Source organism: Streptomyces sp. NPDC096013, from assembly GCF_044763565.1.
Taxonomy (GTDB): Bacteria; Actinomycetota; Actinomycetes; order Streptomycetales; family Streptomycetaceae; genus Streptomyces.
On the sequence record NZ_JBIWGK010000013.1, the window covers coordinates 57,672 to 113,200 of the forward strand.

The window sequence follows — 55,529 nt, forward strand, 5'->3', positions numbered from 1 at the left end:
AGGAGGTGATCAGCAAGCTGTGTGACCAGGGCGGCCCTGCGACCGGTCGGTATGCCGGTCCTCGGGAACTTCCGGGTCAGGTTCGGCTGCTTGGAGGGGTGGGGGCATGGATGGACTCAGACATGCAAGGTAGGCCGGTAGATGAGTTCTTGGGTGTGGCCGTCGAGCGTCCGGCTCTCGATCAACTCGAGATCGAAGTCGGCCGCACCCTGGAAGATAGGGTCTACGCCGGTCTGGCCGTTGGTCACGGGGAAGAGTGTCACCTGGACGCGGTCGACCAGACCCGCGGCCAGCAGCGCCCGGTTCAGCGACAGGCTGCCGTGCGAGCGCAACGGCACCTCGGATTCCTCCTTGAGCCGGGCGATGACCTCGACAAGGTCACCGCTCACGACGGTCGCGTCCGGCCAGTTGAGGGGTTCTTTGAGAGTGGTCGACACCACCGTTGCCGGCAGGTTTCTCATCCGGGTGACCCATGGGTCACTCAGCTCGGACTCCTCGATGCCCGAGGCCAGCATCTGTGTGTGCGCACGATACGTGTTCGCCCCGAAGACCATCCGCTGCTCCTGGTCGTACAAGGCGAGGCGTCGGCCGAGGAACTCGGGACCTTGCTTGCCCCAATAGCCGCCCCAGTTGCCGATGTGGGCGCCGTAGCCGTCGAGGGTGGAAAAGACGTCGAAGGTGTAGGTCGCGGTCACGATGCTCTCCTCGAGGGTGGCTGATCAGGTTGAAGAGACAGACCGGTAACGACGACGGAACTCATCGCCGCCGGACTCCTGGAGCCCGGCCGCCCCCCCCCGGATGCGGCCCCAGGGCTTGACCGCGGCCAGGACGATGGCGTGGTCAGAGTGGTCGGCGACATAGCGGAGGACGAAGAGCGTGGCAGGCCGATCCACAGGTGTTGACTATTCCTCGTCGACCTGCGGGCGCTGGCGGATGTCCGCGAGCGATACAGTCGACCTGCGAGGCGAGCACGGCGTCCGGTCCTTGCTGAACGGTCGTGAACGGGGCTGAATGAGACGGAAACTTAGACGGGCTGCCTGAATCTCGGAAGCACTCGCTCGGCCCTTCGTGGCAGGTTGGGCCTCATGAACAAGACGATCGACCCCAGGAATCCGGCCGGCATCCGGGTGGGGGACATCTACGAGGACTGCTCGTTTCACCCGGTGCTCTGCACGGAGGTCGATGACGACGGCTGGGTAGTTGTCAGCGGCATTTCGCTCATCGACGGTACTCACCCCCGCTCGTGCGACGCGCAGTATTGCGGACCGATCCGCATCCCGGTGGAAGAGGTAATGGCCATCAAGAAGGACCTGGCTGGCTACATCAGTAGGCGGAAGGCTGAACTGCGAGCAGAGGACCGTGAGCAGGACTGACAGGTCCGCTGCCCTGATCGGTGGCAATGCCGAGTCGTCCAACCTGCCCTCTCAGCTTGGGAAGCTGGGGGGGCGGGACCCCTGGAACGTCAACGGCCATCTTCTGTTACACCCCAGGCTCCGCGACGACCTGAAAAGTGCCTCACCGGACGGAAGGCCCCGCCCATTCGCCACGGGGTAGCGGACAGACGGGGCCGGTAGGGGGACCTACCAGTGGATGCTCTGGCCTTCTGGGGTCACGCGGACGGTGGCCTCTTTCACCGGGGGTGTGCCGGCGGTGTGCCAGTGGCCGAGTTGCTCCTCGACGGCGTCCCAGAGCGCCTCCGGGCCGGCCTGGCGGACGATCCAGCGGCCGTCCTCTTCGTAGAGCGCGGCGAACGATCCCGTCTCGGTGTCGACCAGGACGTCCTCGTCGTGTCCGGCATGCTGCAGTTTCAGACGCTGCGCGGTCGGCACGGCGAACTGTGCGATGAACCGGGTCGTCCAGTCGTCCAGGACGTCCGGCCCGAGGATGGCCTCGCGTTTTTCGCCCGCGCTCAGGTCCGGGAGCATGCCGAGCGGGGGCGCCAGGTGGGGGCGGGCGAGCATGAAGCTGACGTGACCGGCGAGTACCGGTCCGGAGGCTGTGCCGTCGTCGTGGACGGTGAGGCGGACCAGCTCGGAGGCGTTCAGCCAGCCGCTGATGGTCGTCAGGATCTGCCCGCCGGGGCGGGTCTGCTGGAGCCAGGCGGTGGGTACGGTGCGGACGGCGCACGTGGCGATGATCCGGTCGTAGGGTGCGCCCTCGTCGTCGCCGAGTAGACCATCTCCGGTCAGCAGGTTGGGGAACGTGCCGAGCCGGCTGAGGGCTTCCCGGGCCCGCAGGGCCACCTCCTGGTCGTACTCGATCGAGGTGACGTTGCCGCCGCCCTGGCGGGCGCAGAGCACCGCTGTTGAGTAGCCGGTTCCCGTGCCGATCTCCAGCACCTTCATCTTCTGCTCAACGTTGAGGTCCTCGAGCATCCGCAGGACGAGCGAGGGGAGTGTGCTGGAACTCGTCGGCTCGCGCATGATCTCGCCGCGGATGTCCGCCGGTGTGATCGTGCCCGCGATCTGTGTCACGAGGGATTCGTCGGCGTAGCAGGCTTCGAGCCAGCCGTCTGCGTCCTGCTGGACCGGGGCCCAGGCGGAAGGTGCCGAGCCGGGTACCAGGCGGAAGAATCCACTGCGCAGGAACTCGTGTCTTGGCGTGGCCGCGGCAGCGTTCTTCCATGGCTCTGTGCGGAGGGAGCCGCTCGCGGTCATGGTGTCGATGAGCTGCCGGAGGAGCTTTTCGTGGTCGCTCACGGCTTCCTTTCCAGTAGGTCAGCCAGTGCTCCGCACATCGGCAGGCCGGTCTCGGTCTCCAGCCAGTACCACTGGCCGGACGGGTTGCATTCCAGGAACCACCATTGCCCGCCTGCGTCCAGGGCGAAGTCGAAAGCACCGAAGTGGAGCCCGAAGTGGTTCAGGTACTCGTGGAGCGACAGTTCGATCTGCGCAGGCGTGGGCACGGGGGTGTAGCGCAGGCGACTGTAGTCGGTCCGCCAGTCCAGGAGGTCGGAGTCGATCCGGACGCTGAACGTATGCGGGCCGATGACGGTCACGCGGATGTCGGCAGTTTTCTCCACCCGCTGCTGGAACAGGTGGGCGGTGCCGGCGACACGGCTGTCGATGTCGTCGGCCGTCACCTCTGCGATCTCGACGACGGAGGAGACGTCGTCGACCCGGTACACGGGGTTCCACAGGGGCTTGTAGATCACTGAGCCGTGCCGCTTGATGAAGCCCCGAGCGGCGTCGGGGTTCGACGTGATGATGGTGGGGGGTACCTGGAAGCCGGCTTCCACGGCGGCAGCCAGGCCGGAGGGCTTGAATTCGGCGTCGCCGATGAAATGCGGGTGGTTCACGTACCGGCACTTGAGGGAGGCGAGTACGCCTCCCAGGCCGTAGCGTGCCTGGGTGGTGGCGAACCGTGCGTCCTGCTCGTCGAGGTGAGGGAAGGCGAAGCCGGTCGGCCGCCGGTAGTACAAGGAGCGGACATGGGCAAGGTCGGCGGAACGCGAGGCGGTATCGAGGCGCCCCCGGATGCCCTCTTGGGTGATCTCTGCCTCCACCGACAGTGATGCGGGGAAGTCCCCCGAGTCGAACCGCACGACCGGGATGTCCCGGTCGTGCAGCTCGCGAATCACTACGTCGGCGGTGGGGTCGTGCAGGCTGGTGACGACCAGCACCGGACGTGAATCGGTCACTGGTCGCCGTCGCTCCCCGTGTCGGTGTCCGAGCTGGTGCCGTCGCCGTCGGGGCTGGTCCCCGTGGAAGGCTTGGTGCCGGTACTGGTGCCGTGGCCGGGCATCTCCATCACCTGGCCGGAGCTGTCGAAGAACACGGCGGTCTGGGTGGCCGGGTCCAGCTCGGCCCGGGCGTACTCCGGGGCCATGGTCGGGTACGGCGCCATGCGGCTGAGACCCCACGGCTTCGGAGTGAGGGTGCCCTGGGGAACCGCCTCACTGGTGGGCAGGCGGTCGGTGTGTACGAACATGCGGACTCCTCTGTGTGTCGCAGTTCATGGGCGACGGCCCGCAGGTACAGCGGCCGTCCGGTGATGGTTGTTGTCCTGGTCCCCGCAGGCACCACCCCGTGGGGACCAGGACGGGTCTGGACCCACCAAGGATCAGACCCTCCCGGCGTGTCAGGCCGGGAGCCGGGGCCCTCGTTCCCCACCCGCCCGGGGGGAACGAGGGTGTTGTGGCCCTGCCGCCGAGGGGGGATCACTCGGTGGCAGGGGGATCAGCGGATGCCGCGGTGCCGTTCTGTGTCGGTGACGCGGCTGCGGTGCCAGTCGAGTTCGGCGCGGGCGGCGCGGGCGTAGTGGTCCACGACGTCCTGGCCGAGCTGGCTGTGCGCGATGGTGCTGTGCTCGAAGTGCTGGACGGCTTCGGCCAGATCGGCGTAGACGGGCATGGTGCTGGTGTCCTGGTAGGCGTCGCCCTCGCAGGCCGGCCGGGGTGTCAGTTTCTCCTCGATGCCGTGGGCCATCGCGGCGATGTAGGCGGCGAGTGCGAGGTAGGCGTTGGCGTCGGAGCCGGCGAGGCGGACCTCCAGGCGGGCACTGGGGCCGTGGCCGGTGACGCGGACGGCGCAGCCGCGGTGGTCGGTGCCCCAGGTGTAGCGGGTGGGGGCGAAGCTGTGGGGGCGCAGGCGTTTGTAGGAGTTGGCGGTGGGCCAGTACAGCGGCGCCAGGTGCGGCAGGAGGGAGAGCAGGCCTGCGATGGCGTGGGTCATCAGCGGCGGCGGGCCCTGGGCACGGGAGTGGTGGAATCCCGGATCGCCGTGCTCGTTCCACAGCGACAGGTGCAGGTGGAGTCCGCTGCCGATGCCGGTCTGCGGGGCCGCCATGAACGCCGGTACCAGGCCGTCGCGCCCGGCGATATCGCGGGCGATCAGCTGGAAAACGGAGTAGCCGTCGCTGACGGCGACAGGATCGCCGTAGACGAATGAGACTTCGGCCTGGCCGGGCGCGCCCTCCAGCTTGACCGATTCGTAGTCGATGCCGGCTTCGGTCATCGCATCGTCCAGGCGGCGGAAGAAGTCGCTGACGGCGGGCGGCTGCTCCAGTCCGTAGTCGAGGTTCTCACTCCACGCCGGCACCAGACCGGAAGCCTCCTTCGAGAAGAGGACGAATTCGCTCTCCACTCCTGCCTGCACTCCGTATCCCAACTCGCTCATCCGGCTGAGCTGAGTGCGGAGCATGTGGCGCGGATCGACCCGGACCGGTGTGCCGTCGTCACCGACAGCGGTGCCGAGTACGAGGGCGGTGCCGCGCCGGGTGGGGAGCACCCGGGCGGTCTCCCAGTCCGGTGTGACGAGGAAGTCGCCGAATCCCCGCTTCCAGCTGGTGAGGTCGAACCCGTCCAGGGGAGTCATGTCAGAATCCGTGGCCAGGAGGTAGGAGCACATCTCCGCCCCGCCGGTCATCCGCTCCAGGAACACCGGCGCGCTGAAGATCTTGCCTTTCAGACGCCCCTGCATGTCGGGAACGCCGAGGACGATCTCGGTGATACGCCGCGCTTCCACGAAGTCCCGGAGGGACTGCTCGCTGAGTACTCCGGTGGGCCAGGGCAGTGCCGGGCGGGCGGATGTGCTGGCGGTCATCAGAAGCCTCCCTCGCCGAACGCGGCGGCCTCGTCCGGCAGTGCGGTGCCGGCGGCGGCGAGCTGGTAGTCCCGTTTGCCGCGGGTCATCCACGTGAGCGCGGCGAGCAGCAGCGCGATCGCGAGTGTCACGCCGGCGTAGTTGAACGTCTCACCGGTGATCGGTGCCGTCTGGGGCAGGCAGAACACCACGGTGATGACGACGACGTAGACGACCGCGACGACACCGACTGGGCGCCTCCACCGGCCCAGGGTCCACGGGCCGCTCTGGTAGGCGCGGCCCTTGCGCAGGGCCAGGTAGACGGGGATGCCGTAGGTGGGGATCATGCCGACGGCGTTGATCGCGGTGATCGCACCATAGGCGGCAGGCGACCACAGGGCGGGCAGTGCGAGGGCGAAGGGGACGACGACGGCGAACCACACGGCCCGGGTGGGGGTTTTGGTGCGGGCGTTGACGCGCCGCCAGCTCTTCCAGCCGGGCAGGGCGCGGCTGCGGGAGAACGCGTAGATCATGCGGCTGGCCGCGGCGACCTCGGCGTTGCCGCAGAACAGCATCGCGATGATGACGATCAGCAGCAGTGCCTTGGCGCCGGATGGGCCCAGGACGTCGAGGAAGATTTGCACGGGCGGGACCCCGGTCGCGGTGTTCTGGGTGGCGGTGTAGTCCTGCATGGCGAACAGCAGGCCCGCGATGAGCACGAAGCCCGCCACCCAGGACACCCAGACGGAGCGGACCATGCCCTTCGGCGCGGAGTTCTGGGCGTCGGTGGTCTCCTCGGCCACGTGGGAGGAGGCGTCGTAGCCGCAGAAGGTGTAGCCGGCGAGCAGGCCGCCGATGAGGGCGACGTAGAGGGGGCTGAAGCCGGTGTCGTTGTGGAAGTGAGTGAACACGAAACTCACCGACTGGTGTGGGGTCGGGGCGAGGGTGAGGGTGCCGACGATGACGGCGACGCCGCCGAGCTGCCACCACACGGAGACCGAGTTGAGGACGGTGACCAGGCGCACGCCCGCGGAGTTGAGCAGTCCGTGCAGGAGCAGGATGGCGGCGAAGATCAGCATCGTGCTTGCCGGGGTGGGGGTGATGGCCCACTGGAGCTGGGCGAAGGCGCCGATGAACGCGGCGGCTCCGTAGTCGATGCCCGCGATCGCGCCCAGCAGGCCCAGCAGGTTCAGCCAGCCGGTGTACCAGCCCCAGCGTTGGCCGCCCAGTTTTTCGGCCATGAAATAGGGCCCGCCGGAGGTCGGGTAGGCGGAGACCACGTCGGCCAGCGACATGGCGACCAGCAGTGTCAGGCCACCGATCGCGACCCAGGTGCCGAGCATGACGACCGGTCCGCCGTGTCCGAGGCCGAAGCCGAACAGGCTCATCCCGCCGGCCAGGATGCAGATGACGGAGAAGCTGATCGCGTAGTTCCCGAACGTGCCCATCTTGCGGGATAACTCGGGCTTGATTCCCAGGGCTTGGAGGACGTCATCGTCATCCGGCGGCGTCATTGTGCCGGCACTTCTGTGAGACACCAGGGTCCAATCAGGGAGAGGGGAGAGGGGAGAGGGGGAAGAGCGAAGGGGCAGGCGCTGGGTGCGGCGGCGGTGCACGGCTGCTCACCAGGGCGTCCCCCGCCTCAGGACGGTGGTGCGGATGCGGAGGAACTCATCGGTCCAGTCCCTGGTGCGGCCCAGGCTCTCCAGGACGTCCTTCCACGGCTGCGGTGTGGCGTAGGGGCCCAGCGCCCTGAACACCCAGGCGGCGCGCTCGGTCTCTCCGCAGCCCACCAGGGCATGCGCCAGGTGGTTCAGGTCCCAGGGCGACACCCAGGCGTACTCGGTCGGCGGGAGGTGGGCGAACCATCCGTCGTAGGCCTGGATGGCGAAGTGCCGCGCCTGTTCTGTCTGCCAGAACTGGAGGGCGGAGTTACGGCCGTCGCTGTGCCGCTCGCGGTAGAGGTCCATCTGCGCATACAGCGGCAGCACGAGCAGTTCGGGGTTGAGCCGGCCGCCCGCGACCAGCCAGTGCGTGTACTGGCAGGAGACAGCAGCCCCGTGACGGCGCAGGAAGTACTCGCGCATGCGGTGGTGACCGTCCCGGCTGCCCGGATGACGCCGGTCGGCCTCCTCCAGAAAAGGCCACGGCCCCTCCAGGTGCATCACGGGATCGTCCAGCGTGCCCCACGGCTCTGGGCGATGGCGCCAGCGGGGATCGAAGCGCCACGCGTCGTAGGGAAGCTGACTCAGCAGAAGCCGCCCGCACCACGGCTCCGGAGAGCGCGGCCACACCTCGTCCACCCTCCTCCACTCCTGCTGCGCCATCGCCGCAGCACGCCCCACGACATCCGCCTTCGCACCCTTGCGGCAGAGACCGATCGCCCCGCGGGTCAGCGACCATGCCCACACCGTGGCAGCGTGTGCGCTGTACGGCTCCTCGTCCCGCCACATCTTCAGGACACCGCGTTCCGTCACGCTGTCCGTCAGGCGCTGGCAACGGGTCGCGTACAACGACCAGTTGTCTCCCGTGCGGATCAGCAGGTCACGGGCACTGGCGTACCGGCCCATCTGCAGGTCCTCGAGCACGGCACGAAGGTCGGAGTCAGCACCGACAGGGCTGATGATGAGGTTCATGCTGTTGGGGGGCGTGGCAGGGGCACCTCGGTAAGCGCTGGGGGCGGCGCTGGTCAACGACGAACGGGACATGGCGGCCTTCAGGTTGGGGGAAGGAGTGCGTCAGTCGTGCCGGCTCAGAGGCAGGAAGGGGCAGGAGGCAATTAGCTGTCGTCGCTCACGCTCCGAGCGTCTGCAAGAGGCGGCGGGGCAAAGGGCATACGGGGCGGGCATCAGTCGGCCCCGGGGGTTGCCGAGTCTGCCCTAGACGCTCATGGCCGCGATCAGGCGACGGGCCGCGGAGACGGTGATGTCACCGATATCGAGGCTGTGCGGACGGGATCGTGCGCAGGTGCTGCAGGCGGGATCTGCCAAGACGTTGACGACGTTTCCCGTTGCGGCACTCAGGACGGCTCCAGTACGGGCGGCCAGGTAGTCCACGGAGCGCCAGTCGTCGTCCAGATCGAGATCGGCCCCCTTGGCCTCGTGCAGAGTGCTGCGCAGCGCTGCGGCGTCCTGCACAGACAGGCGGCCGACTGTGACCACCGTGCGGGTGGCGCGCACGTTCTTGGCCTCAATGCCCCGGCTGGCGAATGCGGCGCGCAGATGGTGCGCGGCATCGTGCGGGGCTGGCAGATGGTCCATGATCCACTGTGTGAGGAGGAGAGCGTCGCCGCAGGTGGAGAGTTCGACGCGGAGCGCGGGCTCGGGCCCTATTGTCTCGGTGACGATGCCGACTTCAACGCCGATGCTGTGCAGGGCGTGTTTGAGTACGCTCGCTGCCGATCGGTCGGGAACGGCCATGCTGTCGGGGAAAGCGGTGGAGTCGTCGTCGTTGGCCAGCAGGACTAGCGTGAGGGCCGGGCTGCGCGGCGTACGGCCCACGTCGCACAGCGAGCGGATCTCGGCCGCGCGCAGTGCTTCGCCGAGGATGCGCGCGGTGTCTTTGCGCAGGCCGAATTCAGCATTGTCCACGGGAGGTTCGGAAGGATCCGCCTTGGGGATATCCAGGGCGAGCACGCCTGCGATGCCGCGGTCCGTGGCCCGGAAATCCGGGGGCGTTGTATTTGGCAGGGTGCTCACGCCGATCGCTCCGATCCAGCCATGCAGTCTTCGAGGGCCGCCCGCAGCGCGTGCGCGTCGGTGATCCAGTCGGTGTCCCCGGGGCAGACTCGCCATTGCGGGCCCCCTCCCGACGTGCAGCGAGTCGACGGGATCGCGAGGGTCCCGCCCCGACCGATCGCGTGAGTCCCGTCCAGTGCCCACTCAGCAGCGGTGCCGAGTGAGACGAAAAAATAGACAACCTCGTTCGGCGGGTATTCGAGTAGCGCGCCGCAGCGGGCTCCCAGGATGGCCATCGCAGCGATACCGAGCCGGGACGGAACGCGAATCGCGTCCCAGGCTCGGCCCGCATCGTGCAGAGTGCACCCCGCTGCGGTGGGTAACGCTTGGGTCGACATCGTGGCTCCTCAGGCGCACCAGCGATCAGGTGTGCATCAGAGTGGCCCTATAAGACTCTGAAATCGAGGGCTTTAGTAGGTCCTCTTGGAGCTGAATTTAGGACTTTAATTGCCTCTGTAGCGGATAGCTAGCCAGGCGGAGGACTTTGAGTGACACTGTCCGCAATGCTCGACATGGAGGTAAGTCAGTGCCACGGTCCGCAGGCAACACCCAGCTCAAGGCCGCCATGATCGCGGCTGGATTCAGGTCGCAGCAGGCGTTCGCCGACGCCCTGGGGGTCGGCGTCCGACAGGTACGACGCTGGGTGTCAGCAGATCCGCCTTGGCCGCACCGCGACCAAGCACAGGCTCTTACACGGGAGTTGGGGCAAGATCTCGAGTCTCTCGGTTTCACTCCACCGAACGCAGTCCAGGCCGACCGAGGACGTCGCTCAGTTCTTCCAGCCGCGGGCGCCGTCGTTGGTCTGGCCGCTGTCCCGACTCAGGTGGTCACCCTGCAGCCTGCGACGGTCGCCGCTGACTTCCAAGCCGTCACCCGGTCTCATCGGCGCCTGTACTGGTCAGTCGCCCCCGCCACGCTCCATCCTGCCGTGCAGGCGCACGGATCCCTTGGCTGCGCACTGCTCACGGAGACAGCTGGTCAGACACGGAGGACCGTTGCCTGCGCTCTGGCCGAGAGCTACCTACTCGCGGCACGCCTGGAGTTCTTCGACATGCGTGCCGCCGACCGTGCTGCAAGCACACTGCTGCTCGCACTCCAGGCAGCGGGCGAGGCCGACGACCCGCTGCTGGGCAGCGCGATTCTTGCGCACACCGCGTTCATTCCCGCATGGGCGGGTGACCGGGAGTCGGCGGTCGAGCGGATGGTGGCCGCCCGCACCTACGCTCGCCGTGGCCCAGCCTCGGCGGAACTGCTCGCCTGGCTTGATGCTGTGGAAGCCGAGTGCGAAACCCGCTGCGACAACCCCCGGACGGCGCTGCACTTGATCGGACATGCCGAAGACATCGTCGCGCACGGCGGGGAGCACCCGTCGCCGGAGTGGCTCGACTGGTTCTCCCCTGTCCGGCTGGCGGCTTTCAAGGGCAACGTCCAGTTGAGAGCTGTCCACTTGCCGCAGGCGCGGACTACGCTCCTCGGGGTCCTCGACGCTCTCGACCCGTCGGAGGAGAAGCAGGCAACCGTGATCCTCGGAGATCTCGCCTCTGTGGCAGCAGCGGCCGGGGACCCAGAGGCCGCCTGCGGGTACGCCGTGCGCGCGCTCGACCAGTTGGAGCGCAACTGGTACGCGATGGGGATGGACCGTATCCGCGAGGTGCGACGCGCGCTGGTGCCGCACCAACATGAGCGCTGTGTGCGTGACCTAGATGACCGTCTGTACGGCTGGTCGACGACGGTCAGCGCCTTGTCCCGTTGAACTGCGCGATGTGACCGGACAGTTCGAGGAGGCTCTCTACACGAAAGGTAGGCAGTTCCTTCGCTTCCTGACTGGCCCACTGGATCGTGGCCCACGGACCGCGGCGCACGAGCGCGGTCGGCATACCGACCGCCACAGCTGGCCGAAGGTCGTTGTCGACCCGATCCCCGACGTACAGGATTTCCTCGACGTCGAACGGCGCTACCTCGGCTATGCGATCGAAGAACGCGATGTCTGGTTTGCTCGCTCCCCAGTCGTCTGACGTGCCGATCAGATCGACGTCGTCCGTGAACAGCTGGCGCAGGATGCCGCCGGCGCGAATGGTCTGGTTACCGGCTATGCCTAGCCACAAGCCATCGGCGCGGAGCTGGGCCAACGCCGGTCGCACATCCGGATACAGGTCGCTCTCGCCGAAGTGCTCCGGCTGACCAGCAGCGGCCCGCTTCTCGCGCTCGGTGTAGAGGTCGAAGCCGGGCTGGAACTCTTGGAATGTTTCGCGGTAGTCGCGCCCTTGGGCGATGACGGCGCCGAACATCGCGTGGAAGGTGTGCCTGGGGACCTGGAGCCAGTCGGCCCACGTGCCGTACTCCCGGGTCTCGTCCACCAGGCACTCACCAACGTCGAACATCACTGCACGGATCATGGGCGGCAGCGTAGCCGGACGACGAAACTGTCTCATCCCGAGGGCTCCGCTCACTGCCCAAGGCACGGCCCCCGTCCGTGCACGGTCGCATGACATCTTGTTACCCAGCGACGGATGGGGAGTTGAGGAGAACCATGGCAAAACTGGTTCTGTGGGACATCGACCATACTTTGATCGACACACGCGGTGTAGGCCGCGAGTTGTCAGCAGCAGCGTTCCAGAGGGCCATGGGCCAGCCCATGCGCGAGCAAGCGAAGATCGACGGCATAACAGAATCTGTGATCTTCCGCCAGACCGCGAAACTTCACGGGTTGACCACGGATCGTGCGGACTTCGAGCGCTTCGCTGACGCCCTGACGGAGGAGCACCTGAGGCAAGCCGCCGAACTACGTGAACGTGGGCATGCTCTGCACGGTGCAGCCGCTGCTCTCGACGCACTCGCTGCTCTCGGTATCCAGCAGACGGTGGTCTCCGGAAACATCCGCCCAGTCTCCGAGATCAAGCTCCAGGTGTTCGGGCTCGACCAGCACATCCTCTGGGATCTCGGTGCTTACGGGGAAGAGAGCGACGTCCGCGCCAGCCTGGTGCATTCGTCCCTTCAGCGAGCGAACACGTCTGCAGTAGATGCAGTACTGATCGGCGACACGCCTGCCGACGTGGAGGGTGCCCACGCGAACGGGGTACGAGTCATCGCGGTGGCATCTGGGCATAGCAGCGAAGCCGCCCTCCGTAACGCTGGCGCGGAAGTGGTGCTGTCGGACCTTCAAGACACGGAGTTCCTGGTCAAGCTCGTACGCGGCTCGATATCGCGGCCCGGGCCCTCGGCCAGGGATATGCCTTGCTGATTGCGATGAACCACCGGGGTGAATCCCTAGCGCTCGCGCTGAGCAAGCTCGTTGACGTCGGTGTCATCAGGGTCGGTGATCCAAAGGCCGCCCTCTGCGACAAGTCGCTCAGAGCTCGTGAGCCTTCGGATGCCGAGCCCGCGCGACAGGTTTCTCGCTGTAGGACGTCCGTGTCTGCCGCCTCACTGCCACCAGGGACCGCAGCGTCGTCGTTGATCATCAGGGCCCAGCCATCCGGCATGCCCCACCTGTCGCGACTTCGCCGAGGCATGGTGGCGATGCGACATGGCCGCCGACAAAAGCGGCCTCAGGACCGGGGAGTTCGCTTTCCACGAGTACCTGATCGATGCCCACCCGAGCACACGCCCGACCAGCGTGGAAGGCTGCCGGGGATGCCAAGAGGCCCTCACCATGGCGCAGTTCTTCCTGCCGGGCACGGTCATATACCGAGCGGATGGCAGCTACGTCGGCCCGGCCCGACTCCACTTCGTTGCCGGCTTCACTGCGTACGTGTACCACCTCGCAGCCGGCGGGGGACGCCGGACCACATGTGCTCGCCGGACCGCGGACACCGCTACGAAATCACCGTTGAGCTGAAGACCCCGGTCACGCTCACCAGCGAGGAACAAAGTGCCGCGCTGCGCATCGTCGTCGCCGAACTGGAGCGGGATCTGCGGTACCGGGAGCTCGAACGTCTCGGAGCCCACGACAGCGCCGCCATGGCGGTGACCGACCGATTCGGCCTGGCCCGATGGGTGCACGCCACCATCGCACGTTGCCTGGCCGACGGCATGGACCAACACCTTCGCGTACGGGTCAAGGCCCACGCCGAAGGCCCCGGCACTGCCGTCTTCCTCCCGACCTGAGCAGAGACCAACTCCCCGGGACCGGGGAGGCCCTGATCCTCGATCAGCAGGCCTCGTCCAGCACCTGGACCAGCCCGCTCGCCGGGGCAACGGAACGGGTCTGCTGATCGTGCTCCAAGCGGGCGGTCTCCAGCAGGCGCTGCCACGAAGTCACGGTCGGCCGACGGCGCAGAAGTGCCCTTCGATCACGTTCCGTCATCCCGCCCCAGATGCCGTGCTCGATGCGCTCGTCCAGGGCGTAGGCCAGGCATTCGGTGCGTACGGGGCAGCCGGTACACACGGCCTTCGCCCGGGTTTGGGCGGCTCCCACGACGAACAGTTCGTCCGGGTCGGCACTCTTGCACAGCCCGCGTTCGCCCCAGTCGGAATCCGCTATCACCTCGGCACCGTCCCCTCCTCGATTCGGCCAGCAGCAACGCCCGGCTACATGCGGCAGGCACGTGACAGTACGTGAGCCTGGTGCTGCGCGTTCAGCAGTGCAAGAGAGCCCAACTCCTTCGAGTGGCGCTGACTTGTCACAGACTGAGCCGGGACTGTAATGGCGATTGAAGCGGGGATGCCGTCGGTGAACCCCTCGCTCGCTGTCCGGACCTTGCAAGGCGCGGCGACTCAGGGCATTTTGGGGGCGTGCTCAATGACGGCCACGAAGCATCGACTGGCCTCATTGAGCCCGCGCCTGGCCCGGAAGATGTTGTACGGTGGGCCAACCGACGCGGGGTGGAGCAGCTCGGTAGCTCGCTGGGCTCATAACCCAGAGGTCGCAGGTTCAAATCCTGTCCCCGCTACTGGAGTTCGGCCTCCGCCGCATTGAGCGGCGGAGGCCGACGTCGTTCTCGGGCGCGTTGGTTCGCCGAAATCCCCCTAGTGCTCCAGCCGTAGATGTGGATCTTCATCGTCGAAGGGCGGTGTGGCGTCGGCAGTGGTTGCGTCGGGCGCGGGCCACTGTGATGTTGCTGCCCGGGATGGGATGTGACCTCTAGGGTGTCGGGGCTATGAAGCTGGTGGAGTTGGAGATGGCGCAGTGGGACTGGGCTGGTATGGACTGCGGATGTGGCCGGTCCGCCGAGCACGTGGCGGAGCTCCTGCTGGAGGTCGCTCGTGGCCAGTCGCGGGGGGTAGCGGGCGCTCTTGACGGTCACGCCTGGAGCTCGCCTACGCTCTTCGGGCCGGCTCCTGCGGTGGCCTCGGTAGCTCTGGCAGCTCTTGCGGACAACGTTCCGCTGCAGGCTCGAACTCAGTTCCTCGACCTTGTGCAACTCATGGTCGCTGGTGGAGGTACGGACTTCGGTTCTGCCGCCCAGGGGCTGGACTTGCCGGAGCTGTGTCGCGAGATCACGGCCCGGGGGCAGTGGCTGCTGTATGGCGAGGTGCTCTCCGGCAGGTCCGTCATGGACGCGGGCACCGCATTCGAAATCCTGACGGTCGTGGAAGAGAACCGCGGACGGCTCCAGGCTCTGCGAGAGCAGGCTGGCGAGTTGTTGCCGTCGCATTGCCGGACACGGCTGTGCGACGACGATCTTGTTGGCTGACCGTGAGGGCTGCCCGGCGGAGCAGACCAGACGCCAGTACTCCCGCCGTAGCTGTGATCTTGCTGGAGGGCCCGATGCGGAGACGGCTGCCGCCACCGATGATCATCGTGAGGTGTGTGGACTGAGGATGGAGCGGTGGGCGCGGGTCACTACGCAGTGCCCGACCGCCGGCGGGCGATGTTCGAGGGTCTGATGGACCGGATCTCCGGTCGGTTCACCCGGGTCGAACCACGGGCGCGGGCACGGCTCGCCTGGCCGAGTTGATGAGGGCGTGGGCGTCGGAGCCGTAGACGGCGGACTCACGCAGGGTGCGCCAGACCTTCGAGTAGAGGGCGATGTTGTCGGCGTCGTCCAACCACAACTCGGCATGCCAGTCCTCGGCGACGACCAAGCTGTCGTCCAGGACCCAGAAGCCGTTGGCGGGCACGATCTTCACCGAGGCGGTGAAGGACGATGCCCAGCTCGACGGTGTCCATTCCATTCCGACCACGCCCGTGAGTCGGTCGAGCTGGGCGGCCAGTACGGAGGGAGGGCAGATCAGCGACCGCAACGCGGCCTCCCACATCAGCACGTGCAGCTTGCGTCCAGGGCGGTACAGCCACTCTTGGCGCTGCACCCGGGAACGTACGGCGGCCTCGATGTCGTTGGCGCCGCCCCGTAGTTCCGAGTAGCGCTGGATGACGTGGCGGGCGTACTCGGGGGTCTGCAACAGCCCCGCGATGACCGACTCTTCCCAGACCCACATTTCAGTGGTGCGCTCGATCTCGGCGCTCAGACCCTCGTGCAGCGGCTTGAAGCCGTTGGCAAGGGTCCGGCGCCACGACCTGATGTGGGACTCGAACCCCGCCAGGCGGGCGGCGAGTTCGGGGTACTGGTCCGGCTGGCCGGTCGCTTCGGCCCACGCCCGGAGATCCTCGGGGCTGGCCGTCTGCCTGCCGTTCTCCAGCTTGCTGACCTTCGAGCCCGGCCAGCCGAGCCGCTGTGCGAGTTGCTGACCGGTGAGCCGGCCACCTGGGGACGAGAAACGGAGTTCACGCAGCCGCGCCCCGAGCGCCTCCCGTGCCTGCTGGTAGTCAGTGCTCACCGGTCACGCGTTACTCGGTCGGGGCCACCTGCGCGGCGAACTGGTCGTACGGCACGGCGCCGTGCATGGCCGCGTCACGGACGATGGAGTACCGCACGACTTGGGCGGGCTCCGTGATCAGTTCGATGTCGAGCAGGTTGTCGGCGTCGTCGAAGTGGAGCAGGGTGACCAGGAGCGAGTCGAAGAGCCAGAAGTCTTCGGCGGGCAGCTGGGCCGCGTCCTGACGCCACAGGTAACGGATGTCCTCGCCGACTGCCGCGTTGTGCCGGGCGTAGTCGAGCAGGAACAACTGCCCGGTGGCGGGCGGGTTGTCGGCGATGCGCACTCGGCCGACCTTCTTGCCGGCCCTGGTCTGGCGGCGGATGTTCACGAACCAGGGCTCGTCAGGGTCGAAGGGCGACGAGCCGGTGGCCAGGAACGCCTGGTAGTCGGGGTCCTGACGGTCGGAGGCATAGCCGCGCCGTGTCTCCAGGCGCCAGGCGGTGTGTTCGAACGTCTCGAAGAGGCGCCGGAAGGTGTCTCGGTCGATCAGTTCGGGCACCCGCTCCATCTCCTTCGGCCCCCAGTTCACGAGCAGTTCGCGCGGTACGACGACCGCTGCCTCGTCCGGCCCGAAGTGCTTCAGCTGCGCGAGGTCGTGCGGGTCGGTGACCGGAGTGCCCTGGACGACGATCTCGCCGGTGCCCTCGTCCGTGTGCAGGGCGGGCAGCCGTCGACCTTGCTGTCTGTGCCGGTGAAGCGTAGCTGGCGAGCCATGGACGCTCTCCCTTCCAGAGGCGGCATCCTGACGCACGCACGCGGCCGTGGCTGTGACGTCGTTCATCGGCCCCGGCATGTTGGCTTCGAGCGGCCCCAGTTGGTGAAGGTTGTGTAGCTTGCCGACGTCCTGAAGTGGCCTCGGGACTTGGTTTGCGTCAGGACCAGCCGCAGCGCGGTCAGCTCCGCGTGGTTGAGAACGGCAGGGCGTCGGCCCATTCCCAGAAGGCGCCGGCCTCGTGAACTTCCCGTTGCAGCAGGGCGGACAACGGGCTCATGTCGGTGCCGGGAGGGACGTCGATGGCGACGAAGTGCTCTCCGTGCCATTCGCTGAGCAGCCCGGATTCCTTGATCGAGTTCTTGATGAGGCTGATGCTGCGGCCAAGTCGTGCAGCGTCGGTGCTCGGCCGGAGCAGTGTGCGCAGGACGCGGTGTCCGCTCGCCTGGGCAACTTCGACCACGCGGGCTTCTGGTGAGAGACGGACCCGGTCTCCAAGAGCGAGGCCGTAGGTCATGAACGGGATGCAGGCCACCTTGTATGTGCCGTGCTCTTCGGGCTGGAGCCACAGCTGTTCGATCTGTCCGTCGAGGTCGAAGGGGGTCAGATCGGCCTGGGCGATGTAGTTGCTCTCGGCTCGACCGACCGGGTCCTCGTGCACGATGTACTGCAACTCCGCCACCTCTGCCTGCTCGTCCCGGCGAAGATCGTCCCATGGCGTCGGCTGGCGAAGCTGATCGGGTGCGCTACTACTGCCTGCCCTTCTGTTCCGCCCTGGTTTTGGAGCGAGTCAGGCGGTAGGACTCGGTGCCGGTCTCGATCAGGGGGCGTTGAAGGTGAGCTGGTCCACGATCGCCGCGCAGAGCCGTGGATCGGTGAAGGCCCTGCTCCAGCCGGTGAACGCCTCGTCGAAGGCGATCGCGATACTGCTCTTCTCCTCACGTTCCGTGAGAACCTGGGTGCTGCCGCGGGAGCGGGTCGGGGAACAGAAAGAGGGACGGTTTCAGGGCTGTCCCCTTGCGGTCCAGCCCTTCGCGGACTGGCACCTGGACGCTACCGCCGCCCTGCACTCCAGAGGTCACCCGCTGCCACGTCATGACCACGACCGCCGAAGTACCGCGCGGACCCTGCCCGTTTCCGCCATGACGATCCGACGGCTCTGCTACGACTTTGTCCGGGAACGGTGGGAGGAGCAGGCCATGTCGGAGTATCAGCACTACCAGTTCGCGGTCGACGAGCCGTTGACCGACAGGCAGCTTGCGGAGATCCGGGCGCTGACGACCAGGGCACGCCTGACCCGGCACAGCTTCGTGAACACCTACGGCTGGGGTGATTTCAAGGGGAATGCGCGGATGCTGGTGGAGACGCACTACGACGCACACCTCTACTTCGCGAACTGGGGCACCCGGCGGCTGATCCTGCGGTGGCCCGCCGCCACGCTGCCCCCGGACACCGCGCAGATGTACTGCGCCGGTGACTCGGCGGACAGTTGGGAAAGCGGCGGGTACGTCCTGATCGCCCTGGAGTCCGACAACGAGGATGACCCGGAGGACTTCAACGACCTCTTCGGCGACGAGGGGGACCAGGACCGGGACGAGCAGTGGCTGCCTTCTATCACTCGCGCCCGCCGACAGGTGGCCGAGGGGGACCTGCGGCTGCTGTATCTCGTGTGGCTGCTGTGCGCGCAGGGCGGTGAGCTCGACGGGGACGACCTGGAGCCGCCCGTACCGCCGGGCCTGGACGACCTCCCCGAGCCGCTGGCCGACCTGGCCACGTTCCTGCGCATCGACGAGGACCTCATCGCAGTGGCGGCCCAGCGTTCGTCCCGGCCCGCTCCGCGCCCACCGCTCGCCGCCCACCGGGCCTGGATCACCTCCCTCGACACGGGCCACAAGGATGCTGTCCTGGCCACGCTCCTGCACAGCGGCGACCTCCGGCCTCTGCATGAGATGCGCCGGCGCTTCCAGGACACCCAGACGCCCACCGGTCCCGCTCCCGTACGCCGGACGGTCGCGGAGATCCGCGCCGCGGTCCCCGCTCAGAGGGCACGGCGGATCGCCCGTGAGCAGCAGCGGGAAGCCGACGAACGGGAGCGGGCAGCACGGGAGCAGCGAGAGGCCCAGAACCGGCGGCTGTCCGGCCTTCAGCATGATCCCGAGGCCGCCTGGCAGCGGGTAGGAGAACTCCTCACCCGCCGTGGTACCCGGCACTATCCAGAAGTGGTCCGTCTCCTGGGGGATCTTGCCGCCCTCGCCGGCCGGGAAGCAGCCACGGCCGCGTTCGCCGAGCGCTACGCCGGCTTCATCGCGGCCCACCGGACCAAACGGGCCCTGCTGCGCGATCTCAGGGCCGGGGACCCGGTCTGCGCCGCTCTCACTCCTGGGGACTGAGTGCGCGCGCCCTGGCCGCCGGGGCTGTAGGCGGCAGATACATGAGGGCGGGAGGGGTTCCGTGGCACCGCCTGGTGTAGCCGGGTGCCGGTAGTGCAGGGAGTCCGGCGTCCCGCTGCCCGCAGTGATCAGGGCGGTGAGCTTCCGGGCGGGCGGACGCATGTGACCTGGAGGACCGGCCGGGCGTGGTCACGAGGTAGGCCTACTGCGGTTGTTCAGCTCCCAGGTGATGAACGGCCGGAAGCGCTCGGCCAGGAGCATCACGACCGCGGTGCGCCCGTGCTCGGCGAGTTCGCGCCGTGCCGCGCCCATGTTGAGGATGTTGTCCACGGTGTAGGTCTCGGTGCAGGGGCCCAGTTCGATCTGGTGGTCGGGGTCCGGGCTGTCTGCGCGGGCGACTGCCTGCCTGTCTCTGCCCCCGCCTTACGACCAGCGCGGCCCGGACGCCCTGCTGGCCGACCTCGACGCCCCCGACGAGGTCATCGCCCCCGTTCTCGGCTGGCTCATCGACATGCCGGACGCTGGCGTCCATGGGCCCCGCGGGCTGCGCATGCACCACGCCACCCGCCCTTCCCGGCACTGTTGGGACCCATGCTGGCTCACCGACCGTGACAGACCCTGACTCGCCCCGGTCCGATCCACCAGCCGCAGGCTCCCCAGTGCACCTCAGCCGCCACGTGGGCCCAGCACCTCTGGCCCGGCGCGGCGGCCAGCACTGCGGACCTGTGGCTGCAGTTCGGCCCTTGAGCCGACCGCGGTCGGCGAGGAATCGGAGGCCTGGCCCCCCGGTGCTGCCGCACGCGGCGTAGCGACATTCCTGGCCGGCAGCCTGAACGCGGAGACGCGCTTTGGGGCCGCGCTGGCCGACAACGAGGAGATCTGGGCAACCAGCTGCCACTCGGCACCTCACCAACCCCCGCCCGCAGGGCGTGGTCCGCTCGTTGGCAACTCGGCTGCGCCAGGCCCGAGTTGCCGAGGCGGCGGAGCCATCTCAGGCGTCGCTGCCGCCCAGGTCCACGTGCCCGGGTATCCGGCGTTGGATGTCCGCGAACAGGTTCCGCATCGCCATGCGGAAGATCTCCGCCTGGTGCCCGCCCAGGAAGGAGGTGTGTCCGAACACCTCCAGGGCGACCAGGCCGTGCAGATGTCCCCACGCGCTCATGAGCAGCGCGGTCGCGGGGGCGGGCAGGTGCCCCTGGCCGTAGTGCGGTAGCTGTTCCAGGTAGCCGCTGAGTGCGGGGGAGAGCGCGGGGGCGTCGATCGCGGCCAGTTGCCGCGTGCTGTACCCCGCGAACAGCTCGCGCTCGAAGATCTCGCTCATCCGGCGTGAGGCCTGGGTGGTCGGGCCGTCGGCGGGTGCCGCGTAGTCCCGGAGCGGTGTGCCGTAGAGGAGCTGGAAGCGTTCGGGATGGGCGATGCCCCACCGGCGGTAGCCCTCGCTCGCGATCACCAGACGGGGCAGGTCCGGGTCGTCCGACGGGGTGTCGACGGCGGCCTGCACGGCATCGGCCAGGTCTTCGTACCCCTTGGTGACGAGCACCGTCACGAGGGCGTCCCGGCTCGGGAAGTAGTGGTAGAGCGCCTGCACGGTCATGCCGAGACTGCGGGCGACCGCACGCAGGGACAGCGCCGCGGGCCCGTGTTCGGTGAGGTGGCGCTCGGCCGCGTCCACGATCTCCCGCGTGGCGGTGGCCCGGCGCCGCTCGCGCAACGAGGGCGGGGTGGTGGTGCGTTCATCGACGGCCATGCGACGACCGTACGACGCCAACTCCGCGCCCACGCCCCGAACCTGCGAAGTGTGAGGAAAATCTGACACTGCCAAAACTCCTTGCTCCTCACTAACGTCGTGCCCGGCGACGAAGAGTGCCCCTTTCGCCAACTCGGCTGTTTCGCGCCTCTTTCGCTGTATGGACACATATTCATGGATATCCAAGGAGATCAGGCGTGTTTGAACGCATAGCCGAACTGGCCGTCCGCCGCTCCCGGTTGGTGCTCGTCGTCGCCGTCGTGGCGGTGGCCCTCATGGGAATCCTGGGCGCCGGCGCCTTCGCCAAGCTGCTGGGAGGCGGCTACGACGACCCGGCCTCCCAGTCCTCCCGGGCCGCGAAGGTCATCGACCGGAAATTCGGCGGGGAGACGAACCTGGTCCTGCTGGTCAGCGCCTCCGAGGGGCGCGTCGACGCCCCGGCCGCGCGGCAGAGCGGCCGGGATCTGGTCGCCCACCTCAAGAAGGACCGGAATCTCGAGAACGTCATCTCGTACTGGGACACGGGCAGTTCGGACCTCCGCTCCACGGACGGCCGCGACGCCATGGTGCTCGCCCATGTGAAGGGCAACGACACCGAGCGGGACCAGAACGCCAAGAGCGTCATCGACGCCTACACCGGAACCTACGAGAAGACACTTACGGTCCGGGCCGGCGGCGGCGCCGCCGTCACCAGTGACATGGGCACCCAGTCGGCCAAGGACCTCGTCCTGGCCGAGTCCATCGCCATACCCCTCACCCTCGTCCTGCTCCTGCTCGTCTTCGGCAGCATGATCGCGGCCCTGCTGCCGCTCGCCATCGGCACCATCGCCATCGCGGGCACCTTCGCCGAGCTGTACCTCCTCGGCAGCGTCACCGACGTCTCCGTCTTCGCGATCAACCTGACCACGGCCCTGGGCCTCGGCCTCGGCATCGACTACGCGCTGCTGATGGTCAGCCGGTTCCGCGAACAGCTCGCCACCGGGGCGAGCGTCGACGACGCCGTACGGCGCACGGTGAGCACGGCGGGCCGTACGGTCGCGTTCTCCGCGGCGACCGTGGCTGCCGCGCTCGCCGCTCTGCTGGTGTTCCCGCAGTACTTCCTGCGCTCCTTCGGCTACGCCGGTGTCGGCGTCGTCGTCATCGCGGCCGTCAGCACCCTGTTCGTCATGCCGGCCCTGTTCGCTGTCCTCGGCCACCGGGTCAACGGCGGCCGGCTGCCCTGGGCGAGGCGCGAGCGCTCCGCCACCCGGGCGCCCTTCTGGGGACGGCTGGCCGCCACGGTCATGCGACGCCCCGCGCTCACCGCACTGCCCGTCCTCGCGGTCCTGCTGGTCGTGGCGTCCCCGCTCCTCGGCATCACCTTCGGCACCCCGGACGAACGCGTCCTGCCGGAGGACGCCGCCAGTCGCCAGGTCTCCTCGATCCTGCGCGAGAAGTTCCACGGCAGCGACGACTCCGCCCTCCACATCGTCATCGACACGGCCGTGAGCAAGACCCCGCTGGAGTCGTACGCCACCGAACTCGCCGGTCTCAAGGGCGTCGTCCGCGTCGAGACCAGCACGGGAACCTACGGCGAGGGACAGTCCGCGGCCGTCGGCCCCGGCACAGCCGCCCTCGGCCGCCCCGACGCCCAGCAGATCAACGTGGTGAGCACCCTGACCCCGAAGTCCGACGCGGCCCAGGACCTCGTCCGGGACGTGCGGGCGGTCGCCCCGCCCGCCGGAACTCACGCCCTGGTGGGCGGAGTTGACGCCGTCCTGGTCGACTCCAAGCACTCCGTCGGCAGCCGGCTCCCGCTCGCCGTGGCCCTGGTCGCCCTCACCACCTTCCTCCTCCTCTTCCTGTTCACCGGCAGCGTCGTCCAGCCGCTGCGCGCACTGTTCCTCAACATGGTCAGCCTCGGCGCGACCCTCGGCGTCATGACCTGGATCTTCCAGGACGGCCACCTGTCCTCGCTGCTCGGCTTCACGGCCCAGCCCATGGACGTGTCGATGACCGTGCTGATGTTCTGCATCGCCTTCGGCCTCTCCATGGACTACGAGGTCTTCGTCACCAGCCGGATCAAGGAACTCCACGACCTCGGCGAGGACAACGAGTTCGCCGTCACCAACGGTCTCGGACACACCGGCCGCATCGTCACCGCGGCCGCCTGCCTGCTCGCGGTGAGCTTCTTCGCCTTCGGCACGGCCCAGCTCGGCTTCATGCAACTCTTCGGCCTGGGCAGCGGGTTGGCGATCCTCATCGACGCCGTCGCAGTACGAGGCATCCTCGTCCCCGCCGCGATGCGTCTGCTCGGCCGCGCGGCCTGGTACGCGCCCGGCTTCCTGCGCCGGTTCCACGACCGGTTCGGCCTGAGCGAGGGCGGCCCCGGTCACGCGCCCGCGGCCGTACCCGGCCCGGCGACCGAGCCGTCGTACGGGAAGAACTCGACGCAGGTCTGACCACGACGGATCGCCGCGGGTGCGGCTGAGTGGCTGCCGCAGTTGCGACTGAGTGCATTAGGGCTAAGATGATTAGCGCTAATGCACTCAGTCGCTTCAGTCGCTTCAGTCGCTTCAGTCGGTCTGCCGGGCCGAGTTGGTCGAGTCGGCTGAGGCGGTTCGGTCGATTCCGTCGGAAGGACTTCCGCCCGTGGACCTACGGCAGCTCTTCGACGACCTGGTGCGCTTCGAGACCGACCTGTGGAACGGGATCGACGCCCGCCTCCGCAAGGACTGCGGAGTGACCCTGGGCGGCCTGAACGTGCTGCTGGTCGTGGAGCGCGCCGGTTCCTGCCGGGTGAACGACATAGCCGCCGCCCTCTCGATCACGGTCGGCGGTGCGAGCCAGGCCGTCGACCGGCTGGAGAGGGCGGGGCACTGCGCCCGGCGACCGCACCCGGCGGACCGTCGCTCCTCGATCGTCGAACTGACCCCGGGGGGACGGGAGTTGGTGCACGAGGCGGGGCCGATATTCGACGGCGAGCTGACGACAAGGCTGTCCGCCCCACTCCCGCCCACGGCACTCGGTCACCTGGCCGACGCGCTTGCCGTGCTCCGCGCCACCACCCCGCGCACCCCGGCACCAGAGCCAACACCCCTGACGAAGGAGTCCTGATGAGCCCCGCACCAGTACGCGCAGTGCGTTTCGACGCCTATGGCGACCGTGACGTCCTCCATGTCACCGAGATCCCGATGCCAGTTCCCGCCGCAGGTGAAGTCCTCGTCGAAGTACGCGCGGCGGCCATCAACCCCGGTGAGGCGGCGATCCGTTCGGGTGCGATGCACGAGCGTCTCCCCGCGACCTTCCCGTCCGGCCAGGGCAGCGACCTCGCGGGCGTGGTCACCGAACTGGGCGACGGCGTCACGGAGTTCAGCCCCGGCGACGAAGTCCTCGGCTTCTCCTGGCAGCGCTCCAGCCAGGCCACCCACGTCGTCGTACCGGTGTCCCAACTCATCCTCAAGCCGGCCGCGCTGAGTTGGGAGGTGGCCGGGTCCCTCTACGTCGTCGGCTGCACCGCGTGGGCCGCCGTCGAAGCGGTCGCCCCCAAGCCCGGCGAGACCGTCGCCGTCTCGGCCGCGGCCGGCGGTGTCGGTACCGTCGTCGTCCAGCTCCTCGCCGTACGCGGCGCGAAGGTCCTCGGCATCGCGTCACCCGCCAACGCCGACTGGCTCACCGCGCACGGCGCGACCCCGGTTCCGTACGGCGACCACCTCGCCGAAACCCTCACCGCGTCGGCACCCGCCGGAATCGACGCCTTCATCGACCTCTTCGCCCCCGAGTACGTCCAACTGGCCGTGGACCTGGGCATTCCCCGCGACCGCATCGAAACGATCATCTCCTTCCAGAAGGCCCAGGAACTCGGCACCAAGAGCGCGGGCAGCGCGGACGCGTCGACCCGCGAGGTCCTCACGGAGATGGCCGACCTCGTCGCCTCGGGCCGCATCGAGATTCCCATCGCGGCCACCTATCCGCTCGACGAGGTCCGCGACGCGTTCGCCGAGCTGGAGCGGCGTCATACACGGGGGAAGATCGTGTTGATCCCCTGAGTGCGGGGGCGCGACGTCAGCGGCGCAGCCCCAGTGCCTCGCGCCCCGCGTACCGTGCCTGGTCTCCCAAGTCCTCCTCGATGCGGACGAGTTGGTTGTACTTGGCGGTGCGGTCGGAGCGGGAGAGGGAGCCGGTCTTGATCTGGCCGCAGCCGGTGGCGACGGCGAGGTCGGCGATGGTGGTGTCCTCGGTCTCGCCGGAGCGGTGGGACATGACGACGGTGTAGCCGGCGCGATGGGCCCTCGCGACGGTGGCGAGGGTTTCGGTGAGGGTGCCGATCTGGTTGACCTTCACCAGGATCGAGTTGGCGATGCCGTCGCGGATACCGGCGCTCAACAGCGTCTCGTTGGTGCAGAAGACGTCGTCGCCGGTGAGCTGGCAGCGCTCGCCGAGCCGCGCGGTCAGCGCCTGCCAGCCGGCGTGGTCGTCCTCGGCCATCGGGTCCTCGATCGATGCGACGGGGTAGCGGTCGACCAACGTCGCGAGGTAGTCGGCGTGTTGGGCCGGGGTGCGGCGGACGCCCTCGCCCGAGTAGTCGTAGACGCCGTCGTGGAAGAACTCGGAGGTGGCCGGGTCCATGACGAGGGTGATGTCGGTGCCGGGCTTGTAGCCGGTCTTCTCGATGGCGTGCACGACGAAGTCGAGGGCCTCGTCGGCGGTCCGCAGGTCGGGGGCGAAGCCGCCCTCGTCGCCGACGTTCACGCTGTGGCCGGCGGCGACGAGGTCACGGCGCAGGGTGTGGAAAATCTCGGAGCCCATCCGGACGGCCTCGGCGAAGGTGGCCGCGCCGATGGGCGCGATCATGAACTCCTGGAAGTCGAGCGGATTGTCGGCGTGGGCGCCGCCGTTGACGATGTTCATCATCGGCACCGGCAGCAGCCGGGCGTCGACGCCGCCGATGTAGCGGTACAGGGGGAGGCGGTGGGCGGCCGCGGCCGCCTTGGCGGTGGCCAGTGAGACACCGAGCAGGGCGTTGGCGCCGAGCCTCGACTTGGTCTCCGTACCGTCGAGTTCGATCATCGTGCGGTCCACGGTCGCCTGGCTCTCGGCGTCGAGCCCGATCACCGCGTCCGCGATGCTCTCGTTGACGGCGTCGACGGCGCGCCGAACTCCCTTGCCGTGAAAGCGGGTCGGGTCTCCGTCGCGGAGTTCGACCGCCTCCCGGGCGCCGGTCGAGGCCCCCGACGGTACGGCGGCCCGGCCGAGCGAGCCGTCCTTGAGCACCACGTCCACCTCGACCGTCGGATTGCCCCGACTGTCGATGATCTCCCGTGCGATTACCCGGCTGATGACGGTCACAGTGCACTCCTGACGCTGGGCCCGCGTGGCCGCGGGCGATAAGTTCCACTGAGAAACAAAGTGAGTCCTGAAAAGGAACTTACTATGGGCGCATGAGGATGCACAACGCAGACGAGACCTGCGGAATCGCCGGAGCCGCCGTGATCCTGGGAGACTGGTGGAACGTGCTGGTCCTGCGGGAGATCGCCCGGGGGCACGTCCGCTTCGACGCGCTCGCCGCCGAGATCGGCCTGTCCCGCAACGTCCTGACCGAGCGACTCGGCCGCCTCGTCACCCACGGCGTCCTGCGCCGCAGCCTCTACCAACGACGTCCGGTGCGCTACGAGTACGTCCTCACCGACGCCGGGCGCGCACTGCTGCCCCTCCTCGTCGCCATGCAGGACTGGGGCGACCGCTGGGTCCTCGGCGACGGAAGCCTCACCGCCACGGCCGACACCGACAGCGCCGAACACGCCCGCGTACACGCCCTGACCGGCACCCGCGTGCCCGAAGACCTCCAACTCCCCGGCACCCAGGGCGCCGACGTGCCCGTGGTCTCCCCGGACGCCGCCGCGACCGTGCTGTTCACCTACCCCGGCACGGGAGTCGACTGGAACGAGGAGATCCCCGGAGTCCACGGCTGCACCCTGGAGAACCGCCTCTTCCGCGACGCCTGGCCCGCCTTCCGCCGGGCGGGCGCCGACATGCGCGGCATCAGCACCCAACTCCCGCACGAACAAGCGGAGTTCGCCCGCGCCGAGGACATCCCTTACCCCCTCCTCTCCGACGCCCGCCACCAACTCGACGCCGCCCTGAGGCTGCCCACCTTCCGCGGCGCCGGCCGCCTCCGCCACAAGCGCCTGATCCTGATCATCGACGCCGAACGGGCCGTACGGCACGCGCTGTTCCCGGTGGACGACATCCCGCATGCCGTTGCGGAGAGTCTGCGGTTGGCCGAGGAGTGCGTTCGGGGTGTGTGAGGGGTGGGGGTATCGGGGTCTGGCGGGGCATCGCGTCGCGGATCTCGAACGAGGTGGCACCGTGGGCGCTGTTGAGGCTGTGCAGCGCTCGGGACGTCGAATCGCCGGCTACGCGAACCCCCCATTGCTCATGAGGAGTTGGCCGTTGACCCACTGCCCCTCCGGTGAGCACAGGAAGTCGACGAGATGGGCGGTGTCCTGCGGGGTGCCGAGGCGGTTGAGCGGGGTCTGGCGGAGGACCTGTGCGCGGACCTCGTCGGTCATCCAACCGGTGTCCACCGGGCCCGGGTTGATGATGTTCGCGGTGATGCCGAGGTGGGCGAGTTCGTGGGCGGCGGCCAGGGTGATGCGGTCGAGAGCGCCTTTGCTGGCGCCGTAGGGAAGGTTGTTCACCGTGTGGTCGCTGGTGAGGGCGATGATCCGGCCCGTGCCCGGCGTTGCGGTGAACCGGCGGCCGAACTCGCGGATCAGTAGCCAGGTGGCGCGGGCGTTGACCGCGAAGTGCCGGTCGAAGCTCTCCACGGTGGTGTCGAGGAGGCCGGAGTCGACCGACTCGCAGTGGCACATCACCAGGGCGGTGACCGGTCCCAGGTCCCGTTCGACCTGGTCGAAGATGCGGGACGGGGCATCGGGGTCGCCGAGGTCGGCCTCAACTGCCGTGGTGGCGACGCTGTGTTGGACGAGAGTGTCGGTGATGGCCGAGGTCGCGCCGGTCTCCGGGCCCCAGGTCATGCGTGCGTCGTAAGGGGCCCAGTAGGTGAAGGCGATGTCCCAGCCGGAGGCCGCCAGCCTGGCCGCCACCCCCGCGCCGATGCCCACGGTCCGCCCTGCTCCGGTGATCAGGGCGAGGGGGCGGGCAGGCGGCTGGGCCGGGTTCGTCGTCATGGTCCGAGATGGTTCAGGAGCGGGGGGAGGGGCGGCAACTGCCTTTTCCGCGCCGAAGAGGCACGGCCGTGTAAAGGATTCCTTGACACGAACCGCGCTGTAAAGGCATCCTTTACGTGTGACCGATACCCCTCGGAGTCTCGCCGCCCTCAGTGGCCTGCTGGCAGAGCAGGCCGCGATTCTGGCGCGGTCGGTGGACAGCCCGGTGGCGGCGCCTGCCTATCTGGAGCTGGTCCGGCGGGCTCGTGACATCGACGGACTGGCGGAACAGGTGCTGAAGCTGTGCGTTCAGCAGAGCCGTGACGCCGGTCATACCTGGCAGGAGCTGGGGGACCTGCTCGGAGTCACCCGGCAGGCCGCTTTCCAGCGGTTCGGCAAACCCATTGATCCCCGCACGGGAGAACCCATGGACAAGACAGTGCGCATGACCGACGCGGCGGAACGGGCGACCACGATCGTCACGGCCGTTCTCGAAGGACGGATGGCCGAGGCCAGGCAGTCCTTCAACTCGCAGGTGCTGGAGGCTTTTACGGATGAGGTCAGGGGAGACGGCCTCGCCACGGTCGCCGGACTCGTCGGGGAGTTCGAGGGCTTCGGCGACGGCGAGCCGTTCGTCCGCCGCATCGGCGACCAGACGGTCGTCGACATCCCGCTGAACTACGAGGCCGGCGAAATGAAGGCCCGGGTCGCGTTCGACACGGACGAGAAGGTCGCCGGCCTCGTCATCGTGCCTCCCGACACGCCATGACATCCGCCCTGGGGGAGCTGCCCGTGTTCGCCGGTTCCGCCGGACTCGGGTCGCCGCCGTCCAGCCCATGGGTCGCGATCGTGCCGCTGATCGCGATCCTCCCCGCAGTCCTCTGCATGCTCGACATCGCACGCCACCCGCGCACCCGGCGGTACCCGCCTCAGATCTGGCTCGCCATCTGCGCTTTCGGGAACGTCTTCGGGCTCTTCGCCTACGTCAGGTTCGGGCGCGGCGGGGACGCCTGACGGCGGTGGAGTCGGCCGGAAGGGATCAACTGGCCGTCGGGTCATGCTCGGCCGCGACGACAGCCGCCAGATCCGTCCCCGCTCGGAGCAACTCCACTGTCCGCAGGGCGATGTGATCGAGGCGTTCACGCAGGATGCGCAGGGCCTCGTCCGTGCCGTCGAGCCGGTGCAGGGAACCCACGGTCTCGCGTACCGCCGGAATGCCGTAGCCGGTGCTGCGGAGAGCGGCGACGATGCGGGCCGTCCCGATGGCGGAGAGGCCGTAGCGGCGGGCTCGTAGGGAGGTCACCCGCTCGGGGGTGACGAGGCCCTCCTGTTCCCAGAAGCGGAGGGTCGACGGGCGGACGCCGAGGGCTCTGGAGAGTTCGGTGATCGTCATCGAGTCGCTCTCCTGCTCGAACTCCGGTGTGGCCGACTCCTTTTGGATCGCGCGCAATGCCTGTTCGGCGAGCAGGGCCTCCTCACGTTCTCGGGCGAGCCGCACATGGACCTCGTTGATCGCCGAGGCCGCCTCCGTGACGGTCCGCGTGCGCAGCTCAGCGAGCAACTGCCGTGCCACGACCGGCCCGACAGCACCTGCGAGTCCTCGATACGCGCGCAGGGCGTGGATGTGCAGTGGCGTGTAGGAGCGGTAGCCGCTGCTCGTCCTGGCCGCTGCCGGGATGACTCCCAACGTCTCCAGGTCGCGCACCTGTTGGACCGAATACCCGGACTCCCGCGCGACCTCGGCCGTCCGAAGGGCTCCCCGCCGCCCACCGCTCACCGGCTCGTTCATCCGCCAACCCCACACAGGCACTTGAAGGTCATGCTCGAACCATGAGTATGGAACAGATCATCGCGACCGTACGAGACTTCAGCGGTGCCCACGTGGTCGTACCGGAACCCGGCGGCGACTTCCCCGAACTCGCCTGGGGAGACGCCTTCTTCTACTACGCCCCCGACGGTCGACCACCGCGCAACGTCCAGCCGTACGGCACCGTCGTCACCAAGAACTACCCCGAGGACACCGCCTCCGACCTCGACCTCCCGGGCCGCTGGCGGGTCAACATCCAGGTGGACCGGCCCACGTTCCGCGCACTCACGGGGGAGGAGCCGGGGCGTCTCAACCGGATCTACGACTACGCCGTCACCGACCACGTGGTGCCGCACCCGGTGTACGGAACCCTTGGATGGATCTCTGTCGTCAACCCTGCCGAGCGGACAGGGGAGTTGGTCGTCGAGTTGTTGCGTCGCGCCCATGATGACGCCCGGGCGAGGCACGCGCGGCGAGAGGAACACCGACGGTAGCTCGCCTCCTCCGCCACCACACCGACCCGGCCTGGACGCCGACCGTGATCCGGGCCCCGTGAACCTGGGGGGCCTTCTCGCCCTACCCGGCGGTGCGCGCCAGTTCGGCGATCGCGTCGACGGCCTGGTCGAGTTCGGCCTCGGTGTTGTAGTAGTGCGGGGACAGCCGTACCAAGGGGTGGACGCCCCGGTTCTCGGTGTCCAACTGGGAGTGTTCCGGCACGGTCGTGGAGACGCTGATCCCCTGCTTCGCGAGCGCCGCGGCGACATCGGCCGTAGGAACGGCGTCGACCTTCGCGGTCACGATGGCGCAGCGGTCGCGGCCGAGGTCGTAGGTGGTGACACCGGGCAGTGCGTCGAGGCGGTCGCGCAGATCCGCGCCGAGGGCGACGGTACGGCGGCCGATCTCGTCCATGCCGAGTTCCAGGGCCTGTTGGACGGCCTCGCTCAGACCGAGGACGTTGGAGTAACTGACCTCCCACGTCTCGAAGCGCCGGGCCCCGTCGTGCCAGCGGAAGCCGCGCTCGCCGTCCCAGGTCGCGGCCTCGATCTCGGTGACGTGCGGGTCCAGGTACTCCAGGGCCTCGGGACGCACCCACAGGAAGCCCGTGCCGCGCGGGCCGCGCAGGAACTTGCGGCCGGTCGCGGTGAGCATGTCGCAGCCGATCTCGGCGACGTCGACGGGGAACTGACCGACGGACTGGGTGGCATCCAACAGGAAGGGGACACCGGCCGCGCGGGTGATCCGGCCGATCTCGGCTGCCGGGTTGACCAGGCCGCCGCTGGTGGGGATGTGGGTGACGCCGACGAGCTTGGTCCGCTCGTCGATCAGGTCGGCCAGGGCCGCCGTGTCGAGCTGGCCGTCCTCGTCGTCCGGTACGACGACGATCTCGGCGCCGTGCCGCCGGGCGGTCTGGAGATAGGCGAGCACACTGCTGCCGTATTCGTCCCGGCCGGTGAGGATGCGGTCGCCGGGCTTGAACGTCAGCGAGTAGAAGGCCGCGTTCCACGCGTGGGTGGAGTTGTCGAACAGGGCGATCTCTTCCGCCTGTCCACCCACCAGCCGGGCGATATGGGCGTGGGTGGCGTCGATACGGTCCCGCTCCTGGTCGGCGGCTTCGTAACCGCCGATGGCCGCTTCCAGCTCCAGGTGGGAGGTCATGGCCTTGAGCGTCCGGCGGGAGAGGAGACCGGCTCCCGCGTTGTTGAGGTGCACCCGGTTCATGGTGCCCGGGGTGTCCTGGCGGAGCGCGTCGATGTCCATGTCCTCTGCTTCCCGTCTGTTCTGGATATGAAAGGTCAGGAACGCTGATGTATGCGCCGGCTTGGCGAGGTCACCCCGCGTGTGCGGGCAGCCTGCCGACCGCGTACCCCGGCGCGGCGAGGAAAGTCCGGATCGTACGGGCGATGAAAATCCCGGCCCGCCGTGTCAGCCGGACCCGGCGCCTCTCCCGTTCCAGCAGCGGCGCGCCGATTCTTCCTGCTCCAAGCGCTAGGCCGCCCCGACCGTCGTACGCCACAACTCCCCGGCCTCCGCCGCCGCTTCCGGTGCGACGAGCAGCAACGGCTCGCCGTACGAAGGGAGTTGAGGCATCGCGACCGCACCCGCCTCGGTCGCGATGAGGAGGGCGGGCAGGCCGTCCACCGGGTGGAACTCGCCGATGGCGGCCGCTGTCGCCCGGCCGGCCGCCACCTGGACCAGGGACAGCGCGGTCGAGCCCATCACGCGGGCCGTGCAGTGCCGTTCGGACAGCCGCGCGAGGAGCGCGTCGAGGCCCGGCCAGTGTGCGTGGGCCGCCCACTCCGTCAGGAAGACATGGCCCGTGAGCGTGGTGTGGTCCGCCGCGTGGATCGGGGTTCCGTTCAGGTGCGCGCCCCTGCCCCGCACCGCCGTGAAGACCTCACCGCGCCATGGGTCCGCCACCAGACCGAGCAGCGGGGAGCCGTCCGGTTCCGCGAGGCCCAGGGAGAAGGAGCACCAGCCAAGCCCGTGCGCGTAGTTGGTCGTTCCGTCGACGGGGTCGATCACCCAGTGCGGTGCGTCGGCGGACGTGCCCTCCTCGGCGCCGTACTCCTCGCCGTCGATGCCCCAGTCCGGGAACTCCCGCCGCAGCACCGCGCGTACGTGCCGTTCCACTGCCTCGTCCGTGTCGGTGACGATGTCGGCCGGGCTGTCCTTCTCCCGGACCGGACCCGCACCTCCCCGGTTCCCGCCGCGGATCGCCTCCGTCGCCCACTCGGCCAGCTCCACCGCCACCCGCAGAGCACCGTCCAGGTCAAGCTTGTCCGTCACAGCTCTTCACCACCCCGTTCACGTCGTTGCTAATGATCGCGTCCACACCCCAGGAGAGCAGTTCGGCACGCCGGTCCGCGTCGTCCACCGTCCAGCAGCTCACCAGCAGCTCCCGCGCATGCCAGTGCGCCACCGCCTCCTCGCTCAGCAACCGGTGCTCAGGATTGAAGTACTGCGGACGTACGGCCTCCAACACGCTCTCGGACGGCGGCAGTTCGCCGTACCAGCTCAGGAAGAGCGTGATCCGCTCGTCCCGCGCCCGCACCGCTGCCATCGCCTCCGCAGCGCCGCAGAACATGGCGACCGCGCCGAGGTCTACGAGCTCCGCGTGCGCGGCCGCGGCGATCACCGGGTCCCCCGTGTCCAGGAGCAGCGGCACCCCGGCGGCGGCATCCAACGCCTCCCGCAGCGTCGGGACGGCCGGCGCGAACTCCCGCAACTCGGGCAGCGTCAGCGCCGCGACCGACTCCGGCCGGTCCCACAGGCGGGCCAGGTCGTTGTCGTGATGCAGGACGACGACACCGTCCGCCGTGCACCGTAGATCCACCTCGATCGCCGAGGCGCCGGCATCGGCCGCCCGCCGCACCGCCTCCAGGGTGTTCTCCACGGCAGCCCGGGGATCACCCCGGTGCGCCACGGCCAGCGGACGTCCCGCGGACCGGTCGGGCCGGGCGGAGGAGGTGGGGGTGGGCGCGGAGGGGGTGGCGCGGGGGCCGGAACGGCCAAGGGGCCGGATACGCATGGTGGTTGCTCCGGGCATTCTGGTTCGGCGGCGGAACGCCTTGGTCCGGCGCACGATAGGCAGGCGTGCCGGTGGGGTTCGGGAACAACCGGATGAACGCGGACTTTTTTCGGGACGACACTTCGGCGGGACGGCTGTCCGAGACGTAGGCCGGGATCTCCGCGCCGAACCGTAGAGCGGTCTCGGTGGTCAGGGTGGTCAGGGGACCAGGACGATGCGGCCGCGCTGGCCGCCCCGGGCGAGCTGCGCGTGGGCTTCGGCGGCCTGCGACAGAGGGAACGTCCGCGCGACGCGCGGGGTGAGGACGCCGACCTCGGCGAGGGCGGAGAGGAGGGCGAGGCGGGTGGGTTCGGGGCCGGCGCCGGTGTGCCGTACGACCACGCCTCGTTCCGGGGTCGGCAGCGTGTCGATGCGCACGCTCACGTAGATGCCGCCGTCGCGTGCGGTCGCCAGCGCGGGTGCGCCGAGAGCCGCCGCGTCGAGTACGCCGTCGACGCCGTCCGGCACCAACTGACGTACAGCGGCGCCGAGTTCTTCCTCCCTCGACACGAACCAGGTGGCGCCGACACCGCGCAGGAACTCCTCGTCCTCGGGGCGGCCCTGGGCGACGGTCCGGATGCCCCGGGTCCGTGCCAGTTCGACGGCGTAGCCGCCCACGGCACCGGCGGCGCCCGTGACGAGGAGGGTGTCGCGCGGGCGCAGCGGGAGGTGGTCCAGCGCCATGTAGGCGGTCGTCGCGTTGAGCGGGATCGTCGCCGCGAGCGTCAGGTCCATGCCCTCCGGGGCGGGGGCGATGGAGTTGAGGTCGCTCACCAGGTATTCGGCCTGGGCCTTCGTGGGGCGCGCCACGGGGGCGTCGTACGCGATGACCGGCGTTCCGACCTTGAGCAGGACGCCCGGGCCGACCGCGTCGATCGTCCCGGCGGCGTCCAGACCGAGGCCCGTGAACTCGGCCCCTTCCAACGGCCCGAAGAACCCGCCCCACACGGCGGCGTCGGCGGGGTTGAGCGCGGCGGCCGCGACCTTGATGCGGACTTCGAAGGGGCCGGGTTCGGGGAGCGGGACCTCCACGACCTCGACGTCCTCGGGTCCACCGATCTTCCTGACGACTGCGGCACGCATGACCTGGCTCCTTCGTTTGCGAACTCGAACACCACAAACGCTAGGGGAGCTACGATCGATTAGTAAGTAGGCACTTCAAAGTGCGTAACGCTCCCGCTAGTGCTAGCGGTCGGTCTCTCGGGCGTCGTATCGCGCTCGCGCCTCGTCGACCTCGTCGGTCTTCAGGGCGGCCCAGTCGCGCACCTGGGACAGCAGGGCGTACAGACCCTGTCCGAGCGGGGTGAGTTCGTAGTCGACGCGTACCGGCACGGTCGGTGTGACCGTCCGGCTGACCATGCCGTCGCGTTCGAGCATGCGCAGGGTCTGGGTGAGCATCTTCTGGCTGACGCCGGGGATCTCGCGGCTGATGTGGCTGTAGCGCATCGCCTCGCCGCGGGACCCGAGCGTGCACATCGTCAGGCTCACCCACCGGTTGCTGATCGTCGAGAGCAGCGCCACCGCCGGGCAGTCCTGCATGTACGCCTCGTACGTACCCGGCTCGATCTCACGCGCCCGCGCCTGTTTCGCCGTAGTGGCCATCAAGTTCTCCCGCCAGGAGTGCAACGCACCCAAGAGTGCCTACGTACGAATCGAGCGTAACTCGCCTGGCGTCCGTGCCGTACGGCTCGGTGCGCCGGCACACCCACTGAGCGGTGTGGCGGCGCACCGAAGGGCGTGGCGTCGCGGAGTGAAGAGGATGGCTGCCGGCTACGGAGGCCGGGGCGCGCCGTGCGGTGTCGTCAGGTCGCGACGAGCGGCTTGATCAGCGGGGCGAGCGAGGGCCGGACGGTGTGGAGGTTCCGGGTGACCTCGGTCAGGTCGGCGATGAACATGCCCGCGAGTTCGGCGGTGAACCCGGTGCGCACCACCAGGCGCAGCACGGAGACGTCCTGGCAGGGGGCGGGGAAGTCGTACGCGGGCAGATGCCAGCCGCGGGCCCGCATGGCGTGGGAGACGTCGAACACCGTGAAGCCTTGCGTGCCGGGTGCCAACCGGAAGGCGAACGCCGGGAGTTCGGAGCCGTCGGTGATCAACTCGTAGGGGGCGATGGACCCGATGCGGGCGGCGAGCGCGCGGGCCGTGGTGCGGCTCTGGTCCGCGAGATTGCGCAGCCCCTCGAAGCCGTACCGGAGGAAGCTGTAGTACTGGGCGACGACATGGGCGCCCGGGCGGGAGAAGTTGAGGGTGAAGCTGGGGGAGCTGCCGCCGAGGTAGTCGACCTCGAACACCAGGTCGTTCGGGAGGGCTTCGGCGTCGCGCCACAACGCCCAGCCCAGGCCGGGGAAGACGTGCCCGTACTTGTGGCCCGAGGTGTTGATGGAGGCGACGCGTTCGAGCTGGAAGTCCCACATCAGGCCGGGGTCGAGGAACGGCGCGACCATCGCGCCGGACGCGCCGTCGACATGCACGGGGATGTCGGTGCCGGTCGCTGCCTGGTAGCCGTCCAGGGCCATGCAGATGTCCGCGACGGGCTCGTAGGAACCGTCGAACGTGGAGCCGAGGATCGTCACGACGCCGATGGTGTTGTCGTCGCAGTACGCGGTGAGCGTGTCGGGCGTGAGGTGGTAGCGGCCCGGCTCCATCGGGACGTAACGCGGCTCCACCTCGAAGTAGTTGGCGAACTTCTTCCAGCACACCTGGACGTTCGCACCCATCACGATGTTCGGTCGCGAGGTGTCCTTGCCCTGGGCGCGGCGGCGTTCCTGCCAGCGGCGCTTGAGGGCGAGCCCGCCGAGCATCGCGGCCTCGCTCGAACCGGTCGTGGAGCAGCCGCGGACCTGCTCCGGCCGCGGCGCGTGCCAGAGCCGGGCGAGCATCCGGACGCAGCGCTCCTCCATCGCCGTGATCTGCGGGTACTCGGCCCGGTCGGCGAGGTTCTTCTCGGCGGTCTCCGCCATCAACTCCCGTGCCTGCGGCTCCATCCAGGTCGTCACGAAGGTGGCGAGGTTGAGGCGGGCGTTGCCGTCGAGCATCAGCTCGTCGCGTACCCGGCGGCAGACCAGGTCGGGGGAGGAGGAGAACTCGGGCAGTTCGTCGACCGGCGTCAGCAGGTCGACCGCGGGCGGCTGCCCGACGCCGCGGGAAACGGCGAGGGTGTCGAACTCGGCTTCGGGCATGACGTCGGTATGCGGGGTGGGCATGAGTGTCTGGATGCCTTTCTGGTCCGTGCGGCCTCGTGCACTCAGACGCTAGATCGGCGGAAGACGCGGCGTATGTGCCGATTACACCGATCCAGTGATCGATTTGCGGACTGATGAACTGGATTTTCCCTTGTACATACTGGGCATTACTTTTTGCGGGACGAGAGGGGCCTGCCGGCGGTGCTGACCGGCTGGTTAGGCTCGGAGGTGTGACGTCACTTCTTGCAGGCAGCGCCTTCGACTCTCTCCGCCTCGATGCCGTGAGCGACCAGGACACGCTGCGCCAGGCCTACGAACTTCCGCACGAGGCCGCCGTACGGAAGCAGATGACCGAACTCACCGAGCAGACACGGCGGTTGATCGGCTGCTCGTCACTGGTTCTGGTCGCCAGCGCGGATGCCGAGGGCAACTGTGACGTCTCCCCGCGCGGCGGCCCCGCTGGGTTCGTGGCCGTCCTGGACGAGCGGACGCTCGCGATTCCGGACGCGACCGGCAACAAGCGGCTCGACACCCTTCAGAACGTCATCGCCACCGGGCGGGCCGGGCTGCTGTTCGTCATCCCCGGCCGCACCACCACCCTCCGGGTCAACGGCCGGGCCTGCGTCTCCACCCGCCCCGACCTCCTGGCCCAGCTGACCGCCGTGGGCAGACCGCCCGCCAGCGCGCTGGTCCTGGGGATCGAGGAGGTGTACCCACACTGCCCCAAGGCACTTCTGCGCGGCGCCGCCTGGAAGCCCGACCAGTGGCTTCCGGCGGATGCCCAGCCGACCTCGGCCGAGGTGACACTGGCGCAGCTGCGGATGCCGGAGCTGACGATCGCGGACGTGGAGCAGGCGGAGGCGGATTCCTTGAAGTACCGGTACGAGTGACGGGGTGGGCTTGCGGGGGCGGTCGTCGGAGGTCGGGGCTGCGCTGTCGCCGTGATGGGCGGTGGAGGCGACCGGTCAGCCGGTCTCGTCCGTCGCCGAGTCGAGGAGCGGGCCGAGTTCGCGGGCCACGGTCGTCAGGGCGCGGACGTCCCGCTCGGCCCGGGCGATGAGGACGGCCCCCTCCAGGGCGCTGATCATGAGCGTGGCGAGCGAACCCGCCCGCGTGCCGGGCACGCCCATGTCGACCAGGGCGCGGGCCACCGGGCCGGACCAGGTGGCGAAGGCGTCGGCCGCGGCCTGCCGGGTGGAGGCGCTTGTCTCCGCGCAGTCCACCGTCGCGGCGGCCACGGGGCAGCCGCCCGCGAAACCGGCGCTCTCGTACTCGTCGGTCCACTGGCGCACCATCTCGCCGAACAGCCCGCTGGGCGTCGGCTCGGGCAGCGCGTCGAGGAAACGGGCGACGCGCTTGCCCGCGTAGCGGCCCGCCCAGCCCACCGCCTCGTTGACCAACTGCTCCTTGCCACCGGGGAAGTAGTGCTGGAGCGAACCGCGCGGCGCGCCCGCGTGTACGGCGATCTCGCGCATGCCGGTGGAGGCGACGCCGTCGCGCCGGATGAGCTGAGCCGCGCTGAAGACCATCCGCTCGCGCGGACCGTGCCCTGACACCTCTGCCATCGCTCTCCCTGACCTCCGCCGCCACCGCTGCACGCGCTTGTCCAGGGCTCAGTCTATGACGGCTGTCATAGAATGGATTACTATGACGGCCGTCATAGTCGGCGGTGGCGGGCGGGCAGGCGAACAGGCTCCGGCTTCGCCGCCGGACGGGAACGGTGGTACATCGTGCGGTACGTGGGTTTCGTCGGCCTCGGGGTCATGGGGCAGCCCATGGCGCTCAACCTGGCCCGGGCGGGCACACCGCTCGTGGTCTGGAACCGCACGCCGGGCCGCTGTGAACCCGTGTCAGCCGCCGGGGCCGAGGTCGCGGCGGACCCAACCGAGGTCTTCGACCGGGCCGACGACATCGTGTTCCTCATGCTGGCCGACGAGACGGCCATGGACGCGGTGCTCGGCCGCGGCACCGCGGACTTCGCCGCCAGGGTCGCCAGACACACCGTCGTCCACATGGGCACGACCTCCGCCGAGTACTCGGCCGGCCTCCAGGACGACATCCGGGCCGCGGGCGGAAGATACGTCGAGGCTCCGGTCTCCGGGTCCCGAGTCCCCGCCGAACAAGGGCAGTTGGTGGGCATGCTGGCCGGGGACGCCGACGCGGTGGACGCCGTACGGCCGCTGCTCGCGCCCGTCTGCCGGGAGACGTTCGGCTGCGGTGCGGTACCAGGGGCCCTGCTGATGAAGTTCTCGGTGAACCTGTTCCTGATCACGCTCGTCACCGGACTGGCCGAGGCGTTCCACTTCGCGGACCGGCACGGGCTCGACCAGCGCCTGCTCCGGGACGTGCTGGACGCGGGACCGATGGCCAGCTCCGTCTCCCGGGTCAAGGGGCCCAAACTGGTGACCCGCGACTTCACCGTCCAGGCGGCGGCCGCCGACGTACTGAAGAACAACCGGCTGATCGCGGAGGCCGCCCGCGAGGCCGGCCTCGCCTCCCCGCTCCTCGACATCTGCCATGCCCTCTATGGCGAGACCGTCGCCCAGGGGCACGGCGGCGAGGACATGGTGGCCGTCCTGCATGCGCTGGAGACCAGGACCGAGGGCGCCGCACGACGTCCAACAGGCCGACGCCCTGAATCACGCGGTGCACCAGGTGCCGATCGGCAGTCGGATCACAGGAACTCGCTCCGGTAGTCCGACGCCAACTCGGCCGCGCGGCGGCGGCGTTCCGTGAGCTCGTCCTGGGACAGCCGCGGCGGCGGGGCGTCCTTGCCCGCGACGACAGCGCCGATGCGGGTGAAGTCCTGTGTGCCGTGGCGCTCCCCGCGGATAGGGTGGGCGATGATCGACAGGGACGGACCGGGGGAGGACGGCGGACGGCGTGGGCGGTGCCGAGGACAGCAGGAGCACGGGCACCGGGCGCCCGACGTCACGGGACGTCGCCCGGATCGCCGGTGTGTCGCACACGGCGGTGTCCTTCGTGTTCAACGGCCGCGCCGAGGGCAACCTCTCGCCCGCCACCCAGGAACGCATCCGGCAGGCCGCCGCCCAGCTGGGCTACCGCCCCGACCCGGTCGCCCGCGGACTGCGCAGGCGCCGTACGGCCGTGATCGGGCTGGTCACCGACGAGATCGCCTCCTCCCCGTTCGCCGGCCGACTGCTGCGCGGCGCGATGGAGACCGCCTGGGACAGCGACCACCTCGTCCTCACCGTCGACTCCGGCGGTGACCCGGCCAAGGAGGACGCGGCCGTCGCGGAATTGCTCGACCGGCGCGTGGACGGCATCATCTACGCGGCCATGTCACTGCGCCGCGTCCGCGTCCCCGAGGGCCTGCACCGCACCCACTCCGTGCTGGCCAACTGCCTGCCCGACGATGACTCCCTGCCCGCCGTGGTCCCCGCCGAGCGCGCCGGTGGCCGCACCGCCGCCCGGCTGCTGCTCGGCGCCGGCCACCGGCGGCTCGCCGTGATCGGCGGTCTCGACGACATCGCCTCGGTGGAACGGACCCGCGGCTTCCGGGACGCGCTGCGCGCCGAGGGCGTCACCGTGCCCGCGGAGTGGATCGTGCGCGGTGGCGGCGAGATCTCCACCGGATACGCGGGTGCGCTGCGCCTGTTCGACGGGGTCGAGCGGAGCCGTCGCCCCACCGGCGTCCTGTGCTACAACGACCGGGTCGCGGCGGGGGTCCTGCACGCCGCGACCCGGCTCGGGATCGACGTGCCCGCCGATCTGTCGGTGGTCGGCTACGACGACCAGGAGCACATGGCCGCGTTCCTCACCCCGCCGCTCACCTCCGTCGCGCTGCCGCACCGGGCGATGGGGGAGGCGGCGGCCCGGCTGCTCCTGGACGCCATCGAAGCGGGCCGTACGCCGCCCCCGACCGTACGGCGCCTGGCCGGCCCGGTGGTCAGCCGCGACTCCGTGGGTCCTGCGCCCACCCGGTGACCCGGGCGCCCGGCCCGTCGACGACCAGTTCGGCGATGTCGCCGGGGCGCCGGTAGACGCGCTCGGTGACCATGGCCCGTTCCGCGACGAAGAGTTCGAGGAGCGAGCCGTCGACGAGCAGCCGGAGCGTGAGTTCCGGCCCCTCCGGCACCCGCACGGTGATCGGGGCGGAGCCCTCCCTGCCGGTCCGGGGCCACGCGCCGCGGTCGAGGACGACGGTCCCCGAGGCAGGGTCCGCCCGGAGGGTCAGCTCCCTGCCCGTCGCGTCCCGGAGCAGGCTCACCGTGGTCGGTCCGCACGCGGTGACCGTCAGGTCGTAGGCGAGGGGGAGCGGGACCCGGCCCGGTGCGGTCACGAACGGCTCGGCCGGGCGCGGCAGTTCGAGTTCCGGGGCCGGACTCACCCGCAGCGAACCGTCGGGGTGGACGTCCATGACCCGGGGCGCGGTGAGTACGCCCGCCCAGCCGGCCCGCAGGACCTCCTCTTCCGGGCGGGCCTCCCACGACCAGCCCCACAGCAGCGCGCGGTCCGGCTCCTGGAGCACGGCGGGAGCGTAGAAGTCCCGCCCCTGGTCGAGTCGTCCACCGGAGCGCGGATCGAACCTCAATGCGCCCTGGCCGTTGCCTTCCAGACGGCCCGTCAGATATCCGGTGGAGCAGGGATCGCCGTCCCACAGGGACACCAGGAGGACGTGGTCGCCGCCCGCCGTGCGGTACAGGTGCGGGCACTCCCAGCCGACCGACTTGTCGCCGAACGCGTCGGCGGTCACCGGGTCCCTGCCGTCCAGCAGCACACCGGCGAACCGCCAGTCGGTCAGGTCGTCGCAGTCGTAGAGCAGGACCGACGGTGTGCCGTCGGCGTGACCGGCGCCCACAAGGGCCCAACGCCTGTTCGCGCGGCGGAAGATGAACGGGTCCCGGAACATCACCACGTCGAGTCCGGGGGGCGGGCCGGTCACCACCGGTGTCGGCAGCGGCTTCCACTCGGTCAGCAGCTCGTCGTCCGGGTCCGCCGCCCGCGCCAGGCAGATGGTGCCGAGCCCGGTGTGGGCGTGGTCAACTCCCGTGTACACGGCGGTCGGTGTGCCGGCGTCATCGGTCACACAGCCCGACCAGCAGCCGGCCTCGTCGGGGCCGCCGGGCGTCGGGGTGAGCGCGATCGGGTGGTGTTCCCAGTGCACGAGGTCGGTGCTGGAGGCGTGGCCCCAGTGGACGTTCGCGTGGACCGGGGCGTCCGGGTTGTGCTGGTAGAAGAGGTGGTAGCGGTCCCGCCAACGGAACGGCCCATTGGGGTCGTTGATCCAGCCGGCGGGCGGACGGACCCTGAAACGCGGCACGTTGGGGTCAGTGCTCAACGGTTGACTCCTGCGGACGTGATGCCCTCGCGGAGAGGGCGCTGGCCGACGGCGAACACGGCGACGGCGGGGAGCATCGAGAGCACGACCCCGGCCAGGACCACCGAGATGGACCCGGTGCCGAGATTGCCCTGGAGGGAGACCAGACCCAGCGGAAGCGTGTAGTTCTGGCCGGAGGTCTCCAGGATCAGCGGGCGGAAGAACTCGTTCCAGTGGTAGTTGAAGGCCAGTACGCCGACGATCGCCAGGCCGGGGGTGGCCAGCGGCGCGTACACCGAGCGGAAGATCCGCCAGGGCCCCCCGCCGTCCAGCATGGCCGCCTCGCCCAGGTCCTTCGGCATGCCGAGGAAGTACTGGCGCATCAGGAAGGTGCCGAAGGCGGTCGGGAAGGCCGGAATGATCAGGCCGAGGAGGGTGTCGGTGAGGCCCATCGTCTTCAGCACCAGGAACACCGGCACGATGGTGACCTGCAACGGCACCATCATCGTCGCCAGGACCAGGCCGAACAGCGGCCTCTTGAACCGGAACTCCAGGCGTGCGAAGGCGTAGCCGGCCAGGCCCGCCGTGATCATCTGGCCGACGGCGATCAGCGCCGTCACCAGCGTGGAGTTCAGGGCCAGCAGCCATACGTCGATCTGCTGGAAGACGCCGCGGTAGGCCGAGGCCGTCGGGTGGGTCGGGATGATCTGCGGAGGCAGGTCGAAGGACTGGGCCGGAGTGCGCAGCGAGGTGGCGACGGTCCAGATGACCGGACCCAGCGTCAGCAGGGCGCACACGGTCAGTCCGGCGACGCGGGCCCAGGGGGAGAGCGAGTGGCGTACGCGACTCATGGTCAGGGTCGGGGTTGCTTGGCTCATGCGGCTCACCGGCTCACTGGTAGTGGACGAAACGCCGGCTGAGCCGGAACTGGAGGGCGGTGACCGCCATGATCAGCGCGAAGAGCAGCACGCCCACCGCGGACGCCTCGCCGAAGTCGAGCTGCTCGAAGGCCCTTTCGTAGATCACCATCACCACGGTGCGGGTGGCGTCGCCCGGGCCTCCGTCGGTGAGGACGTAGGGCTGTTCGAAGACCTGGAGGGCGTTGATGATGCCGACCACCGACGCGACGAGCAGCGTCGGCGACAGCAGCGGCAGCGTGATGCCGAGGTGCTTGCGCAGACCGGTCGCGCCGTCGAGGGCGGCGGCCTCGTGGATCTCCTTGGGGATGTTGTTCAGACCACCGATGAACAGCAGGAACGAGAAGCCGAACTGCTGCCAGACGTAGACCAGGATCACCGTGGCCATCGCCGCGTGCTCCGAGGTCAGCCAGGGCACGGGCGCGACGCCGACCAGGCCGATCAGCCAGTTCACCACCCCGAAGTCCTGGTTGAACAGGTACTTCATCACCACCGAGATGGACGCGGCGGACAGCACCAGCGGGAAGAAGAACGCCGAACGGAACAGCGACCGCAGCCACACCGGCATCCGCCCGTTCAGCGCGAGCGCGAGCGACAGCGCGATCAGCAGTTGCAGCGTGACCGCGAGGACCATGAAGACGAGCGTGTTGCGGAAGGAGACCAGGACGGTCGAATCCGTGAACGTCGTGCGGTAGTTGGCGCCGCCGGCGAAACGGGGCGGGTCGATCACGTTCCAGTGGAACAGGCTCAGCACGACGGACCCGACGATCGGCACCACCGTGAAGACGACGATGCCGACGACCGTGGGCGCCAGGAACAGCGTGGCCAGCAGCCGGGCGCCCCGGTCGCGTACGGACGGCCGCACGGCGGCGGCGGGTGGTGCGGCGGCCCGCGGTCGTACGGCCGGGATCTGGGTGTTCGTCATACCTCACGCTCCATGGCCTGCTCCAGGTCGCCCTGCATCCGGCGCAGCGCGGGACCCACCGCACGCGGCGAGGCCAGCGCGGTGCCGGTGTACTTGAGCAGGACGTCGGTCACCTCGGCGACCTGCGGCGGCGCGGGGATCGGGCCGGTGTCGGGGAACCGGTCGAGGGTGTCGTAGAAGACCTGCCAGTGCGCCGGGCCGCTCCCGGCGTAGCGGGCGGCGTTCAGCATCGAACGCCGGGCAGGGGTGGTCTGGTTGCTCCGGAACAGCCGGGTCATGGTGTCCTTGCGGGCCGCGTACTTGATGAACTCCCAGGCGGCTTCCTGCTTCTTCGAGGTGCGCAGCAGCGCGTACCCCGCGGCGCCGAACTGGTGGCGCTGGGCGCGCCAGCGCGGGAAGTACTGCACGTCGTAGTCGCCGGCCCGCATGCCGGCCAGGTGGAGGCCGCCCGCCCAGAAGCCGCCCGCCGGAGTGACACCGACGCGGCCGGTGGAGAACACGCCGACCAGGTTGCTGCCGTTGCCGCCCTCGGGCCGGGTGCACAGGTTCTCCTGGACGAGGGAGGCGAGATAGTCGTACGCCTCCTCGACCCGGCCGGCGGTGGCCTGCGGGGTCGTCCAGCGGAAGCCGCCGCCGCGCCCCTGCCGGTCGGCGGCCGGGTAGAAGGTGTCCCACAGCCAGGAGCCGCCGGGTGCCTTCGACTCCTTCAGCAGGTTCGTGCCGTTCGCGAAGAGCCAGGGCACCACGCCGCCCCACAGGCGGTTGGTCCAGAAGTACGGCGTGAAGTGCGAGCCGCCGCCACGCTTCAGCTGCCGCAGCAGCGCGGTGAAGTCGTCGCGGCTCCAGTCGGCCGCCGGGAAGTCCGCGCCGGCCCGCTTCAGCACCTGCTTGTTCAGGTACATGTCGGCGGCGTTGAATTCCATGGGCAGCTGGTAGAGCTTGCCCTCGTACATCATCGACTCCACCAGCGAGGGGTGGACGTCGGCGAAGTACTCACGCAGCTCCGTCGCGTCGCGCCGCACCCAGCGGTCGAGGGGCACGCCGAGCTGCCGGGCGAACAACTGCACGCCCTCGGTGGCCACATACACCAGGTCGGGCGCGGTGCCCGCGGCGATCTGGGTGAGGATCTTCGCGAAGAAGTCCGACCAGTCGACGGCCTGCACCGCGTTCACCCGCAGCGGGATGTCGGGATGGAGGCGGTGGAAGCCCTTGGTGAGGGCGTCGACGGTGGCCGGGTCGAAGGCGGAGCCGAGGGTGGCGACGACGAGGGAGCCGTCGTCGCGGCCGGGGATGTCGGCTCCGGTGAGCCGGTCCCAGGACGCGGCGGTACCGGCCAGGGCGGCTGCTCCGGCCCCGTACGCGCCGTACCGCAGCAAGGTGCGGCGGGGGAGGTGCGAGTCAGTCATCGACGGGCCTAACTCGTGTTAGTTCAGGGCTGATGACCCAGATGATGGGAACGGGGGCGCGGACCTGTCAAGGGTCGGGAACGCTTGACCTTTAACGAGTTAGGTCTACAGTCCTCGTTCACACGAGCCGATTTTTCGCCCACTCTCCGCACTGTGAGCCGCACTCGCGTGCGTGACGAGCCGCCATGCGCCCTCATGGGCTGCCGCGCGCCGTCACGGGCCGCCACGAGAGGAACGATGCGTCATGCCCGGAACGTCGGGACTTTCCAGGAGATCACTGTTCGCGGGATCGGCGGCGGGCACCGCAGCCGCGCTGCTGTCCACCGGAACGGCCACGGCCGCCCCGAAGCCCAGACCCGGAGGCAAGACCGAGAAGAAGCCCAACTCGGCCGCGAGCGGGGCGAGTTACCGGGCCGCCTACCACTTCACGGTCCCCGACCAGTGGAAGAACGACCCGCAGCGACCCGTCTGGATCGACGGCGAGTACCACTACTACTACCTCTACAACGCCGACTACTTCAGCGGCGTCGTCGGCACCGCGTGGCGCCTGGCCACCACCAAGGACCTGGTCTCCTTCACCGACCGCGGGGTCGCCGTGCCCAAGGACACCACGGTCAACGGCGATCTCTGGTCGGGATCGGCGGTCGTCGACACGGGCAACACGGCCGGGTTCGGCGCGGGCGCGGTCGTCGTCATCGTCACCATGTCCCCCGGCGGCGGCACCGACCACCAGGAGCAGTTCCTGTACTACTCCACCGACGACGGTCTCACCTTCACCAACCACGGGACCGCCCCCGTCCTGCCGAACCCCGGCGTCGCCGACTTCCGCGACCCCAAGGTGATCCGCGACGAGGACCGGGGCCGCTGGGTGATGGCCCTCGCCGAGAACGACAAGGTCGGTTTCTACCACTCCGACGACCTCAAGTCCTGGACGTACGCGAACGGTTTCGTCCACGACGGCATCGGCGTCCTGGAGTGCCCCGACCTGTTCCGCATCACGGCGAGTGACGGCACCGTGAAATGGGTGCTCGGCGTGAGCGCCAACGGGAAGAGCTCGGGGCTGCCCAACACCTACGCCTACTGGACGGGTTCCTTCGACGGCAGCGCCTTCACCGCCGACACCGGCGACCCGCAGTGGCTCGACCACGGCTGGGACTGGTACGGCGCCGTCACCTTCGAGAAGCGGGACGCGAGCGGCGCGGTGGACGCGGCCGCCCGGTACGCGCTCGGCTGGGTGAACAACTGGGACTACGCCGACACCACCCCCACCATCGACTGCGACGGCTTCAACGGCACCGACTCCGTCGTCCGCGAGATCACCCTGACGAGGGCGTCCGACGGCACGTACCACCTCGTCTCCCGGCCCGTCGCCGGCCTCGACGCGCATGTCTCCCGCACGGTGAACCTGGGCGACGTGACCGTGAACGGCACGAAGGTGCTCGACTACAAGGGCATCTCCTACGAGGTGACGACCGAGATCACCTGGTCCCAACTCACCGGCGCCGGACTCCAGTTGAGGCGCTCACCCAGCGGCGGCCGGCACATCGACGCCGGGATCTACGCCGACTACGCCTTCCTCAACCGACGCAACACCGTGAACGCCGACACGTCCGGCAAGTTGCAGGAGAGCCACACCCCGTTCGACCCGTCCGCCGGCACGGTCAAGCTGCGCATCCTGGTGGACCGCACGTCCGTGGAGATGTTCGTCGACGACGGCCGCTATGTGCACACCAGTCAGGTGTTTCCGTATCTGCTGGACACCGGGCTGGCGCTGTTCACGATCGACGGCAGCGCGGTGTTCCGGAACACGGTGATACGGGAGTTCTCGGTGTGAGGTCGAGGTGTCGGGTGGAGGTGGTCGCTCGGCCCGTCGCCGGTGGACCGGCGACGGGCCTGCCCGGAGCCCCCTGCTTCCCTCGGACCGCTCAGTCGTCCAGGTGGGCGCGGAGGAGGTTGGGATCCTTGGCGGTGACGTAGGCGGCGCTCAGCACATAGACGGTGTCGCCGCGCAGGGCGACGGACGTGGGGTTCTGTAGTCCGTCGGCCTGGGTCAGCACGATGGAGTGGCTGCCGTCGGGCCGGACGAGCGCGATCTCGCTGGGGCCGTTGAGGGCGGCCAGCAACTGGTCTCCGTGGCCGGTGAAGGCGAAGTCGTCGATCCCGGTCAGGCCGGTGGCCTCGGTCCGGACCGCACCGGCGCGCCCGTCATGACGGATGGGGATGCGCAGGATCGTGCCCTTGTCGAGGTTGGTGGCCCAGACCGCCCCTCGGTGGATCTTCAGACCGTTGGCTCCGAGAAACCCGGTGGAGGCCAGTTCGGGTGCGGTGGACCAGGCAGTGGGGGTGCCGCCGGTGGTGGGCACGCTCCAGATGGTGCCCAGCACCGAGTCGGTGACGTAGAGGGTGTGGGTGCTCGCGTCCAGCGCCAGGCCGTTGGGAAGGCCGTCGGCGGGCAGCGCGGCGATGCGCTCGGGTTCGCCGCCGGGGCGCAGGCGCCACACGCCGGTGAGGTCGGAGGTGCCGGTGGCGTAGAGGAAGTACAGGGTGCCGTCGTGGGCCCGGACGATGCCGACGGTCAGGGGGAAGCCCAGGACCGGGGTGTGGACTCCGCCGTCGGCCGGCTCGGGCAGGGTGGCCAGGACCCGGATGGTGCCCTTGGGCGAGATCTCGGCGATCTGACGGCCCGCGGCGAGGGTGACGTACGCGGCGCCGTCCGGTGCCAGGGCGATGTTCTCCGGCGTCTGGCCCTTGGCCAGGTCGAAGTGTGTGGTGATCCGCGCATGGCTCAGCGGGGCGGAGACCGCCGAGGCCGAGGCCGGCGTGAGCGCCGCGGCGGTGGCCGCGACGAGGAGGGCCGCGGACAGCGCGGGTGTGGAGAGCGCGGGCGTGGAGAGCGCGCGTGTGGCGAGCTTCTTGAACATGGTTCCTTCATGGGTTTTCGGGCATGCGGCGGCGACGCGCCGACGCATGGTTCGGGTGGGTGTGCGGGTTCTGCCGGGGGCGTACGGCCCCGGGTGGACGGGCGGCGGCCGGCCGTCGCCCGTACCCGGATGGACGGGTGGACGGGTGCTCGCAGGCGCCGGCCGAGCGCGCGGTGGCGTGGTGGCGTGGTGGCGTGGTGGGGGTTCAGGCAATGCTCACCCGGGACTCCGTCCGCGCCGGGTCGGCCGCGACGGTGCTCTGGGCGAGCAGGGTCAGCGCGGCCCGGGAGGCCGAGCCCGCCTCAGTGGTGGCGACGACGATGGTGGGGCCCGGCCCGTGGCTCAGGGTCTGCTGAAGGACGGTCAGAGGACCCACCAGCGGGTGCCGCATCTCGTAGGTGGCGACGGCGCACGCCTTGACCCGATGGTCGGCCCACATCGAGGCGAACTCGCCGCTTTTCGCGCTCAGTTCACCCAGCAGCGCGTGCAACGCGGTGTCCTGCGGATGCTCGGCCGCCACCAGGCGCAGATTCCCCACCACTGCCCTGGCCTTGCTCGCCCAGTCCGAGTACAGGTCGCGGGTGTGACTGTCGAGGAACACCAGCCTGGCCATGTTGGGACGCCGGGCCGCCAGATCCGGTGCGTGCGGGTCCAGGTGCCCGGCGAACAGCGCGTGCCCCAGGCGATTCCACGCCAGCACGTCACCGCGCCGGCCGAGCACGATCGCGGGAACGTCCGCCAGCACCTCCATCAGCTGAGCCGCCGCCTCCGTCACCCGCTCCGGCGCGGGACGCCGACCCCGGGTGCGCGGCCTGTCCACCTGGGTCAGGTCGTGCAGGTACCGCCGCTCGGACTCGTCCAGCCGCAGCGCTCCGGCGATCGCGTCCAGCACCTCGGGCGAGGCGCTCAGTGACTGCCCCTGTTCGAGCCGCGTGTAGTAGGAGACGCTCACACCCGCCAGCAGCGCCAGCTCCTCGCGCCGAAGACCCGGCACACGCCGAAGGTCCCCGTAGGTGGGCATCCCGACATCCTCAGGACGCAGTTGGGAGCGCCGCGCTTGCAGGAAGTCCCCGAGCTGCGATTTTCCGGTCATGGATCCGAGTATGGGTCGACTCGAACAGCACAGCCTGCCCCAACTGTGGATAGGCACCGGCCGGTCCGGCTCCCACCTTGTACCACCGGGACGCGAGCCGCACGCCGATGGGCAGACACCCCGCGTCGGCCTCCGAGTTGGCGGCGGCGCGCGTCGCTCGGTGCCGTCCCGATCACGACCGCTTTCCTCGACTTCCCACCGAACCCGGGCGACAAGGTGGCCTTCACCTGGACGGCTTCTAGGGAAGCTGCTGCTTCACCTTCGTCTCAAGACGGTCGAGGAACACCTGTCGTGCGGCCGGCGGCAGGAAGGCCGAACGGATCGCGTTGGCGGCCAGGTGGGCGAGGGTGGGTCGATCGAGGCCGAGGTGGGCCGCGGTCGAGGCGCACGTGTCGGTGAGGTAGGACTCGAAATAGGCGGGGTCATCCGAGTGCAGCGAGACGTTCAGGCCCATCGACAGCATGGCCGGCAACGGGTGGGCGCGCAGGGACGGTACGACGTTCAGCCTCGCGTTCGACGTGGGGCACACGGTGAGCGGCGTTTCGGCGGCCGCGACGTCACGGACCAGGCGCTCGTCATCGAGAATCGCGACGCCGTGGTCGATGCGGTCGGCCTCCAGGAGTTCGAACGCCTGGCGTACGTATGCGGCGGGGCCCTCCTCACCGGCATGGACGCACGTCTTGAAGCGCTGCCGTCGAAGTTCCGCGAAGTAGCGGGTGAACTTCTCCGGCGGGTTTCCGATCTCCGCGCCCCCCAGGCCGAATCCGGCGATCCGGTCGGCCCACGGCGCGACGCTGTCCAGAAGCTCGAAGGCGTCCTTCTCGCTGCGGTGGCGGTGTGCGCTCACCAGGAGGGAAGCGCTGATCCCGGACCGTTCCCGCGCGTCCGAGATGGCGTCGAGCACGCCGTCCAGGACGGCACTTGTGGCAATACCGCGAGCCGTGAAGCTCTGCGGACCGAGGAAGATCTCGGAGTGCACGACGCCTTCCGCGTGTGCGCGCTCCAGGTAGGCGGTCGTGAGGTCGTGGAAGTCCTGCCGGGTGCACAGTACTTGGCAGCCGGCGAAGTACAGCTCAAGGAATGAGGAGAGGTTCTCGAAGCGGTAGGCGGCGCGGAGTTGGCCGGCCGTCTTCCACGGCACGGCGACGTTGTTGCGCCGGGCCAGCGTCATCAGGAGGTCGGGTTCGAGGCATCCCTCCAGGTGGACATGGAGTTCGACCTTCGGCAGATCCCGGCAGAACCGCAGTGTCCCGGCGTCGAGGGCGCCCGGTGCCGCGCGGTGCTGTGCGGGGTCGTCGCTGTTCACGGGGCGAGTCCCTTTCTGCCGAGACGGGCGGGCCGTGGGCGGGAGGACGTCAGTTGCGGCCGGCCATGACACCGCCGTCGACATCCCAGACGGCGCCGGTGACCCAGTCTGTCCGGTCGGACAGAAGGAACGCGACGGTGGCGGCGACGTCGTCGGGGGTGCCGGTCCGGCCGAGCGGGTGGAAGGTGTTGAAGCCGTCGAGTGCGGAGTCGACATCCTGCCGGGGGATGAACTCCTCGTAGATCGAGGTGCGTACGACGGCGGGGGCCACCGCGTTGACACGGATACCGTGCGGGGCGAGTTCCATGGCGAGGTGCTGGGTGAGCGAGTGGAGCCCGGCCTTGGCCATCGAGTACGCCGAGGAGGGGGTGGCGGCGACGGCCTGGTGCGCCCACATGGAGCCGATGTTGACGACGGAACCCTTCGTGCCGCGGGTGACCATGTTGGCGGCAACGGTCTGGGTGAGGAAGAAGAAGGCGCGGTTGATGGCCTGGTAGCGGTCGTAGTCGGCGTCCGTGTTCTCCAGGAAGGGCTTGGGGGCGAAGACCCCGGCCGCGTTGACCAGGAGGGTGGCGTCCGCGTGCTGTTCGGTGAGGGTCTCGCGCAGCCGCTCGACGGCCGCCGGGTCGATCAGGTCGGCCGCCAGCCCGACGGCGTGGCCGTGCACGGACAGCGCGGAGGCGGCCTCGTCGGCGCTCGCCCGCGAGCGGCCGGTGACGACCGCGCCGCCGCCTCCTTCGGCGACCATGCGGGCGACGGCCCGGCCGATGCCGCTGGTACCGCCGATGACGATGACCTTGTGACCGGTGAAGTCGAGGGTGGTGCTGGACATGTGGTGCTCCGGATGGCGAGGGTGCCGGCGGGGGACGGGGTGTGCGGTGCGGTGATCAGACGTACGGGGTGAGGACCAGGTAGCCGTCGACGCGGCTCAGCCCGTCGGCGGCGGGGTCGGGCGGGAGGGCGTGGCCGAGAGCGTCGGCACGTACCTCGCTGATCCACTGGTCGTGCTGGTACTCGTGGTTGATGAGCGCGGTCAGCAAGTGGCCGCCGACGATGGTCATTTGGTCGGGTGCGCCGACCTGCCCGGCGGCGATGGCGCCCATGCGTGCGTGGACGCGCTCGGCGACGGTGTCGCGGAAGGTGGTGAGCCGTCGGACCGTGGGCAGCGCACCGCGGAACTGCTCCGGGTTCGCCGAGTCCATGAGGCCGTCCAGTTCGGGATCGGGGCTGGGCTCGGCCGCCGTGAGGTTGCGGATCATGAAATGGGCCACGTGGGCCTGGTGGCCCAGGTGCCAGCCGATGGCGCTGGAGTTCTCGGTCGGGCGCCAGGTCACCTCGTCGGCGGTGAGGTCCTTCCAGAGGGCGTCGGTGTGGGCGCGGGCGCGGTCGTATTCGCGCAGCAGTCGATACAGTTCGTACATGGCTCCGCCAGTCGGTGATGAGGAGACGGGATGCATGCCCGGGCTCGAAGCCCGGACATCGGGCGGCACAGCGGCGGCCACCGGTGACGAGGGGAAGCCGACCGGCAGCCCTACGAGGCCGGAGGGTCAAACGCCTGGACGTAGCCCAGGGCGCCCCCGGCAGGGAAGTTCTCGTCCATGAAACGGGCTCTCGTCCCTGGTGGGGACTTCCGTGGCGGTGGCCGGGTCGGCCGGACCCACCTGCGGCGCGATCCCGGGATATGCCATGGCTATGTCCCTCTCGTGCGGTGGAGACGAAGCGAGGTGGGGGGTCCATCCTCTGCCTGGCAACTTAGGCACTCGGTCCGAGATCCGGTAGACGATCACGCTGAATCGGCCCATAGGCCGCGGTTATCGCCGTGACCGACGGTCAAGCGCCGCCGAGGACGGGCCGGTGCCACCCCCTGCGGTCTCGTACGCTGATCAGCCACGCGTGCCGGTTCCCACCCGATTGGAAGCGAAGGTCCTCGCATGCTCGATCCCACCGTGTCCGCGAGTGACCTGACCCGGGCGGAGACTCGTCTGCTGGAGCGGGCTCGCGAGGTCGCTCCGCGGGCCCTTAATCCCGTGTCGCGCTTCCACGTCGGAGCAGCCGTGCGGGCCACCGACGGGGAGTGCTACACGGGGACGTTCTTCGAGTCGTCCTCGTTCCCGCTCGGCGTGTGTGCCGAGGCCGCGGCGCTGTCCGCCGCCGTCACCGCCGGAGTCCGTGACTTCGACGCGATCGCCGTGGTGGGAGGCGACCCGCGGAAGACGGGACCAGGGCGGCCCGTCACCCCGTGCGGCGGATGCCGGCAGCGCATCTTCGATGTCACCGGCGCGCCCCGGCGGAACGTGACCGTGCTGTGCGCGGACCTGACTCTGTCGCGGATCTACCGGGTCGGCATCTCCGCGCTGCTGCCCCTGCCGTTCAGCGCGGAGGATCTGCCGTCGTCGGCCTGACCGTGCGCGTGGCACGCGAAGCCCACCGCACGCGGGTCCGGCAGGGCGCCTGCCCTCGCTGAATCCGGAGAAGGCCCCAACTGTCGCTACGACTGTGTCAGCGACGGGCGGCTGCCAGCCCGTCGGCCAGGCGGACCAGGTCGGCGCCGAGCGGGGATTCGGCGCTCCAGACCGCCTCGAAGGAGATCTGCACCTCACGGCCCTGGTCCGTCAAATGCCGGTGGGGGACGTCGGGTGAGGTGAGTTTGGAGCGGGGGACCATGGCCGATCCCAGACCCAGTCGGGTCCAGTCCTCCAGGACCTGATAGCTGGCCGCCTCGCCCGGATAAGCCCGCAGTGGCATCTCGTGCGACTGGAAGAGCTGGGCGGTGAACGTGGTCAGGCCGCAGGTGTCGGGGACGAGGATGAACTGTTCCGATCCTGCCTCCTCGAGTTCGAGAGGGGCGGTCACCTCGGGGTCGGGGGTGATGACGACGACCGGTTCGACATCGATGACCCGGTGCTCGAAGCGCGGCATCGCGCGCACGGCGGGGATCAGGATGATGTCGAGCCGGTCGGCCCGCAGACCGTCTCGCAGCTCCTGCATGTCGGCCTCGCGCAGCACGAGGTCGCGCGGGGCCGGCAGTTCGCGCACCATGCTGAAGGCCCGGGTGACCAGCGAGGAGCTGATCAGCGGGGAGAGACCCATCCGGATCTTCTGCGCGCCGGGTTCGGTGAGCCGCCTTGCTTCGACGGTGACCGCGTCCAGGGCGACCAGAGCCTGTCTGATCAGCGGCAGGATGCGGGCGCCGAAGGCGGTCTGGGTGACCCCTCGCGGCGAGCGGTCGAAGAGCCTGTCGCCCAGACGTTCCTCCAGCTTGGCGATGCCATTGGACAGGGCGGGCTGGGTGACGCCGTACGCCCTGGCGGCGGCGCTGAAGGACTTGGTCTCGGCGACCGCGTGCGCGTACCGGAGCCCTTCGAGGTTCACGCGTTCCGCCATAGCCGTTCCTTATCGCCGCATTCACTGATGTCTCCCACCGGGCCACTCAGCCAGTGCCTACGGTGAGAGCCGTGCTGATCCAGCATAAGCATCTCCTATAGGCGCGGACAGCTCAGGGAAAGGGGTGAGGGCCATGTCGGACACCTCTGTGACGATGGTCGTGAACGAGCCTCGGGGGGTTGTGCGCTCATCCATCGGGACACCCGCTCCGCCCGCCGCCCGGTGGGTGCGCGTGTCGGTCACCGCGAGCGGTGTGTGCAACGCCGACATCGCCACCGCCGCGGCCACCGGCCCGGGCACCGCCTTCCCGGTCACCCCGGGGCATGAGGCAGCCGGTGTCATCGCCGAGGTGGGTGATCAGGTGGAGGGCTGGTCGGTCGGGGACCGGGTCGCCGTCGGCTGGTTCGGCGGCAGCTGCGGGCACTGCTCGTTCTGCCGGACAGGTGACGTCGTCCACTGTCCTGAACGCAAGGTTCCCGGGCTGTCCTACCCCGGCGGGTGGGCCCAGAGCATCACGGTGCCCGCCGACGCCCTCGCACGTGTCCCCGACGAGCTCGACCTGTTCGACGCGGCCCCCTTCGGCTGTGCCGGCGTGACCACCTTCAACGCCGTGCGCGCGGCACGCGTCCGTGCCGGGGGACGGGTCGCCGTGTTCGGCATCGGCGGGCTGGGGCATCTCGCCCTGCAGTTCGCGGCCGGCCTCGGCTACGAGGCCGTCGCCATAGCCCGTGGAGCGGAACGCGGGCCGCTCAGCCGGGCTCTCGGCGCCCGGCACTACATCGACAGCGATGCGCACGCCCCCGGAGCCGCCCTGAAGGAAATCGGCGGCGCCGACCTCATCGTCTACACCGCCTCCTCCACCGCCCCGGTGAATGAACTGCTCACCGGGCTGAACACCCATGGGCAGCTCACCCTGGTCGGAGTCGACGCGGGCTCGCTCACCGTCCCAGTAGCCCAGCTGGTCATGAACGCCCACACCGTCACCGGCCACCTCACCGGAAGCGCACAGGAGACGGAGCAGGCCATGGAGTTCGCCGTCGCCCACGACATCCGTCCCATGATCGAGCGCATGCCGCTGGAACAAGCCGGCGACGCGGTGACCCGGCTGCGCGCCGGAGCGCCGCGTTTCCGCATCGTGCTGGACGCGGGCGGCGAGTGACCTTCCTTGTCACCCGTCGACTCCCTGTACCCGTCGACTGCCTGGCACGCAGCAACTCCTTGGGCACCCGTCGACTTCGCCGAAATGCTCGCGCGCACGATCCGCCCGGGAGCCGAAGGACCCACGAAGGACCCACGAAGGACCTACGCGACGACGTGCCTGCTCCTCTCACGCGCCGACGACCGCATCAGGACGCGGACCGCGATGCGGGAAACGGACATTGACTGTTTGCTATAGCAGGAGGCATTCTGGCCGCATGAGCACCGACGCCCTCGGCCCCATGGAGACCATGTCGCTGGCCGACCAGGCCTACCAGCAGTTGCGGAACGCGATCCGTGAGGGCGTCCTTCGGCCGGGCGAGAAGATCACCGAACGTGATCTCGCCGCCCGGCTGGGGGTGAGTCCCACCCCGATCCGCGAAGCGCTGCGCCAACTGGTGCACGAGAAGGTCGTCGAGCGGGCGGGCCCGCGCGCCCTGCGGATCGCCGACCACTCCAGGGCCGCCCGTTCCGAGATCGTGGAGGCCGAGGTCCGCCTCTCCGCGCTCATGGCCCGCCTG

At 69.4% G+C, this 55,529-nt stretch carries 54 protein-coding genes, 1 tRNA gene and 3 pseudogenes (2 of these 58 cut by a window edge); 22 read left to right on the forward strand and 36 right to left on the reverse strand.

Annotated elements, in window-relative coordinates; all coding sequences use genetic code 11:
- A pseudogene (locus tag ACIRB1_RS34705) lies at nt 1-25 on the forward strand (IS256 family transposase) (its annotated part extends 161 nt beyond the left edge of the window); the annotation flags it as partial.
- Between the two features lie 91 nt (nt 26-116).
- On the opposite strand, the gene ACIRB1_RS34710 reads toward ACIRB1_RS34705, so the two are convergent.
- Complete coding sequence (locus tag ACIRB1_RS34710) at nt 117-695, reverse strand: dihydrofolate reductase family protein (protein ID WP_403468228.1); 579 nt, start codon at nt 693-695, stop codon at nt 117-119.
- 390 nt (nt 696-1,085) lie between these two features.
- On the opposite strand from ACIRB1_RS34710, the gene ACIRB1_RS34715 reads away from it, so the two are divergent.
- Nucleotides 1,086-1,373: a hypothetical protein gene (locus ACIRB1_RS34715; protein ID WP_403468229.1), complete on the forward strand. Its 288-nt coding sequence runs from the start codon at nt 1,086-1,088 to the stop codon at nt 1,371-1,373.
- Between the two features lie 207 nt (nt 1,374-1,580).
- Here the strand turns inward: ACIRB1_RS34715 and tgmC are convergent, their stop codons facing one another.
- From tgmC to ACIRB1_RS34750, 7 genes are all read right to left on the reverse strand, one after another.
- On the reverse strand, nt 1,581-2,699 hold the full coding sequence (gene tgmC, locus ACIRB1_RS34720) for an ATP-grasp peptide maturase system methyltransferase (RefSeq protein WP_403468230.1): 1,119 nt from the start codon (nt 2,697-2,699) through the stop codon (nt 1,581-1,583).
- A complete protein-coding gene (gene tgmB, locus ACIRB1_RS34725) occupies nt 2,696-3,640 on the reverse strand; it encodes an ATP-grasp ribosomal peptide maturase (RefSeq protein ID WP_403468231.1) in 945 nt (314 codons plus the stop codon). The genes tgmC and tgmB overlap by 4 nt, the downstream gene beginning before the upstream one ends.
- A complete protein-coding gene (tgmA, locus tag ACIRB1_RS34730; protein ID WP_403468232.1) occupies nt 3,637-3,930 on the reverse strand; it encodes a putative ATP-grasp-modified RiPP in 294 nt (97 codons plus the stop codon). The genes tgmB and tgmA overlap by 4 nt, the downstream gene beginning before the upstream one ends.
- A 248-nt stretch (nt 3,931-4,178) precedes the next feature.
- Entirely contained in the window at nt 4,179-5,543 is a 1,365-nt protein-coding gene (locus ACIRB1_RS34735) for a glutamine synthetase family protein (protein ID WP_403468233.1), read from the reverse strand.
- Nucleotides 5,543-7,036 carry an amino acid permease gene (locus ACIRB1_RS34740; protein WP_403468234.1) on the reverse strand — a complete coding sequence of 498 codons (1,494 nt, stop codon included), beginning with the start codon at nt 7,034-7,036 and terminating at the stop codon, nt 5,543-5,545. Before ACIRB1_RS34740 ends, ACIRB1_RS34735 begins: the two co-directional genes overlap by 1 nt.
- Nucleotides 7,037-7,144: 108 nt before the next feature.
- Nucleotides 7,145-8,110: a hypothetical protein gene (locus ACIRB1_RS34745; protein WP_403468235.1), complete on the reverse strand. Its 966-nt coding sequence runs from the start codon at nt 8,108-8,110 to the stop codon at nt 7,145-7,147.
- 291 nt (nt 8,111-8,401) lie between these two features.
- Nucleotides 8,402-9,220 carry a hypothetical protein gene (locus tag ACIRB1_RS34750; protein WP_403468236.1) on the reverse strand — a complete coding sequence of 273 codons (819 nt, stop codon included), beginning with the start codon at nt 9,218-9,220 and terminating at the stop codon, nt 8,402-8,404.
- Nucleotides 9,221-9,785: 565 nt separating this feature from the next.
- Between ACIRB1_RS34750 and ACIRB1_RS34755 the strand changes: the two genes are divergently transcribed.
- On the forward strand, nt 9,786-11,012 hold the full coding sequence (locus tag ACIRB1_RS34755; protein WP_403468237.1) for a transcriptional regulator: 1,227 nt from the start codon (nt 9,786-9,788) through the stop codon (nt 11,010-11,012).
- On the opposite strand, the gene ACIRB1_RS34760 is transcribed toward ACIRB1_RS34755, so the two are convergent.
- A complete protein-coding gene (locus tag ACIRB1_RS34760; RefSeq protein WP_403468238.1) occupies nt 10,993-11,655 on the reverse strand; it encodes an HAD family hydrolase in 663 nt (220 codons plus the stop codon). The genes ACIRB1_RS34755 and ACIRB1_RS34760 overlap by 20 nt on opposite strands.
- A 134-nt stretch (nt 11,656-11,789) precedes the next feature.
- Between ACIRB1_RS34760 and ACIRB1_RS34765 the strand changes: the two genes are divergently transcribed.
- Nucleotides 11,790-12,500 carry an HAD family hydrolase gene (locus ACIRB1_RS34765; RefSeq protein WP_403468239.1) on the forward strand — a complete coding sequence of 237 codons (711 nt, stop codon included), beginning with the start codon at nt 11,790-11,792 and terminating at the stop codon, nt 12,498-12,500.
- Nucleotides 12,501-13,048: 548 nt separating this feature from the next.
- Nucleotides 13,049-13,366, forward strand: a complete 318-nt coding sequence (locus ACIRB1_RS34770; RefSeq protein ID WP_403468240.1) for a hypothetical protein — start codon at nt 13,049-13,051, stop codon at nt 13,364-13,366.
- 43 nt (nt 13,367-13,409) lie between these two features.
- Here ACIRB1_RS34770 and ACIRB1_RS34775 read toward each other — a convergent pair whose 3' ends face one another.
- Entirely contained in the window at nt 13,410-13,745 is a 336-nt protein-coding gene (locus tag ACIRB1_RS34775; protein WP_403468241.1) for a WhiB family transcriptional regulator, read from the reverse strand.
- A gap of 332 nt (nt 13,746-14,077) precedes the next feature.
- On the opposite strand from ACIRB1_RS34775, the gene ACIRB1_RS34780 reads away from it, so the two are divergent.
- A tRNA-Met gene (locus ACIRB1_RS34780) sits at nt 14,078-14,151 on the forward strand.
- A gap of 207 nt (nt 14,152-14,358) precedes the next feature.
- Nucleotides 14,359-14,895: a hypothetical protein gene (locus ACIRB1_RS34785; protein ID WP_403468242.1), complete on the forward strand. Its 537-nt coding sequence runs from the start codon at nt 14,359-14,361 to the stop codon at nt 14,893-14,895.
- Between the two features lie 214 nt (nt 14,896-15,109).
- On the opposite strand, the gene ACIRB1_RS34790 is transcribed toward ACIRB1_RS34785, so the two are convergent.
- The 4 genes and pseudogenes from ACIRB1_RS34790 to ACIRB1_RS34805 form a co-directional block, all read right to left on the reverse strand.
- A complete protein-coding gene (locus tag ACIRB1_RS34790) occupies nt 15,110-15,979 on the reverse strand; it encodes a helix-turn-helix domain-containing protein (RefSeq protein ID WP_403468243.1) in 870 nt (289 codons plus the stop codon).
- Nucleotides 15,980-15,989: 10 nt separating this feature from the next.
- Nucleotides 15,990-16,735, reverse strand: a pseudogene (locus ACIRB1_RS34795) (DUF6879 family protein).
- Nucleotides 16,736-16,914: 179 nt separating this feature from the next.
- Nucleotides 16,915-17,394 carry a DUF4265 domain-containing protein gene (locus ACIRB1_RS34800; RefSeq protein WP_403468244.1) on the reverse strand — a complete coding sequence of 160 codons (480 nt, stop codon included), beginning with the start codon at nt 17,392-17,394 and terminating at the stop codon, nt 16,915-16,917.
- An 88-nt stretch (nt 17,395-17,482) separates the two neighbouring features.
- A pseudogene (locus tag ACIRB1_RS34805) lies at nt 17,483-17,691 on the reverse strand (ATP-binding protein); the annotation flags it as partial.
- 241 nt (nt 17,692-17,932) lie between these two features.
- Between ACIRB1_RS34805 and ACIRB1_RS34810 the strand changes: the two are divergent.
- Nucleotides 17,933-19,123, forward strand: a complete 1,191-nt coding sequence (locus ACIRB1_RS34810) for a hypothetical protein (protein ID WP_403468245.1) — start codon at nt 17,933-17,935, stop codon at nt 19,121-19,123.
- A 189-nt stretch (nt 19,124-19,312) separates the two neighbouring features.
- On the opposite strand, the gene ACIRB1_RS34815 is transcribed toward ACIRB1_RS34810, so the two are convergent.
- Together ACIRB1_RS34815 and ACIRB1_RS34820 are read right to left on the reverse strand one after the other, a co-directional pair.
- Nucleotides 19,313-19,453, reverse strand: coding sequence for a hypothetical protein (locus ACIRB1_RS34815; RefSeq protein WP_403468246.1), 141 nt, complete (start codon nt 19,451-19,453; stop codon nt 19,313-19,315).
- Nucleotides 19,454-20,114: 661 nt separating this feature from the next.
- Entirely contained in the window at nt 20,115-20,870 is a 756-nt protein-coding gene (locus ACIRB1_RS34820; protein WP_403468247.1) for a TetR/AcrR family transcriptional regulator, read from the reverse strand.
- 197 nt (nt 20,871-21,067) lie between these two features.
- On the opposite strand from ACIRB1_RS34820, the gene ACIRB1_RS34825 reads away from it, so the two are divergent.
- From ACIRB1_RS34825 to ACIRB1_RS34835, 3 genes are all read left to right on the forward strand, one after another.
- Entirely contained in the window at nt 21,068-23,311 is a 2,244-nt protein-coding gene (locus ACIRB1_RS34825; RefSeq protein WP_403468248.1) for an MMPL family transporter, read from the forward strand.
- 190 nt (nt 23,312-23,501) lie between these two features.
- The gene (locus ACIRB1_RS34830; RefSeq protein WP_403468249.1) at nt 23,502-23,966 is read left to right on the forward strand and encodes a MarR family winged helix-turn-helix transcriptional regulator; all 465 of its coding nucleotides are present in this window, start codon (nt 23,502-23,504) and stop codon (nt 23,964-23,966) included.
- A complete protein-coding gene (locus tag ACIRB1_RS34835) occupies nt 23,966-24,898 on the forward strand; it encodes an NADP-dependent oxidoreductase (RefSeq protein ID WP_403468250.1) in 933 nt (310 codons plus the stop codon). Before ACIRB1_RS34830 ends, ACIRB1_RS34835 begins: the two co-directional genes overlap by 1 nt.
- Nucleotides 24,899-24,914: 16 nt before the next feature.
- On the opposite strand, the gene eno is transcribed toward ACIRB1_RS34835, so the two are convergent.
- Complete coding sequence (gene eno, locus ACIRB1_RS34840; protein WP_403468251.1) at nt 24,915-26,198, reverse strand: phosphopyruvate hydratase; 1,284 nt, start codon at nt 26,196-26,198, stop codon at nt 24,915-24,917.
- Nucleotides 26,199-26,290: 92 nt separating this feature from the next.
- Here eno and ACIRB1_RS34845 point away from each other — a divergent pair, with 92 nt between their 5' ends.
- A complete protein-coding gene (locus ACIRB1_RS34845; protein ID WP_403468252.1) occupies nt 26,291-27,157 on the forward strand; it encodes a winged helix-turn-helix transcriptional regulator in 867 nt (288 codons plus the stop codon).
- Nucleotides 27,158-27,265: 108 nt separating this feature from the next.
- On the opposite strand, the gene ACIRB1_RS34850 is transcribed toward ACIRB1_RS34845, so the two are convergent.
- A complete protein-coding gene (locus ACIRB1_RS34850) occupies nt 27,266-28,042 on the reverse strand; it encodes an SDR family oxidoreductase (protein WP_403468253.1) in 777 nt (258 codons plus the stop codon).
- 118 nt (nt 28,043-28,160) lie between these two features.
- Between ACIRB1_RS34850 and ACIRB1_RS34855 the strand changes: the two genes are divergently transcribed.
- Nucleotides 28,161-28,790: a DUF3887 domain-containing protein gene (locus ACIRB1_RS34855; protein WP_352178477.1), complete on the forward strand. Its 630-nt coding sequence runs from the start codon at nt 28,161-28,163 to the stop codon at nt 28,788-28,790.
- The gene (locus ACIRB1_RS34860) at nt 28,787-29,035 is read left to right on the forward strand and encodes a PLDc N-terminal domain-containing protein (RefSeq protein WP_403468254.1); all 249 of its coding nucleotides are present in this window, start codon (nt 28,787-28,789) and stop codon (nt 29,033-29,035) included. Before ACIRB1_RS34855 ends, ACIRB1_RS34860 begins: the two co-directional genes overlap by 4 nt.
- Before the next feature lie 25 nt (nt 29,036-29,060).
- On the opposite strand, the gene ACIRB1_RS34865 is transcribed toward ACIRB1_RS34860, so the two are convergent.
- A complete protein-coding gene (locus tag ACIRB1_RS34865) occupies nt 29,061-29,810 on the reverse strand; it encodes a MerR family transcriptional regulator (RefSeq protein ID WP_403468255.1) in 750 nt (249 codons plus the stop codon).
- Nucleotides 29,811-29,857: 47 nt separating this feature from the next.
- On the opposite strand from ACIRB1_RS34865, the gene ACIRB1_RS34870 reads away from it, so the two are divergent.
- A complete protein-coding gene (locus ACIRB1_RS34870) occupies nt 29,858-30,322 on the forward strand; it encodes a DUF6194 family protein (RefSeq protein WP_403468385.1) in 465 nt (154 codons plus the stop codon).
- 82 nt (nt 30,323-30,404) lie between these two features.
- On the opposite strand, the gene ACIRB1_RS34875 is transcribed toward ACIRB1_RS34870, so the two are convergent.
- The 6 genes from ACIRB1_RS34875 to ACIRB1_RS34900 form a co-directional block, all read right to left on the reverse strand.
- Nucleotides 30,405-31,586, reverse strand: coding sequence for an aminotransferase class V-fold PLP-dependent enzyme (locus ACIRB1_RS34875; RefSeq protein WP_403468256.1), 1,182 nt, complete (start codon nt 31,584-31,586; stop codon nt 30,405-30,407).
- Between the two features lie 228 nt (nt 31,587-31,814).
- Nucleotides 31,815-32,615, reverse strand: a complete 801-nt coding sequence (locus ACIRB1_RS34880; RefSeq protein WP_403468257.1) for an inositol monophosphatase family protein — start codon at nt 32,613-32,615, stop codon at nt 31,815-31,817.
- Complete coding sequence (locus ACIRB1_RS34885) at nt 32,599-33,357, reverse strand: glycerophosphodiester phosphodiesterase (RefSeq protein WP_403468258.1); 759 nt, start codon at nt 33,355-33,357, stop codon at nt 32,599-32,601. The genes ACIRB1_RS34880 and ACIRB1_RS34885 overlap by 17 nt, the downstream gene beginning before the upstream one ends.
- A gap of 198 nt (nt 33,358-33,555) precedes the next feature.
- Nucleotides 33,556-34,479 (reverse strand): NADP-dependent oxidoreductase, encoded by a 924-nt coding sequence (locus tag ACIRB1_RS34890; protein WP_403468259.1) that lies wholly within the window; start codon nt 34,477-34,479, stop codon nt 33,556-33,558.
- Between the two features lie 102 nt (nt 34,480-34,581).
- A complete protein-coding gene (locus tag ACIRB1_RS34895; RefSeq protein ID WP_403468260.1) occupies nt 34,582-34,998 on the reverse strand; it encodes a winged helix-turn-helix transcriptional regulator in 417 nt (138 codons plus the stop codon).
- Between the two features lie 200 nt (nt 34,999-35,198).
- The gene (locus ACIRB1_RS34900) at nt 35,199-36,599 is read right to left on the reverse strand and encodes a glutamate decarboxylase (RefSeq protein WP_403468261.1); all 1,401 of its coding nucleotides are present in this window, start codon (nt 36,597-36,599) and stop codon (nt 35,199-35,201) included.
- 209 nt (nt 36,600-36,808) lie between these two features.
- On the opposite strand from ACIRB1_RS34900, the gene ACIRB1_RS34905 reads away from it, so the two are divergent.
- Nucleotides 36,809-37,468 carry an MSMEG_1061 family FMN-dependent PPOX-type flavoprotein gene (locus ACIRB1_RS34905; protein WP_403468262.1) on the forward strand — a complete coding sequence of 220 codons (660 nt, stop codon included), beginning with the start codon at nt 36,809-36,811 and terminating at the stop codon, nt 37,466-37,468.
- 75 nt (nt 37,469-37,543) lie between these two features.
- Here the strand turns inward: ACIRB1_RS34905 and ACIRB1_RS34910 are convergent, their stop codons facing one another.
- Nucleotides 37,544-38,143, reverse strand: coding sequence for a TetR/AcrR family transcriptional regulator (locus ACIRB1_RS34910; protein ID WP_403468263.1), 600 nt, complete (start codon nt 38,141-38,143; stop codon nt 37,544-37,546).
- A gap of 165 nt (nt 38,144-38,308) precedes the next feature.
- On the opposite strand from ACIRB1_RS34910, the gene ACIRB1_RS34915 reads away from it, so the two are divergent.
- Both ACIRB1_RS34915 and ACIRB1_RS34920 read left to right on the forward strand, forming a co-directional pair.
- Entirely contained in the window at nt 38,309-39,274 is a 966-nt protein-coding gene (locus tag ACIRB1_RS34915) for an NAD(P)-dependent oxidoreductase (protein WP_403468264.1), read from the forward strand.
- Nucleotides 39,275-39,461: 187 nt separating this feature from the next.
- Complete coding sequence (locus ACIRB1_RS34920) at nt 39,462-40,526, forward strand: LacI family DNA-binding transcriptional regulator (protein WP_403468265.1); 1,065 nt, start codon at nt 39,462-39,464, stop codon at nt 40,524-40,526.
- Here ACIRB1_RS34920 and ACIRB1_RS34925 read toward each other — a convergent pair.
- Genes ACIRB1_RS34925 through ACIRB1_RS34940 form a run of 4 tightly spaced genes read right to left on the reverse strand, consistent with a single transcriptional unit; the run spans nt 40,489 to nt 45,107 of the window.
- Nucleotides 40,489-41,880, reverse strand: coding sequence for a glycoside hydrolase family 32 protein (locus ACIRB1_RS34925; protein ID WP_403468266.1), 1,392 nt, complete (start codon nt 41,878-41,880; stop codon nt 40,489-40,491). The two genes, ACIRB1_RS34920 and ACIRB1_RS34925, sit on opposite strands and share 38 nt — an antisense overlap.
- The gene (locus tag ACIRB1_RS34930) at nt 41,877-42,737 is read right to left on the reverse strand and encodes a carbohydrate ABC transporter permease (protein ID WP_403468267.1); all 861 of its coding nucleotides are present in this window, start codon (nt 42,735-42,737) and stop codon (nt 41,877-41,879) included. Before ACIRB1_RS34930 ends, ACIRB1_RS34925 begins: the two co-directional genes overlap by 4 nt.
- Before the next feature lie 13 nt (nt 42,738-42,750).
- Nucleotides 42,751-43,701, reverse strand: coding sequence for a carbohydrate ABC transporter permease (locus ACIRB1_RS34935; RefSeq protein WP_403468268.1), 951 nt, complete (start codon nt 43,699-43,701; stop codon nt 42,751-42,753).
- The gene (locus ACIRB1_RS34940; protein ID WP_403468269.1) at nt 43,698-45,107 is read right to left on the reverse strand and encodes an extracellular solute-binding protein; all 1,410 of its coding nucleotides are present in this window, start codon (nt 45,105-45,107) and stop codon (nt 43,698-43,700) included. The genes ACIRB1_RS34935 and ACIRB1_RS34940 overlap by 4 nt, the downstream gene beginning before the upstream one ends.
- Nucleotides 45,108-45,351: 244 nt before the next feature.
- On the opposite strand from ACIRB1_RS34940, the gene ACIRB1_RS34945 reads away from it, so the two are divergent.
- Complete coding sequence (locus ACIRB1_RS34945) at nt 45,352-46,941, forward strand: glycoside hydrolase family 32 protein (protein WP_403468270.1); 1,590 nt, start codon at nt 45,352-45,354, stop codon at nt 46,939-46,941.
- A 91-nt stretch (nt 46,942-47,032) separates the two neighbouring features.
- Here the strand turns inward: ACIRB1_RS34945 and ACIRB1_RS34950 are convergent, their stop codons facing one another.
- The 5 genes from ACIRB1_RS34950 to ACIRB1_RS34970 form a co-directional block, all read right to left on the reverse strand.
- A complete protein-coding gene (locus ACIRB1_RS34950) occupies nt 47,033-48,028 on the reverse strand; it encodes an SMP-30/gluconolactonase/LRE family protein (protein WP_403468271.1) in 996 nt (331 codons plus the stop codon).
- Between the two features lie 205 nt (nt 48,029-48,233).
- On the reverse strand, nt 48,234-49,121 hold the full coding sequence (locus tag ACIRB1_RS34955) for a helix-turn-helix domain-containing protein (RefSeq protein ID WP_403468272.1): 888 nt from the start codon (nt 49,119-49,121) through the stop codon (nt 48,234-48,236).
- Nucleotides 49,122-49,359: 238 nt separating this feature from the next.
- Nucleotides 49,360-50,427, reverse strand: a complete 1,068-nt coding sequence (gene add / locus ACIRB1_RS34960) for an adenosine deaminase (protein WP_403468273.1) — start codon at nt 50,425-50,427, stop codon at nt 49,360-49,362.
- Between the two features lie 49 nt (nt 50,428-50,476).
- The gene (locus tag ACIRB1_RS34965; protein WP_403468274.1) at nt 50,477-51,259 is read right to left on the reverse strand and encodes an SDR family NAD(P)-dependent oxidoreductase; all 783 of its coding nucleotides are present in this window, start codon (nt 51,257-51,259) and stop codon (nt 50,477-50,479) included.
- Between the two features lie 55 nt (nt 51,260-51,314).
- Nucleotides 51,315-51,848: a DinB family protein gene (locus ACIRB1_RS34970; RefSeq protein WP_403468275.1), complete on the reverse strand. Its 534-nt coding sequence runs from the start codon at nt 51,846-51,848 to the stop codon at nt 51,315-51,317.
- A gap of 510 nt (nt 51,849-52,358) precedes the next feature.
- Here ACIRB1_RS34970 and ACIRB1_RS34975 point away from each other — a divergent pair.
- Complete coding sequence (locus tag ACIRB1_RS34975; RefSeq protein ID WP_403468276.1) at nt 52,359-52,829, forward strand: cytidine deaminase; 471 nt, start codon at nt 52,359-52,361, stop codon at nt 52,827-52,829.
- A gap of 97 nt (nt 52,830-52,926) precedes the next feature.
- On the opposite strand, the gene ACIRB1_RS34980 is transcribed toward ACIRB1_RS34975, so the two are convergent.
- Nucleotides 52,927-53,811, reverse strand: a complete 885-nt coding sequence (locus ACIRB1_RS34980) for a LysR family transcriptional regulator (protein WP_403468277.1) — start codon at nt 53,809-53,811, stop codon at nt 52,927-52,929.
- A gap of 133 nt (nt 53,812-53,944) precedes the next feature.
- On the opposite strand from ACIRB1_RS34980, the gene ACIRB1_RS34985 reads away from it, so the two are divergent.
- Both ACIRB1_RS34985 and ACIRB1_RS34990 read left to right on the forward strand, forming a co-directional pair.
- Complete coding sequence (locus ACIRB1_RS34985) at nt 53,945-54,970, forward strand: alcohol dehydrogenase catalytic domain-containing protein (RefSeq protein WP_403468278.1); 1,026 nt, start codon at nt 53,945-53,947, stop codon at nt 54,968-54,970.
- Nucleotides 54,971-55,226: 256 nt separating this feature from the next.
- Nucleotides 55,227-55,529, forward strand: partial view of a GntR family transcriptional regulator gene (locus tag ACIRB1_RS34990; RefSeq protein ID WP_403468279.1) — the start only. It continues 414 nt past the right edge of the window; the window shows 303 of its 717 coding nt (coding positions 1-303); it begins with the start codon at nt 55,227-55,229; the stop codon falls past the right edge of the window.

What these genes read in the sequence shown, in the direction of transcription:
- ACIRB1_RS34715 (WP_403468229.1), top strand. Translation starts at nt 1,086, where the DNA reads ATGAACAAGACGATCGACCCCAGGAATCCGGCCGGCATCCGGGTGGGG.
- tgmA (WP_403468232.1), bottom strand. Translation starts at nt 3,930, where the DNA reads ATGTTCGTACACACCGACCGCCTGCCCACCAGTGAGGCGGTTCCCCAG.
- ACIRB1_RS34735 (WP_403468233.1), bottom strand. Translation starts at nt 5,543, where the DNA reads ATGACCGCCAGCACATCCGCCCGCCCGGCACTGCCCTGGCCCACCGGA.
- ACIRB1_RS34740 (WP_403468234.1), bottom strand. Translation starts at nt 7,036, where the DNA reads ATGACGCCGCCGGATGACGATGACGTCCTCCAAGCCCTGGGAATCAAG.
- ACIRB1_RS34760 (WP_403468238.1), bottom strand. Translation starts at nt 11,655, where the DNA reads ATGATCCGTGCAGTGATGTTCGACGTTGGTGAGTGCCTGGTGGACGAG.
- ACIRB1_RS34765 (WP_403468239.1), top strand. Translation starts at nt 11,790, where the DNA reads ATGGCAAAACTGGTTCTGTGGGACATCGACCATACTTTGATCGACACA.
- ACIRB1_RS34770 (WP_403468240.1), top strand. Translation starts at nt 13,049, where the DNA reads ATGTGCTCGCCGGACCGCGGACACCGCTACGAAATCACCGTTGAGCTG.
- ACIRB1_RS34785 (WP_403468242.1), top strand. Translation starts at nt 14,359, where the DNA reads ATGAAGCTGGTGGAGTTGGAGATGGCGCAGTGGGACTGGGCTGGTATG.
- ACIRB1_RS34810 (WP_403468245.1), top strand. Translation starts at nt 17,933, where the DNA reads ATGTCGGAGTATCAGCACTACCAGTTCGCGGTCGACGAGCCGTTGACC.
- ACIRB1_RS34820 (WP_403468247.1), bottom strand. Translation starts at nt 20,870, where the DNA reads ATGGCCGTCGATGAACGCACCACCACCCCGCCCTCGTTGCGCGAGCGG.
- ACIRB1_RS34835 (WP_403468250.1), top strand. Translation starts at nt 23,966, where the DNA reads ATGAGCCCCGCACCAGTACGCGCAGTGCGTTTCGACGCCTATGGCGAC.
- ACIRB1_RS34845 (WP_403468252.1), top strand. Translation starts at nt 26,291, where the DNA reads ATGAGGATGCACAACGCAGACGAGACCTGCGGAATCGCCGGAGCCGCC.
- ACIRB1_RS34850 (WP_403468253.1), bottom strand. Translation starts at nt 28,042, where the DNA reads ATGACGACGAACCCGGCCCAGCCGCCTGCCCGCCCCCTCGCCCTGATC.
- ACIRB1_RS34860 (WP_403468254.1), top strand. Translation starts at nt 28,787, where the DNA reads ATGACATCCGCCCTGGGGGAGCTGCCCGTGTTCGCCGGTTCCGCCGGA.
- ACIRB1_RS34865 (WP_403468255.1), bottom strand. Translation starts at nt 29,810, where the DNA reads ATGAACGAGCCGGTGAGCGGTGGGCGGCGGGGAGCCCTTCGGACGGCC.
- ACIRB1_RS34870 (WP_403468385.1), top strand. Translation starts at nt 29,858, where the DNA reads ATGGAACAGATCATCGCGACCGTACGAGACTTCAGCGGTGCCCACGTG.
- ACIRB1_RS34875 (WP_403468256.1), bottom strand. Translation starts at nt 31,586, where the DNA reads ATGGACATCGACGCGCTCCGCCAGGACACCCCGGGCACCATGAACCGG.
- ACIRB1_RS34885 (WP_403468258.1), bottom strand. Translation starts at nt 33,357, where the DNA reads ATGCGTATCCGGCCCCTTGGCCGTTCCGGCCCCCGCGCCACCCCCTCC.
- ACIRB1_RS34890 (WP_403468259.1), bottom strand. Translation starts at nt 34,479, where the DNA reads ATGCGTGCCGCAGTCGTCAGGAAGATCGGTGGACCCGAGGACGTCGAG.
- ACIRB1_RS34895 (WP_403468260.1), bottom strand. Translation starts at nt 34,998, where the DNA reads ATGGCCACTACGGCGAAACAGGCGCGGGCGCGTGAGATCGAGCCGGGT.
- ACIRB1_RS34900 (WP_403468261.1), bottom strand. Translation starts at nt 36,599, where the DNA reads ATGCCCACCCCGCATACCGACGTCATGCCCGAAGCCGAGTTCGACACC.
- ACIRB1_RS34910 (WP_403468263.1), bottom strand. Translation starts at nt 38,143, where the DNA reads ATGGCAGAGGTGTCAGGGCACGGTCCGCGCGAGCGGATGGTCTTCAGC.
- ACIRB1_RS34930 (WP_403468267.1), bottom strand. Translation starts at nt 42,737, where the DNA reads ATGAGCCAAGCAACCCCGACCCTGACCATGAGTCGCGTACGCCACTCG.
- ACIRB1_RS34935 (WP_403468268.1), bottom strand. Translation starts at nt 43,701, where the DNA reads ATGACGAACACCCAGATCCCGGCCGTACGACCGCGGGCCGCCGCACCA.
- ACIRB1_RS34940 (WP_403468269.1), bottom strand. Translation starts at nt 45,107, where the DNA reads ATGACTGACTCGCACCTCCCCCGCCGCACCTTGCTGCGGTACGGCGCG.
- ACIRB1_RS34945 (WP_403468270.1), top strand. Translation starts at nt 45,352, where the DNA reads ATGCCCGGAACGTCGGGACTTTCCAGGAGATCACTGTTCGCGGGATCG.
- ACIRB1_RS34950 (WP_403468271.1), bottom strand. Translation starts at nt 48,028, where the DNA reads ATGTTCAAGAAGCTCGCCACACGCGCGCTCTCCACGCCCGCGCTCTCC.
- ACIRB1_RS34955 (WP_403468272.1), bottom strand. Translation starts at nt 49,121, where the DNA reads ATGACCGGAAAATCGCAGCTCGGGGACTTCCTGCAAGCGCGGCGCTCC.
- ACIRB1_RS34965 (WP_403468274.1), bottom strand. Translation starts at nt 51,259, where the DNA reads ATGTCCAGCACCACCCTCGACTTCACCGGTCACAAGGTCATCGTCATC.
- ACIRB1_RS34970 (WP_403468275.1), bottom strand. Translation starts at nt 51,848, where the DNA reads ATGTACGAACTGTATCGACTGCTGCGCGAATACGACCGCGCCCGCGCC.
- ACIRB1_RS34975 (WP_403468276.1), top strand. Translation starts at nt 52,359, where the DNA reads ATGCTCGATCCCACCGTGTCCGCGAGTGACCTGACCCGGGCGGAGACT.
- ACIRB1_RS34980 (WP_403468277.1), bottom strand. Translation starts at nt 53,811, where the DNA reads ATGGCGGAACGCGTGAACCTCGAAGGGCTCCGGTACGCGCACGCGGTC.
- ACIRB1_RS34985 (WP_403468278.1), top strand. Translation starts at nt 53,945, where the DNA reads ATGTCGGACACCTCTGTGACGATGGTCGTGAACGAGCCTCGGGGGGTT.